Annotated in this window: 66 protein-coding genes and 1 riboswitch (1 of these 67 cut by a window edge); of the genes, 18 read left to right on the top strand and 48 right to left on the bottom strand. The window is 42.4% G+C overall.

Annotated features, from left to right (window positions below):
- Positions 1-544: the 3' portion of an ABC transporter permease gene (locus ACFSUO_RS07080; RefSeq protein WP_382392514.1), read on the top strand. It extends 266 nt beyond the left edge of the window; 544 of the gene's 810 nt are visible here — the last part of the coding sequence; its start codon lies beyond the left edge, outside the window; its stop codon occupies positions 542-544.
- Between the two features lie 26 nt (positions 545-570).
- Here ACFSUO_RS07080 and ytkD read toward each other — a convergent pair whose 3' ends face one another.
- The 9 genes from ytkD to ACFSUO_RS07035 all read right to left on the bottom strand — a co-directional run bounded on the left by ytkD (position 571) and on the right by ACFSUO_RS07035 (position 9,841).
- Positions 571-1,053: an RNA deprotection pyrophosphohydrolase gene (gene ytkD / locus ACFSUO_RS07075; protein ID WP_382392512.1), complete on the bottom strand. Its 483-nt coding sequence runs from the start codon at positions 1,051-1,053 to the stop codon at positions 571-573.
- A 191-nt stretch (positions 1,054-1,244) separates the two neighbouring features.
- Entirely contained in the window at positions 1,245-1,811 is a 567-nt protein-coding gene (locus ACFSUO_RS07070; RefSeq protein ID WP_382392510.1) for a hypothetical protein, read from the bottom strand.
- 114 nt (positions 1,812-1,925) lie between these two features.
- Positions 1,926-2,246, bottom strand: coding sequence for a hydrolase (locus ACFSUO_RS07065; protein ID WP_382392508.1), 321 nt, complete (start codon positions 2,244-2,246; stop codon positions 1,926-1,928).
- 177 nt (positions 2,247-2,423) lie between these two features.
- The gene (locus ACFSUO_RS07060; RefSeq protein WP_382392507.1) at positions 2,424-3,263 is read right to left on the bottom strand and encodes an ABC transporter ATP-binding protein; all 840 of its coding nucleotides are present in this window, start codon (positions 3,261-3,263) and stop codon (positions 2,424-2,426) included.
- A gap of 190 nt (positions 3,264-3,453) precedes the next feature.
- Positions 3,454-4,890, bottom strand: coding sequence for an o-succinylbenzoate--CoA ligase (locus ACFSUO_RS07055; RefSeq protein ID WP_382392506.1), 1,437 nt, complete (start codon positions 4,888-4,890; stop codon positions 3,454-3,456).
- 167 nt (positions 4,891-5,057) lie between these two features.
- Positions 5,058-5,876 carry a 1,4-dihydroxy-2-naphthoyl-CoA synthase gene (menB, locus tag ACFSUO_RS07050; RefSeq protein WP_382392504.1) on the bottom strand — a complete coding sequence of 273 codons (819 nt, stop codon included), beginning with the start codon at positions 5,874-5,876 and terminating at the stop codon, positions 5,058-5,060.
- Positions 5,877-5,899: 23 nt separating this feature from the next.
- A complete protein-coding gene (gene menH, locus ACFSUO_RS07045; RefSeq protein WP_382392502.1) occupies positions 5,900-6,706 on the bottom strand; it encodes a 2-succinyl-6-hydroxy-2,4-cyclohexadiene-1-carboxylate synthase in 807 nt (268 codons plus the stop codon).
- A 4-nt stretch (positions 6,707-6,710) separates the two neighbouring features.
- A complete protein-coding gene (gene menD / locus ACFSUO_RS07040) occupies positions 6,711-8,453 on the bottom strand; it encodes a 2-succinyl-5-enolpyruvyl-6-hydroxy-3-cyclohexene-1-carboxylic-acid synthase (protein ID WP_382392500.1) in 1,743 nt (580 codons plus the stop codon).
- A 2-nt stretch (positions 8,454-8,455) separates the two neighbouring features.
- On the bottom strand, positions 8,456-9,841 hold the full coding sequence (locus ACFSUO_RS07035) for an isochorismate synthase (RefSeq protein WP_382392498.1): 1,386 nt from the start codon (positions 9,839-9,841) through the stop codon (positions 8,456-8,458).
- Positions 9,842-10,040: 199 nt separating this feature from the next.
- Here ACFSUO_RS07035 and ACFSUO_RS07030 point away from each other — a divergent pair, with 199 nt between their 5' ends.
- Together ACFSUO_RS07030 and ACFSUO_RS07025 are read left to right on the top strand one after the other, a co-directional pair.
- Entirely contained in the window at positions 10,041-10,976 is a 936-nt protein-coding gene (locus ACFSUO_RS07030; protein WP_382392496.1) for a 1,4-dihydroxy-2-naphthoate polyprenyltransferase, read from the top strand.
- 15 nt (positions 10,977-10,991) lie between these two features.
- Positions 10,992-11,375 (top strand): hotdog fold thioesterase, encoded by a 384-nt coding sequence (locus ACFSUO_RS07025; protein ID WP_382392494.1) that lies wholly within the window; start codon positions 10,992-10,994, stop codon positions 11,373-11,375.
- Between the two features lie 117 nt (positions 11,376-11,492).
- On the opposite strand, the gene ACFSUO_RS07020 is transcribed toward ACFSUO_RS07025, so the two are convergent.
- Both ACFSUO_RS07020 and ACFSUO_RS07015 read right to left on the bottom strand, forming a co-directional pair.
- The gene (locus tag ACFSUO_RS07020) at positions 11,493-12,083 is read right to left on the bottom strand and encodes an ECF transporter S component (RefSeq protein ID WP_382392492.1); all 591 of its coding nucleotides are present in this window, start codon (positions 12,081-12,083) and stop codon (positions 11,493-11,495) included.
- Between the two features lie 166 nt (positions 12,084-12,249).
- Positions 12,250-12,395: riboswitch (FMN riboswitch) on the bottom strand.
- A 139-nt stretch (positions 12,396-12,534) separates the two neighbouring features.
- Complete coding sequence (locus tag ACFSUO_RS07015) at positions 12,535-13,593, bottom strand: M20/M25/M40 family metallo-hydrolase (RefSeq protein WP_382392490.1); 1,059 nt, start codon at positions 13,591-13,593, stop codon at positions 12,535-12,537.
- Between the two features lie 155 nt (positions 13,594-13,748).
- On the opposite strand from ACFSUO_RS07015, the gene ACFSUO_RS07010 reads away from it, so the two are divergent.
- Both ACFSUO_RS07010 and ACFSUO_RS07005 read left to right on the top strand, forming a co-directional pair.
- Positions 13,749-14,312 carry a thioredoxin family protein gene (locus ACFSUO_RS07010; RefSeq protein ID WP_382392488.1) on the top strand — a complete coding sequence of 188 codons (564 nt, stop codon included), beginning with the start codon at positions 13,749-13,751 and terminating at the stop codon, positions 14,310-14,312.
- Between the two features lie 197 nt (positions 14,313-14,509).
- Entirely contained in the window at positions 14,510-15,508 is a 999-nt protein-coding gene (locus ACFSUO_RS07005) for a potassium channel family protein (RefSeq protein WP_382392486.1), read from the top strand.
- Here ACFSUO_RS07005 and ACFSUO_RS07000 read toward each other — a convergent pair.
- On the bottom strand, positions 15,497-15,865 hold the full coding sequence (locus ACFSUO_RS07000; RefSeq protein WP_382392484.1) for a YugN family protein: 369 nt from the start codon (positions 15,863-15,865) through the stop codon (positions 15,497-15,499). The genes ACFSUO_RS07005 and ACFSUO_RS07000 overlap by 12 nt on opposite strands.
- Before the next feature lie 118 nt (positions 15,866-15,983).
- On the opposite strand from ACFSUO_RS07000, the gene yugI reads away from it, so the two are divergent.
- Positions 15,984-16,349: a S1 domain-containing post-transcriptional regulator GSP13 gene (gene yugI, locus ACFSUO_RS06995; RefSeq protein WP_382392482.1), complete on the top strand. Its 366-nt coding sequence runs from the start codon at positions 15,984-15,986 to the stop codon at positions 16,347-16,349.
- An 87-nt stretch (positions 16,350-16,436) separates the two neighbouring features.
- On the opposite strand, the gene ACFSUO_RS06990 is transcribed toward yugI, so the two are convergent.
- The gene (locus ACFSUO_RS06990) at positions 16,437-16,679 is read right to left on the bottom strand and encodes a DUF378 domain-containing protein (RefSeq protein WP_382392480.1); all 243 of its coding nucleotides are present in this window, start codon (positions 16,677-16,679) and stop codon (positions 16,437-16,439) included.
- A gap of 129 nt (positions 16,680-16,808) precedes the next feature.
- Between ACFSUO_RS06990 and ACFSUO_RS06985 the strand changes: the two genes are divergently transcribed.
- Positions 16,809-18,161: a glucose-6-phosphate isomerase gene (locus ACFSUO_RS06985; RefSeq protein WP_382392478.1), complete on the top strand. Its 1,353-nt coding sequence runs from the start codon at positions 16,809-16,811 to the stop codon at positions 18,159-18,161.
- Positions 18,162-18,460: 299 nt separating this feature from the next.
- A complete protein-coding gene (locus ACFSUO_RS06980; protein ID WP_382392476.1) occupies positions 18,461-19,633 on the top strand; it encodes a MalY/PatB family protein in 1,173 nt (390 codons plus the stop codon).
- A gap of 86 nt (positions 19,634-19,719) precedes the next feature.
- Here ACFSUO_RS06980 and ACFSUO_RS06975 read toward each other — a convergent pair whose 3' ends face one another.
- Together ACFSUO_RS06975 and ACFSUO_RS06970 are read right to left on the bottom strand one after the other, a co-directional pair.
- Positions 19,720-20,292 (bottom strand): superoxide dismutase family protein, encoded by a 573-nt coding sequence (locus tag ACFSUO_RS06975; RefSeq protein ID WP_382392474.1) that lies wholly within the window; start codon positions 20,290-20,292, stop codon positions 19,720-19,722.
- A gap of 87 nt (positions 20,293-20,379) precedes the next feature.
- Complete coding sequence (locus tag ACFSUO_RS06970; protein ID WP_382392472.1) at positions 20,380-20,565, bottom strand: hypothetical protein; 186 nt, start codon at positions 20,563-20,565, stop codon at positions 20,380-20,382.
- Positions 20,566-20,681: 116 nt separating this feature from the next.
- Here ACFSUO_RS06970 and kapB point away from each other — a divergent pair, with 116 nt between their 5' ends.
- A complete protein-coding gene (gene kapB / locus ACFSUO_RS06965; protein WP_382392470.1) occupies positions 20,682-21,074 on the top strand; it encodes a sporulation phosphorelay system protein KapB in 393 nt (130 codons plus the stop codon).
- Positions 21,075-21,115: 41 nt separating this feature from the next.
- Here kapB and ACFSUO_RS06960 read toward each other — a convergent pair whose 3' ends face one another.
- Complete coding sequence (locus ACFSUO_RS06960) at positions 21,116-21,379, bottom strand: phosphocarrier protein HPr (protein WP_382392468.1); 264 nt, start codon at positions 21,377-21,379, stop codon at positions 21,116-21,118.
- 184 nt (positions 21,380-21,563) lie between these two features.
- On the opposite strand from ACFSUO_RS06960, the gene deoD reads away from it, so the two are divergent.
- From deoD to ACFSUO_RS06945, 3 genes are all read left to right on the top strand, one after another.
- On the top strand, positions 21,564-22,274 hold the full coding sequence (gene deoD, locus ACFSUO_RS06955) for a purine-nucleoside phosphorylase (protein ID WP_382392466.1): 711 nt from the start codon (positions 21,564-21,566) through the stop codon (positions 22,272-22,274).
- A 141-nt stretch (positions 22,275-22,415) separates the two neighbouring features.
- Positions 22,416-23,027 carry a biotin transporter BioY gene (locus ACFSUO_RS06950; RefSeq protein WP_382392464.1) on the top strand — a complete coding sequence of 204 codons (612 nt, stop codon included), beginning with the start codon at positions 22,416-22,418 and terminating at the stop codon, positions 23,025-23,027.
- Positions 23,028-23,131: 104 nt separating this feature from the next.
- Positions 23,132-23,605, top strand: coding sequence for a divergent PAP2 family protein (locus tag ACFSUO_RS06945; protein ID WP_382392462.1), 474 nt, complete (start codon positions 23,132-23,134; stop codon positions 23,603-23,605).
- 88 nt (positions 23,606-23,693) lie between these two features.
- On the opposite strand, the gene ACFSUO_RS06940 is transcribed toward ACFSUO_RS06945, so the two are convergent.
- Both ACFSUO_RS06940 and ACFSUO_RS06935 read right to left on the bottom strand, forming a co-directional pair.
- The gene (locus ACFSUO_RS06940) at positions 23,694-24,383 is read right to left on the bottom strand and encodes a 3D domain-containing protein (protein ID WP_382392460.1); all 690 of its coding nucleotides are present in this window, start codon (positions 24,381-24,383) and stop codon (positions 23,694-23,696) included.
- 63 nt (positions 24,384-24,446) lie between these two features.
- Positions 24,447-24,758, bottom strand: coding sequence for a YuiB family protein (locus tag ACFSUO_RS06935; RefSeq protein ID WP_382392458.1), 312 nt, complete (start codon positions 24,756-24,758; stop codon positions 24,447-24,449).
- 371 nt (positions 24,759-25,129) lie between these two features.
- Between ACFSUO_RS06935 and ACFSUO_RS06930 the strand changes: the two genes are divergently transcribed.
- Positions 25,130-26,116: an NAD(P)/FAD-dependent oxidoreductase gene (locus ACFSUO_RS06930; RefSeq protein ID WP_382392456.1), complete on the top strand. Its 987-nt coding sequence runs from the start codon at positions 25,130-25,132 to the stop codon at positions 26,114-26,116.
- 141 nt (positions 26,117-26,257) lie between these two features.
- Here the strand turns inward: ACFSUO_RS06930 and ACFSUO_RS06925 are convergent, their stop codons facing one another.
- Positions 26,258-26,614, bottom strand: a complete 357-nt coding sequence (locus ACFSUO_RS06925; protein WP_382392454.1) for a HesB/IscA family protein — start codon at positions 26,612-26,614, stop codon at positions 26,258-26,260.
- Between the two features lie 202 nt (positions 26,615-26,816).
- A complete protein-coding gene (locus ACFSUO_RS06920) occupies positions 26,817-27,146 on the bottom strand; it encodes a YuzD family protein (protein ID WP_382392536.1) in 330 nt (109 codons plus the stop codon).
- Positions 27,147-27,297: 151 nt separating this feature from the next.
- Between ACFSUO_RS06920 and ACFSUO_RS06915 the strand changes: the two genes are divergently transcribed.
- Positions 27,298-27,522 (top strand): NifU family protein, encoded by a 225-nt coding sequence (locus tag ACFSUO_RS06915; protein WP_129673330.1) that lies wholly within the window; start codon positions 27,298-27,300, stop codon positions 27,520-27,522.
- Between the two features lie 153 nt (positions 27,523-27,675).
- On the opposite strand, the gene ACFSUO_RS06910 is transcribed toward ACFSUO_RS06915, so the two are convergent.
- Both ACFSUO_RS06910 and ACFSUO_RS06905 read right to left on the bottom strand, forming a co-directional pair.
- Positions 27,676-28,638: a 2-hydroxyacid dehydrogenase gene (locus ACFSUO_RS06910; RefSeq protein ID WP_382392452.1), complete on the bottom strand. Its 963-nt coding sequence runs from the start codon at positions 28,636-28,638 to the stop codon at positions 27,676-27,678.
- A gap of 236 nt (positions 28,639-28,874) precedes the next feature.
- A complete protein-coding gene (locus tag ACFSUO_RS06905; protein WP_382392450.1) occupies positions 28,875-29,852 on the bottom strand; it encodes a hypothetical protein in 978 nt (325 codons plus the stop codon).
- Between the two features lie 85 nt (positions 29,853-29,937).
- On the opposite strand from ACFSUO_RS06905, the gene ACFSUO_RS06900 reads away from it, so the two are divergent.
- On the top strand, positions 29,938-30,450 hold the full coding sequence (locus ACFSUO_RS06900; RefSeq protein ID WP_382392448.1) for a phosphatidylglycerophosphatase A family protein: 513 nt from the start codon (positions 29,938-29,940) through the stop codon (positions 30,448-30,450).
- Between the two features lie 39 nt (positions 30,451-30,489).
- Here the strand turns inward: ACFSUO_RS06900 and ACFSUO_RS06895 are convergent, their stop codons facing one another.
- Positions 30,490-31,260, bottom strand: coding sequence for a TIGR01457 family HAD-type hydrolase (locus tag ACFSUO_RS06895; RefSeq protein ID WP_382392446.1), 771 nt, complete (start codon positions 31,258-31,260; stop codon positions 30,490-30,492).
- A 51-nt stretch (positions 31,261-31,311) separates the two neighbouring features.
- The gene (locus ACFSUO_RS06890; RefSeq protein WP_382392444.1) at positions 31,312-31,749 is read right to left on the bottom strand and encodes a DUF86 domain-containing protein; all 438 of its coding nucleotides are present in this window, start codon (positions 31,747-31,749) and stop codon (positions 31,312-31,314) included.
- Between the two features lie 142 nt (positions 31,750-31,891).
- On the opposite strand from ACFSUO_RS06890, the gene ACFSUO_RS06885 reads away from it, so the two are divergent.
- Entirely contained in the window at positions 31,892-32,182 is a 291-nt protein-coding gene (locus ACFSUO_RS06885) for a hypothetical protein (RefSeq protein WP_382392442.1), read from the top strand.
- Between the two features lie 114 nt (positions 32,183-32,296).
- Here ACFSUO_RS06885 and ACFSUO_RS06880 read toward each other — a convergent pair whose 3' ends face one another.
- Positions 32,297-32,569, bottom strand: a complete 273-nt coding sequence (locus ACFSUO_RS06880) for a YutD family protein (protein WP_382392440.1) — start codon at positions 32,567-32,569, stop codon at positions 32,297-32,299.
- Between the two features lie 141 nt (positions 32,570-32,710).
- Between ACFSUO_RS06880 and ACFSUO_RS06875 the strand changes: the two genes are divergently transcribed.
- Together ACFSUO_RS06875 and ACFSUO_RS06870 are read left to right on the top strand one after the other, a co-directional pair.
- Positions 32,711-33,262, top strand: coding sequence for a YhcN/YlaJ family sporulation lipoprotein (locus ACFSUO_RS06875; RefSeq protein WP_382392438.1), 552 nt, complete (start codon positions 32,711-32,713; stop codon positions 33,260-33,262).
- Positions 33,263-33,334: 72 nt separating this feature from the next.
- Positions 33,335-34,288: a M23 family metallopeptidase gene (locus ACFSUO_RS06870; protein WP_382392436.1), complete on the top strand. Its 954-nt coding sequence runs from the start codon at positions 33,335-33,337 to the stop codon at positions 34,286-34,288.
- A 38-nt stretch (positions 34,289-34,326) separates the two neighbouring features.
- Here ACFSUO_RS06870 and ACFSUO_RS06865 read toward each other — a convergent pair whose 3' ends face one another.
- From ACFSUO_RS06865 to cpaB, 23 genes are all read right to left on the bottom strand, one after another.
- Positions 34,327-34,434 carry a MetS family NSS transporter small subunit gene (locus tag ACFSUO_RS06865; protein ID WP_382392434.1) on the bottom strand — a complete coding sequence of 36 codons (108 nt, stop codon included), beginning with the start codon at positions 34,432-34,434 and terminating at the stop codon, positions 34,327-34,329.
- A 1-nt stretch (position 34,435) separates the two neighbouring features.
- Positions 34,436-35,959 (bottom strand): sodium-dependent transporter, encoded by a 1,524-nt coding sequence (locus ACFSUO_RS06860; protein ID WP_382392432.1) that lies wholly within the window; start codon positions 35,957-35,959, stop codon positions 34,436-34,438.
- A 412-nt stretch (positions 35,960-36,371) separates the two neighbouring features.
- Positions 36,372-37,178: a sporulation protein YunB gene (yunB, locus tag ACFSUO_RS06855; RefSeq protein ID WP_382392430.1), complete on the bottom strand. Its 807-nt coding sequence runs from the start codon at positions 37,176-37,178 to the stop codon at positions 36,372-36,374.
- 284 nt (positions 37,179-37,462) lie between these two features.
- On the bottom strand, positions 37,463-37,768 hold the full coding sequence (locus ACFSUO_RS06850) for a YunC family protein (protein WP_382392428.1): 306 nt from the start codon (positions 37,766-37,768) through the stop codon (positions 37,463-37,465).
- Between the two features lie 72 nt (positions 37,769-37,840).
- Entirely contained in the window at positions 37,841-39,238 is a 1,398-nt protein-coding gene (locus ACFSUO_RS06845) for a bifunctional metallophosphatase/5'-nucleotidase (RefSeq protein ID WP_382392426.1), read from the bottom strand.
- Positions 39,239-39,249: 11 nt separating this feature from the next.
- On the bottom strand, positions 39,250-40,041 hold the full coding sequence (locus ACFSUO_RS06840; protein ID WP_382392424.1) for a sulfite exporter TauE/SafE family protein: 792 nt from the start codon (positions 40,039-40,041) through the stop codon (positions 39,250-39,252).
- Between the two features lie 560 nt (positions 40,042-40,601).
- A complete protein-coding gene (locus tag ACFSUO_RS06835; protein ID WP_382392422.1) occupies positions 40,602-41,330 on the bottom strand; it encodes a hypothetical protein in 729 nt (242 codons plus the stop codon).
- A gap of 357 nt (positions 41,331-41,687) precedes the next feature.
- On the bottom strand, positions 41,688-41,897 hold the full coding sequence (locus tag ACFSUO_RS06830) for a hypothetical protein (protein WP_382392420.1): 210 nt from the start codon (positions 41,895-41,897) through the stop codon (positions 41,688-41,690).
- 27 nt (positions 41,898-41,924) lie between these two features.
- Positions 41,925-42,434 (bottom strand): hypothetical protein, encoded by a 510-nt coding sequence (locus tag ACFSUO_RS06825; RefSeq protein ID WP_382392418.1) that lies wholly within the window; start codon positions 42,432-42,434, stop codon positions 41,925-41,927.
- Positions 42,435-42,456: 22 nt separating this feature from the next.
- Complete coding sequence (locus ACFSUO_RS06820) at positions 42,457-43,128, bottom strand: Tad domain-containing protein (protein ID WP_382392417.1); 672 nt, start codon at positions 43,126-43,128, stop codon at positions 42,457-42,459.
- The gene (locus tag ACFSUO_RS06815) at positions 43,125-43,526 is read right to left on the bottom strand and encodes a TadE/TadG family type IV pilus assembly protein (RefSeq protein ID WP_382392415.1); all 402 of its coding nucleotides are present in this window, start codon (positions 43,524-43,526) and stop codon (positions 43,125-43,127) included. Before ACFSUO_RS06815 ends, ACFSUO_RS06820 begins: the two co-directional genes overlap by 4 nt.
- A 677-nt stretch (positions 43,527-44,203) precedes the next feature.
- Positions 44,204-44,974, bottom strand: a complete 771-nt coding sequence (locus ACFSUO_RS06810) for a hypothetical protein (protein ID WP_382392413.1) — start codon at positions 44,972-44,974, stop codon at positions 44,204-44,206.
- Positions 44,975-45,015: 41 nt separating this feature from the next.
- Positions 45,016-45,717, bottom strand: coding sequence for a hypothetical protein (locus ACFSUO_RS06805; RefSeq protein WP_382392411.1), 702 nt, complete (start codon positions 45,715-45,717; stop codon positions 45,016-45,018).
- Positions 45,718-45,768: 51 nt separating this feature from the next.
- Entirely contained in the window at positions 45,769-46,596 is an 828-nt protein-coding gene (locus tag ACFSUO_RS06800; protein WP_382392409.1) for a hypothetical protein, read from the bottom strand.
- A gap of 64 nt (positions 46,597-46,660) precedes the next feature.
- Positions 46,661-47,428 carry a hypothetical protein gene (locus ACFSUO_RS06795; protein ID WP_382392407.1) on the bottom strand — a complete coding sequence of 256 codons (768 nt, stop codon included), beginning with the start codon at positions 47,426-47,428 and terminating at the stop codon, positions 46,661-46,663.
- Positions 47,428-47,697, bottom strand: coding sequence for a hypothetical protein (locus ACFSUO_RS06790; RefSeq protein WP_382392405.1), 270 nt, complete (start codon positions 47,695-47,697; stop codon positions 47,428-47,430). Before ACFSUO_RS06790 ends, ACFSUO_RS06795 begins: the two co-directional genes overlap by 1 nt.
- 358 nt (positions 47,698-48,055) lie before the next feature.
- Positions 48,056-49,483: a VWA domain-containing protein gene (locus tag ACFSUO_RS06785; protein WP_382392403.1), complete on the bottom strand. Its 1,428-nt coding sequence runs from the start codon at positions 49,481-49,483 to the stop codon at positions 48,056-48,058.
- A 51-nt stretch (positions 49,484-49,534) separates the two neighbouring features.
- The gene (locus ACFSUO_RS06780) at positions 49,535-49,753 is read right to left on the bottom strand and encodes a Flp family type IVb pilin (protein WP_382392401.1); all 219 of its coding nucleotides are present in this window, start codon (positions 49,751-49,753) and stop codon (positions 49,535-49,537) included.
- Positions 49,754-49,770: 17 nt separating this feature from the next.
- Positions 49,771-50,706, bottom strand: a complete 936-nt coding sequence (locus tag ACFSUO_RS06775) for a type II secretion system F family protein (protein ID WP_382392399.1) — start codon at positions 50,704-50,706, stop codon at positions 49,771-49,773.
- 3 nt (positions 50,707-50,709) lie between these two features.
- Complete coding sequence (locus tag ACFSUO_RS06770) at positions 50,710-51,639, bottom strand: type II secretion system F family protein (protein WP_382392397.1); 930 nt, start codon at positions 51,637-51,639, stop codon at positions 50,710-50,712.
- Positions 51,611-52,984, bottom strand: a complete 1,374-nt coding sequence (locus ACFSUO_RS06765) for a CpaF family protein (protein ID WP_382392395.1) — start codon at positions 52,982-52,984, stop codon at positions 51,611-51,613. Before ACFSUO_RS06765 ends, ACFSUO_RS06770 begins: the two co-directional genes overlap by 29 nt.
- Before the next feature lie 21 nt (positions 52,985-53,005).
- The gene (locus tag ACFSUO_RS06760) at positions 53,006-54,136 is read right to left on the bottom strand and encodes an AAA family ATPase (protein ID WP_382392393.1); all 1,131 of its coding nucleotides are present in this window, start codon (positions 54,134-54,136) and stop codon (positions 53,006-53,008) included.
- Between the two features lie 30 nt (positions 54,137-54,166).
- On the bottom strand, positions 54,167-54,859 hold the full coding sequence (gene cpaB, locus ACFSUO_RS06755) for a Flp pilus assembly protein CpaB (RefSeq protein ID WP_382392391.1): 693 nt from the start codon (positions 54,857-54,859) through the stop codon (positions 54,167-54,169).
- Between the last annotated feature and the right edge of the window lie 621 nt (positions 54,860-55,480).

The following is a 55,480-nucleotide window of genomic DNA, read 5'->3' as shown; positions in this document are numbered from 1 at the left end:
GATTGGCACCATTCTCGGAATTATTATGGCCACCATACTGTGGTCCTCAGAACGGTTTTCACGCATTATGCATCCATACCTGGTTGTCATGAAAGCCATGCCGAAAGTTGCCCTAGCCCCAATCATCATCGTTGCTATAGGGTCTGGTTACGTATCTATCATCACCATGGGGGCTATCATTTCTGTCGTTATTACAACACTTGTCGTTTATTCAGCATTCCGGAAAGTAGACCCAAATTATATCAAAGTATTGAAAAGTTTTAAGGCTTCGAGAGGACAAATTTTCAAAGAGGCTGTCTTCCCTGCTGCCATTCCAGCTATGATTTCAACCTTAAAGGTCAATGTCAGCCTGTCCTGGGTTGGTGTCGTTGTCGGTGAGTTTCTCGTTTCCAGGGAAGGGCTTGGGTACTTGATTGTTTACGGGTTTCAGGCATTCAACTTCTCACTCGTCATGTCCAGTTTAATTCTCATTGCGATATTCGCAGCACTGATGTACAAAGTCGTTGAGCGAATTGAAAAAACACTGCTAAAACATACACAATAACGTTTTTCTGGAGGAACCGTACGGCATCAGCCATTCCGGTTCCGGGCATGGGTGCTTATGTAATCCAGACAGTGTGTCAATACATCATCTTTCATAATAAAGCTGTATGATTTCCGCTGTTTAACATCCGCCGGTAAGGCATCGAGAAGAATGGGTCCATGCGTCTCATAATAGGTTTTTTGCGGAAGAAGTTCTTTTATAGATGCGGTATAGACGTTTTTGACAATCGTTCCCCCTTTGCCAGCAACGATATACTGACCAATGTAGTGGATGGATTCCGTTACACCGCCTGTCTCCTCCCACACTTCACGGATGGCTGCGTCACTCGGGTGCTCATTATCCTCTACTTTCCCCCCGGGAAATTCCAGTCCCCGATCTTTATGTCTGGTCAGCAGCCATTTATTTTTGTACTTGCAGATAACCCATACATGTTTTGGGTATTTGGAAAATGGATGATCGTCAAACGATAATTTTACTTCATTGCGGTAAAAGTCTTTGAATATATGCATGATTTCAACTGCTTTCCTATTCCATTCAAGAGGTTGTTCAAAAAGTCCGGTAAAAAGGACACTTCGAATTTCTTCGTTGGCTTGCTTTTCCGCTCCTCATGTATTAAATTACATACATTCCGCTCCTCAAAGCTGCACCGCCTCGAACTTCTCGGTCCTTTCTATCCTCCTTTTTGAACATGCACTTCAAGTTATTGATAGCTGATATTGGTTATTTTCCATTGGTTAGAATAAGTAAATGTAATCCTAATTGTATAAGTTCCGTATAAATCTGTGCGGTTGGTCTGGACGACTTCAATGCTGTTATCATTCTTCCGTATCATATCATAGTCCTCTTCTTCATGAAACCATGGCGGTGTCTCAGTCGGCTTGACATATAGCCCGTCCGGCTGTTCATCATAATAAAAATCAATGTATTCCGATGCTGCCCCATTAGCCGAGACAGTATTAAATGCCTTGCGCAGCGCATCCTTTGTATGATAATGCATGACTTTATTATTCCGATCCGTCTCCTGCACGAGAAGATCCTTGAACTGACTGCTTAAAGAAAAAATGCGTTCGTGTGATAAACTCTTACCTGTTTTGTCATTACCACGGGGTTGTTCTTTTTCAGATATTGTACTCTCTGACTGTGAGTGCTCTGGGTCTTCCACGGCTGATGCCGAATGATGACCGGCTCCTCCTAATGTCATAAATGCGAGCATAATAGCACAGCCTGTACACTTACGTATATAATTCAAGTATTTGCGTCTTCGCATACATTTCACCTCTTGCTGCTATATATAAGCACCGTGCTACTCATCTATTCCTTTTTTTCAAATTTCCTAAACAAAAAACAGGAATAAGACTTATTCTTATTCCTGAGAACTATCCTACAGATGGTTATCCGATAATATGCCTATTTCTTCAATATGCTGTTTCGTCTCCTTATCGCCTAAATCATACATCATCCGAAAAGCTTCCGTGAGTTCACTGTCATAATCATCATTAGGCTTATCGTTATGATAAGGCATAATCGGCACATGTGCACGGAAAAATGCACGTGTATCTGAATCGCTCATATTATCAAGTTTATTGCGAAGTGTCTGCACTTCATCCTGTGTTGCATAAATCGTGAATTCATCGTTATTGTCATATCGGATTTGTGAGATCTCATGACTGCCTACATTGACATAAAACTTTTTCTTATCCACTACAGCACCTCCTGTTTATAATCTGCCGCGAAACAGGAGAACCATGCATGTAAATTAGCAACTCGTTTTTTCACAACATCAGAACGCATAACTTGTGGATGACCTTATAGTAAAACGAAGGCATTCTAACAAAAACCCCCGTCAATCAATGACTGACGGGGGTTGGGTTCAGTTTGTTCAATTCGCAGCTGTCCCGGACTGATTCAGCTTATCGGCTTCATTAGCAAATACGCAGCGTCCTCTTCCATGCGGAATGCACATAGGGGTTCCGAACATTGGGTCAAACGTAACATCACATTTCATTTGGAAAACTTCATGCACCAAATTGCATGTAACGATTTCTTCCGGTTTCCCTTGTGCAAAAACGTTTTTGTCTTTTATGGCAACGATATGATGGGCATACCGGCAGGCAAGATTCAAATCATGCAAGACCATAACTACGGTGCGACCATCTTTTTCATTCAGCTCAAACAAGAGATCAAGGACATCGATCTGATGGGTCATGTCAAGATAGGTAGTAGGTTCATCCAGAAGAATGGTATCTGTATCCTGTGCGAGCGTCATCGCAATCCACGCACGCTGCCGCTGACCGCCAGAAAGCGAATCAACCGGACGGTCCTGAAAGTCGAGCATATTAGTTGATTCCAGAGCCCGGTAGACAGCCTGCTCATCCTCATTTGACCATTGCTTCAAAAAGCCACGGTAAGGGTTCCTGCCCTGTTTGACAAGCTCTTTCACGCTCAGCCCGTCAGGTGTTGCCGGACCTTGTGGCAATATGGCCAGCTTTTTGGCTACTTCTTTTGTGCCGATATTGGCAATATCCTCCCCATCAAGGACGACATCCCCGCCTTTTGGTTTTAACAGCCGTGCCAATGAACGAAGCAGTGTGGACTTTCCGCATCCATTGCTGCCAATGAAAACAGTGATTTCCCCTTGCGGAATTGCCATATTCAGGTCATCAATAATGACATCGTCACCATATCCAAGCGTCAAATCCTTCGCTGATAACGTCTGCATCGGAATCTCTCCCTACGTGTTGCATAATCTGGACGGAAACCGCACATACGTATGTACATGCTCCAGCCTTCTTAATACGATATAGTATACTTACAGTTTATTTGGTTTTTACGCAGAAGTCAATGACTTTGAGAATCATTATCACTAAGCGTTCATATTTTCTTAGCACAAAATTGGCCTGTGCCGTTTATCATTTACCATACTCGTTTAATAATTTGCTGCGCATTAATTTATTGGATGCATTACGTGGCAGTTTATCAATAAAGTAAATTTCTTTTGGTAATTTATACCCAGCGAGATGTTGTGCGGCAAACTCCAATATTGTTTCTCTTGTAATAGAAGGGTCATTCACAGCCACGAATGCGATAGGGATTTGCCCCCATTTTTCATCATCCTTGCCCACGACACCAGCCTCATCAACTGCCTCCATCGCGGATAGCACGCCTTCAATCTCCGTGGGATAAATATTCTCGCCGCCAGAAATAATTAAATCCTTTCGCCGGTCAGCTACATACAAAAAACCTTCCGCATCCGCATACCCGAGATCCCCTGTTGCCAGCCATCCCTCGCTGAATGATTTTTCGGTGGCTTCAGCATTATTGTAATACGCGTTTGTCACCATCGGACCTTTTACAAAAATTTCACCAATGCCGTCCTCTTTTTTATCAATTTTCAATTGAGCCGGAAACAAAGGTTTTCCGGATGATCCCAGTTTTTCCAGTGCATTGGAAGGGCTTAGTGTCACAATCTGTGAGGCGGTTTCCGTCAGTCCATATGATTGAAAAACCGGGATTTGACGTGATTTCGCCTGCTCAAGCAGTGTCTTGGGTGCAGGACCGCCACCCAGCAGCATACACCGGAATGTTGCGGGATAATGCATTTCTCCGAGACACCCAACTAAATCCCTTAGCATAACCGTCACAACTGATGCTATCGTCACATCCCTCTCCATAATAGCATCGTGAACAGCCTGTTTTTGGTATGCCTCAAGCAAATAAACCGGAATGCCATAGATGACACTGCGCAGGAGAATCGACAAGCCGCTGACATGGAATAGTGGCAATGCAGCAAGCCATTTATCCGTTTTTTTCAGCCCAAGGTTTAACATCGATCCAGCCGCGCTCCACCAATGATTGCCATAGGTATGAATAACACCTTTCGGAAATCCGGTTGTTCCTGACGTATAAATGATGGTGAATGGATCAGCCAAGTCGATTTCGTTTTTTAAATCTGCCGACGACTCAGGCGAATTCCAGACATCATGAAAGGTGCGGAAGTAGGTATCAACCGGATCAAATTCAGTTTGTCCAATAACAAGTGAAACCCCTGCGTCATTTAATTGAAAATTCAGTTCCGACCTCGTCAGACGTGTATTCAGAAGAACTGCAACAGCACCAATGTAACTGACGGCATGAATCGCAACAACCATATCCACATGATTTGCGGACGATATGCCGATATTCGATTCTTTCTGCACACCAAGCTGCTTCAGTTTTCGTGCAAAAGATTGACTCGCTTCCTTAAGCTCCCGGAATGTATAAACAGTACCGTCTTCCAGTTCGATTGCTGTTTCCTCCGGGGCCAAATCTGCCTGTTTCGTCAGCCAGTGCGGCATGATTTCAGCCATTGGGATCCCCCCTTCAGTCAATGTTAGAAAAACATGGGTTTCACCAAGTCTATATTGTGAAGTATTTCTTACAAGGCTAACCATAATTTATAGTTTCTGACGTTAGAAAACCTTTGCTCAGCATAAGCAAAGGTTTTCCAATCTACTTATTTTCACTTACATACCTATTAAGGAAAACGCGGGAATTGTTTGAAGTCCGGTTTCCGCTTTTCTTTAAACGCATCGCGGCCTTCTTTTGCCTCTTCCGTTGTATAATAAAGCAATGTTGCATCGCCACCCATTTGCTGCAAACCTGCCAGACCGTCTGTATCTGCGTTGAAGGACGCTTTCAGGAAACGAAGTGCGGTTGGTGATTTCTCCAGCATTTCCTCACACCACTGCAATGTTTCCTCTTCTAGTTTTTCCAACGGGACAACCGTGTTTACCAGTCCCATGTCATATGCTTCGTCTGCACTATATTGACGGCACAAATACCAAATCTCTCTTGCACGCTTGTGGCCGACCATACGGGCCAGCAATCCTGCGCCATATCCGGCATCGAAACTGCCTACTTTCGGACCAGTCTGACCAAAAATGGCATTATCAGCGGCAATCGTCAGGTCACAAACCACATGCAGTACATGACCACCACCGACTGCATAGCCGGACACCATTGCAATAACCGGCTTCGGAATCGTGCGGATTAGCCGCTGCAAATCCAGCACGTTCAGACGTGGCACCTGGTCATCACCCACATACCCGCCATGACCACGAACTGATTGGTCACCGCCTGAACAGAAAGCTTTATCTCCTGCTCCTGCCAGAATAATAACACCGATAGATGAGTCATCACGAGCATCCGCAAATGCATCAATCATTTCATTTACGGTAAGCGGTGTGAAAGCATTCCGCTTTTCCGGCCGGTTCATGGTCACTTTAGCAATCCCATTGTACTTCTCATAAATAATTTCATTGTATTGTTTTGCCTCTTCCCATTGGACAGTCACTTGAACTCCTCCTTTTTTACTTATCAGTATCGTTGATTGGATTGAAGAAACGCATTTACTATTTTACCAAAAATGTTCGGCTGTTCCACGTGAATTGCATGTCCAGCGTTTTCCACAATATGTAAATGGCTTACTGGCAGGTGTTCATCCATTGCACGGTTAATAGCAATAAACTTCGCGTCCTGTTCACCTGCCAGTAGCAGAACAGGCAAATGGAGGGAGGACAAATTCCCCCACCATGACGGCTGCACGCCTGTCCCCATCGTCAGAAGTGACTGAGCCACTCCTTCTGCCGTCTGAGAGAGCCGTTCACTTCGTATCCGCTGCTGGACATCCTCTGGCAGCGTTGCCTGTGTGCTGAACAGCGGCAGTTCCTCCCAATAATTCACAAAAGCGTGTATTCCATTTGCTTTAATCCAGGATGCCAGCTTTTCGTCACGATGTCGGCGGCCCAAGCGCTGATCCTCATCATCCAGTCCCGGGGAAGCACTTTCCAAGGTGAGTGACACGACCCGCTCCGGATGCAGCATCGCAAATGACAGGGCTGTACGTCCTCCCAAGGAATAGCCAACTAGATGCACTTTTTTCAACTTCCATAGATCCAGAATGTTTAACAGATCATTGCAGAACGCTTCCATATTGTTGGGATGACTAGCTGTTTTTCCATGTCCTGGCAAATCTATTGCGATAGTTCGGAAGGACGGCAGCCAATCCGGAACAACGGAGTTCCATGTCCCGGATGTTCCGGTAAACCCATGCAGCAGCACGACTGGTTCGCCGTCCCCACTCAAGCTGCACCAGTATACGGCATCATCAACGGTAATATGCATTGACTCATCCCCTGTCCTGCAGCAGCTCATTTTCTATAGCCTGCCATTTGTTCCGGTGCCATTCCAAATTTTCCGTCCTGTCTGTCTTCACCTCGACGACCGATAGTCCCCTATGCTGATAACTTTTTTCAAGGGTTTCTTCCAACTCAGGAAGGCTTGCCGGCTGATGATAGGTACCGCCGTACATATTCACCGCATGCTGGAAGTCGATATCCAGCGGCGTGCCGAATAGTGTCTCAAAATGATCCTGATGGTTCACTTGCGGCAGAAAAGAAAAGATACCGCCGCCGTTGTTATTCACAACTAATATCGTTATGTTCAGCCCGTAATGCTTTGCGGCCAGGAGCCCATTCATATCATGGAAAAAGGATAAATCCCCAAGCACAAGCGTGACAGGTTTGCCGGACGCCGCAGCCCCTATACCGCTGGACACCATTCCGTCAATCCCGTTTGCCCCTCGGTTAGCAAGAACTTCCAGGGAGGCAGACGTGGACATAAAAAAGGTATCCAAATCCCGTACAGCCATACTATTGCCAATATATATACTGCTGTTGTCCGGAATAACTTGCATCAGACTTCGGATTGCTCCACCCTCGGTAAGTCCATTTCTTCCATCTTGTTCCTGTAGCCATTCTTTCGATATACGGTTCATCCGTTTCCAGGTTGCAAGCCACGCATCATTGGAAGCAATGGCTGGCTTATGATTTGCCAAATCTCTGCACAGAGTGGCAGCATCAGCGTCAATGAATTCAGTATGATTCCCGGCAGGTTCGCGGTAACCTCCATGATTTTCAACAACAAATTGCGGAATGTCTTTATGCTCTTTTATAAAGAATAGATATGCTTTGGATACCGGCATCGCCCCAAAACGGATGATATAGTCCGGCTTCAGCTGTTTCCGGATTGTCTCACTCCGCAAAAATGCATCATAGCCTTCGATCATATAATCCTTGGGATGACTCCCAGCACGCAACTGTGACAACGGATCAGCCAATACCGGAACTTCCCATTCACGGGCAAGGACAGCGAGTGCTTCAGTCAGGTCTGGATCCGTTTGCGGTCCGCATATGATCAGCCCTTTCCCGGATGACGCCAGCTTCTTGCTAATCTGTTCCAATTGCTGGCTGTCGAGCCTGCGCTTTCCTTCTGTTCTGGCGCGATACGGGCCGCCCTCTCTATCTCCCCACAAATCTTCAAGTGAAAAATCCGGTATTAACGGCTCCCGAAATGGGAAATTCAAATGCACCGGCCCGGCATTTCCCTGCGCAGCAGTCTGGACTGCCCGGGAGGCTTTGTTTCGCACATAGCCCAGCATATCCTCACCGGCTTCCGGTAATGCCATCTCATGAAACCATTTCGGATAGTCACCATACAATTCCAGCTGTCCAATCGATTGCGGTGCTCCAACGTCACGCAGTTCATGCGGTCTGTCAGCGGTGAGAACAATCAGCGGCACACGGCTGTAGTGCGCCTCAACGATTGCCGGGAAGTAATTGGCCGCAGCCGTTCCTGAGGTGCATACGATGGCAACTGGCCGCTTCGTCTGTTTGGCCATCCCCAGTGCAAAGAATGCAGCTGATCGCTCATCAATAATAACCCACTGCTTAAGATCCGGGTGTTCGGTCATCGTCATTGCCATGGGTGTTGACCGGGAACCGGGAGAAATAACCGCATCCGTCACCCCGGCAGCAACAAGTTCATCAACAAAGTTTGCTGTATACCGTGTCAATTTTTCTGTATGATTCATGATCAGTCCTCCAGTACGGACAGCATCGGTCTGAATTTTATCTTTGTCTCTTCATATTCGGCCTCCGGGTCAGAATCCCTGACAACGCCGCAGCCCGCAAATAAGGACACAATATTCCCCTGAACAAGCCCTGACCGGATAGCCACAGCAAATTCCCCGTTCCGGTTGCTGTCCATCCAGCCAACAGGGGCACCATACCATCCGCGGTCCAGCTGTTCATGCTCCCGAATGTACGTCATGGATTTCTCTCTCGGGACGCCGCCAAGCGCAGGGGTCGGGTGCAACTTTTCGATGATGTCAAAAATACTGTACCCTTTTTGCAGCCGTGCTGTCACGGGGGTATACAAATGCTGTAAATTTTTAAATGGATGAATCACTGGTTTGTCCGGAACGTAAACGGCATCACAGCAAGTCTCCATTGATTTCCTGATCATTTTCACGACAAAATCATGCTCACTGCGATTTTTTTCATCGTGCAGCAATTGCCGAGCGATTTCACGGTCCTCTTCATCCGTTTTCCCCCTTGGGGCTGTTCCAGCAAGGCAGACGGAAAACAATTGTTCGTCTTCTTGCTTCACGAGTCGTTCCGGTGAGGCACCGACAAAACAGTCACCATCGCGTTCCACAGCAAAAACATAACTGTTTGGCTGTGCTGCCATCAGGTTTTTCAGGATAGAAGCCACAGATGCGTCTTTCTTCAGTCTCACCCGGAGCTCACGTGCCAGTACAATTTTTTCTGCGTCTCGTGATTTTATCATATCTGCTGCATGTTTTACGGTATCCTTCCATTGTCCAGGGGCTATCTCCTGCTGCGTATTAATGCCGGGGCTGTCAGGAAGCCATTCCGTTCTATCCATGACCATTTCTTTTGCCTGCACCACCCACTTGTTCAGCTCGTTTGGATCATCATCTCCCCTGACTTCAAGACTGGTCGTCAAATAATAACGGGAAGCCCTCCTGGTCAGCATCAAAATGGGAATCTGAAATGAACCATGACTGAAATTGTTCCAGAGTTCTGATTTTCGTACACTTGGGTCAAATGACATACCGCCAAGTGCTACCAGACCAGTTCCAGGCACTTTATATGGGTTGTGGACGATTGCCTCATCCAGCAATTTTTGCCAGCGGCTTTCTATTACTTCGGTACGATTCTCTTCTGCCTCCACTTTCCATGCATTGCCAACACCGGCAATGGAAAACTGTTCAGATGTGCTTGTCCAGAAAACACGGTCCATTGACAGCTTCCTGGCCGACGCAAAGAAACGAACCGGGTCCACTTTCCGTATTTCTTCTGTCATGCTTATAAGTTGTGTATCATTATTTGTTTTCGCTTTCGTGATTGCTTCAGAAAGCAGCGATTCAAATGATTTTGGTTTTACTTCAATCATCTTTATTATCCTCCATACCTTCCACCATTTCAGCTTACCATATCTATTTTATTCTTTTTTCACATGTTCCTCAAGGATTGGTGTCCTATTTATACAAATCAAGTGATTTTGAGTGATTGACACGCTGACACGAATTGCCTAAACTTATATTGATATAATGAATGCAGAATCCTTAACTGATATAAAGGAGAGAAAATCCGTGAATTCCATAAACCAATCATCCGTTAAAGAGGCGATGAATGAAAAAAGCGGTCTGCAGATATGGTGGCGCCTGTTGCGCCCGCACACGCTTACAGCATCCATTGTTCCCGTATTCGTTGGAACCATGTTTGCTCTGACGAGGAGCGAGATAAATCTATTTCTTTTTTTAGCCATGCTTTTAGCGTCCATTCTTATTCAGGCCGCTACCAATATGTTTAATGAGTATTATGACTATGTCCTCGGACTGGATAATGAGAAATCTGTCGGTATTGGCGGGACGATTGTCCGGGATGGTATCTCACCAAAAACGGTACTCCGGCTGGCACTTACTTTTTTTGGCATAGCTATTCTTCTCGGCATTTATATTTGCATGGAATCCAGCTGGTGGATCGCTGTTATTGGCATATTATGTATGCTATTTGGTTACCTCTATACCGGAGGCCCATACCCGATTGCCTATACCCCTTTTGGCGAATTGTTTTCCGGTTTCTTTATGGGAACGGTCATTATTGGCATCAGCTATTACATTCAGACATCCGTACTGACAGGTTCGGTCATTTGGCTGTCGATACCGGTTGCTATTTTCATCGGGGCAATCATGCTGTCCAATAATATTCGCGACCTTGATGGGGACAAAGAAAACGGGCGGAAAACAGTAGCGATCCTGCTTGGCCGAAAAAATGCCATCCGATTTCTGGCTTTTATGTTCATCAGTGCATACAGTCTTACCGCAGCCTATGTGATAGCCGGAATCTTGCCGGCATGGTCAGTTCTGGCATTTCTAAGCATTTTCAAGGCGGCCGATGTCATCCGCAAATTCCGCGGCAAGACAAATTCCCTGGAAATGATGCCAGCTATGGCCGCCACAGGCAAAACAAACACCATGTATGGGCTTTTGATAGGCTTTTCACTACTGGTGAGCAACTTTTTCTAATATGGGGGTTTTGACATGGATTTATCCAATACTCTAATGGAATCACTCGGCATCCGCATCACATCACTTGATGAAGATATGGTTGTCATGACAATGCCTGTGGATGAACGCACACATCAGCCGGCAGGATTCCTGCATGGAGGTGCGAATGTTGCTCTTGCAGAATCTGCTGCCAGCATCGGAGCATATCAACATGTTGACCCAGAAACACACAACGTATTTGGTATCGAAATCAATGCCAATCATATAAAATCTAAACGCGAAGGCACCGTGACTGCCCGGGCGGAACCACTGCACAAAGGAAAGCGGACAATGGTCTGGGAAATCAGGATTACCGATGAACAGAATCAGCTGCTGTGCATATCCCGCTGCACCATCAGCGTTGTTCCAAAAAGGTAGGATGGATAGAAAAATAGATGTAACCGAATAATGAACAGTGTTGACCACCCTATGTACAGGGTGGTCGATTTTTATGATTGTAAAAAGCGGAAGCGCCTGATGGCACTTCCGCTTTGCTTATGATGCTAAATTCGTTTGTTTTTGTTCGATCCATGCTTTCATCTTCACAAATACAGGGACAAATAAAATACCCACAACAATGCCCTTGATCATATTGAACGGCAGCACGCCTGCAGAAACGGCCACCCATTTTGCCGTGCTTGCAGCCATTTCAGGGGCACCCATAAACCAGGCATATGCCGGCAGGATAATATAATAGTTCAACACACTCATTCCGATTGCCATAATAATAGTGCCGGTCACCAGCCCGGAAACAACACTCTTAACACCCTTGGACCTGTGGTAAAGAACAGCAACTGGCACGATAAACATTATCCCCGCCAGGAAGTTCGCCACAACACCAATTGGATCGCCGGCTCCAGACACAGCCAGATACAGCAAGTTTTTGATTCCCTCCACAATGACACCAGCCATTGGTGAGAATATAAGTGCAGCCATCAGCGCCGGTACTTCACTGAAGTCAATCTTTAAATACGGCGGCAAAAATGGCAGCGGGAAGTTCAGAAAAAACAGTACCAGTGAAATCGTCCCTAATAAAGCCAGAATGACAAGCTTTGTTAATTTTGTTGATTGTGCAGTAGACTGCATCGTTCGTCTCCTCCCTCATCTTCACCGATTCACATCTTACACTGATGAAGGGTAAGCCTTCCCCTGCCGTTCGGAAACAAAATAAAAACCCTAAAAACCTTTACGGGGCTTTAGGGTAACACGTAACAGGAAAAACAAGGCACATTGGATGTACCTGTTTTCGGCTCGTCATCTTCTCCCATCCAGACTGTAACTGTCGGTCCCGGACTCACACCGGGTCCACCGCTGCATCATGCAGACGGGTCACGGACTTGAAACAGCTTGCTGCTTCTTACCGTCGGTCGGGAATTGCACCCTGCCCCGAAGATGGAATCGATATTATTTTATAAGTTAAGTTTAACTAAAATAAAGTAAATGCGCAAGTATTTTTTGTTTTTCCCTTCTATCTATTCCAATCTTACGTTAACTCTATCCCACCCTTTCCCTAATTCACGTTGAACTAATTACCGTTTTAGTCTTCCAGCGGGTTCAAACTTTCCTCCCCCGTCATTTCAGCTATCATCGTGACAAGCAGCTCTATTTCTTCATCCATATCTTTTAGGCTGGATGTTTCCACCGGTGAATGCATGTACCTCAGCGGCAAGGATACCAAGGAGATTGGAACGCCTGGTCCAGTCAGACGCATACGATCTGCATCCGTTCCTGTCATACGCGGTGTCAGTTCATATTGCACGTTCATGTTCCGTTTTCTGGCTGTTTGCTCTAATAATTTGTTGATTTTACTGTTAATTGGAGCCCCTTTTGCCAAAACTGGCCCACCATCCAGTTTCACATCGCCATGCTTATGTTTGTTCACTCCTGGATAATCGGTCGCAAAGGTAACATCACAGGCAATCGCCATCGTTGGTTCGATGCCTGCAGCAGCAAAATAGGCACCTCCCATGTTTGTTTCTTCATTCACTGTGCTCGCTGCATAGACTCCGACTTTGCATCCTTTTTCCGAAAGCCGCCGCAGGGCTTCAGCCACGATAAATGCGCCCGTCCGGTTGTCCAGGCCGCGGCCGGATATGTAACGGTCCATCAACACCTCAGGTTCGGTTTTATAAACAGCTAAATCACCAATCTGCACAAAGCGTTCAGCCTCTTCTTTTGTTTTGTAACCACAGTCAATAAACAAATCCTCCAGGCCAAAGTCATCTTTCAGGCCGCCGTGGTGCTGGGCATTGACACCAATAACACCAGTCACTTCCCCGTGCTGGCCAAGCACCGTTACTTTCATTCCAACGGCAGCTTTCGGATTGATACCACCCATCTTATCAAAATGCAGGAACCCATCGTCGTCCACCCTGTTAATGACAAGGGCTATTTCATCACAATGGCCTGCCAAAAGGACCTTAAATTCAGCATCCGGATTAAGGATTCCAATTGCATTGCCGGCATTGTCTGTCCTGATTTCATCCGCAAATTCCTTCACATAGCTAATCCATTTTTTCTGAATGGCCACCTCATCACTCGATGGGGATGGGGTGTGCAATAAATCCATTAGAAACGTTCTATTTGCTTGCTCCATGTAAAAACCTCCCTGATTATTCTATCCTTTCATCATAGCAGATTTTCTCCAAAAACGCGTGGTGAAAAGCGCCGTTCAAAAAGCTGCTTTAGTTTACTGGGGCTTTATAATCGGCTACACTTTAGTGGAACGATGACAATAAGGAGTGATGGCGGATGAACCTTGAGCAATGGTTTGCGAAAGGGATGGACACGGACACATATATTGAATCAATGCAGGAAAATAAAGAAAATCTGCTGCATATTTATGATCATTTCACACCACCGGAGAATGAACAACTCTTTCAATCACTGGCAGAGCACAATCTTCGCGTCATCATCCTGACCGAGGACTGGTGTGGTGATGCCATGCTGAATATACCGATTTTGATCCGTATCGCGGAAAAAGCCGGCATGCCGGTTAAATTCCTGCCCCGTGATGAGAATCTTGAGCTGATGGATCAATACTTAACGAATGGAACTTCCCGCTCGATTCCTAAATTCATTTTCATCAACAGCAATGGAAACGAAGTGGCGGTATGGGGGCCAAGAGCTGAAAAGATTCAGGAGTTTGTCGACCAGTCCAGACAAAAGCTGCCGCCAGCCGATCATGAGGATCATAAGGAAAAGGCAAAAGAAATGTATCGATTTATGACCAAATCCTTCCGTGACAATACCGATTTCTGGCAGGATGTATACGAAAGCATTACATCGGAATTAAACAGAAACCTAAACGTGTAGTATAACGCACCCATTGCTGGTGCGTTTTTTTGCTTGTTCGACACTCCACTCCCCAGACCCTTCGCTAAAAATCCAGTTTTTCATCATACCGCAGACATTCCCGTATTTTCGTTTATAGCGTATGAGGGGTTCGGCCCTTTGCCAATACTATATGTGTGATTCCGGAAGAAGATTGAAAACTAGGGCAGGTGAACTAGATGAATCTCGAAGTGTTCAAACATATTTATTTCCGGATGCCGACAGCGGTCAGACTTCTCCTATCCATTTTTGTGCTTATGTTCTTGTTTGGACTTGTCATCCACCTTGTGGAGCCAAATCAATTCCCATCCATTTTTGATGGCGTCTGGTGGGCCTTTATCACTGGTGCAACAGTTGGTTATGGCGATTATGTTCCACTTACTATTCCCGGCAGAATTATCGGCATTCTTCTGCTCCTCTCAGGCGGCGGAATGCTGACGTTTTATATCACAACACTTGCCGCAACTACCATTAATCATGAAAATAAGCTTTCGGAGGGAAAAGTATCTTTTAATGGCAGTCATCACATTGTCGTCATCGGGTGGAATGAACGAACAAAACAGCTGGCAGACATGATAGCCGATAAAGATTCCAACCAGGAAGTGGTGCTGATCGATCGGACTTTGGACAAATTGCCATACCGTCACTATCCGGTTCATTTCATCCATGGGGATCCAAGTGAAGACGTCGTGCTGGTGCAGGCTAAGATTGAATCTGCAGATGCCGTTCTAATTTCCGCCGATATAACAATAGACGAGCGAAAGGCGGATATTAACACTATCCTTGCAACGATTGCTGTCCGAGGAAATAACCAGGATGTTCCAATTAATGCGGAAATCCTGACCATCAGCCAGGTGGACAATGCCATCCGGGCTGGAGCAGATACCGTCATTAGTTCCAATGATTTCATGAGTACGTTGTTTTACCATGAATTGTTTCATAAAAAACATACAAGGCCTTTTGAAACAGTGCTGAATTTACTGGAAAGTCAGCAATTCAACCATGTTCCGCTTCCTGATAAGATGGATGGAAGCACGTTTAAAGAATCTGTGCTGTTTTTCCTAGAGAATGGCGAATTGCTTATCGGGGTTATCCGTGATGGCGAGTGGCATATGAACCCACAGCATGATATGGAACTTGACAAGGACGATACCTTGCTCCTCCTGTCAGCCTGGTAACAGCAGTTCCGCCACTTTTTGAAGTATAACCTCGCCTGCCCTCTTGTCTGCCCCACTCCAATCGTGAGAAGCCACAGAAAAAGTGGGGGTAACACTATCTAATTCTGATGTGTCACGTCCAAGAAAATACGGTTTCTCCAGCCGCACCGTTATCCCGGGAAAGTCCAATGATCCTTGTACAGCATAAAATGGAATGTGAACGAAATAATGGCTTCCCTTTTCTTCAATGGTTAAATCGATGGCTGACCGTTCATAATCCCAATTCGCCCGGATAACGGAACCACCAGGCCTGAACCGTTCTTCCAACACATGCAGGGGATATATATTATTTTCTACCGAAGAATGCGGTGAATTCATGCTGTATCACCTCTATACGAAATAATCCTTACCAGCTATTTTTTGCCCGGAGCAGGAATATATGCTAAAATGTTTTATTGTGTAAAAAGAATCGAATTTAACATAGGAGTTGTTCAGCATGTCAGACAAGTTTGAAGCAGGTCAGATCTTAGATGGTAAAGTTACCGGCATTCAGCCATATGGAGCATTTGTGGCGTTAGACGAAGAAACGCAGGGTCTTGTTCATATTTCTGAGATAACACATGGCTTTGTAAAAGATGTTCATGAACATTTAGCCATTGGCGATGAGGTAAAAGTGAAAGTTTTAAGTGTGGATGCAGAAAAAAATAAAGTCAGTCTTTCCATCCGTGCGACTCAGGAACCGCCAAAAAACAATGCTAAAAGCCAGAAAAAAGCTGAAAGCAGCCAGCCGGATAACGAAAATGCCGGTTTTAACACGCTAAAAGATAAACTTGAAGAATGGATTAAACAATCGGAAAAGTAAAATGAAACATAAAAAAAGAGGCTCTTTCAAATATGTGCTATGACTAACGCATTCGGCATATTTGAATTTGCCTCTTTTTTTGTATCTTTAGCTTTCATCTGTCTGTAGTTTACGATCCGCGGAAAATGCTTCATCGGTTTTAAACAGCAATGATAATACAACAAGACCGCTTATCCCTACCACTGCATAAATGACGCGCGCAATCGCACCACTTTGTTCGCCGCCGCCAAATATGGCAGCGACCAGATCAAACTGAAATAATCCAATTAATCCCCAATTGATGGCACCGATAATCGTCAATGCCAGACAAAAGCGCTGCAAACCACTCATGACTCCCCCTCCTTTCTTTCCAAGTACTGTTAGTAGTTTTCGATTTATGTTACATATTATACAAAAATAGCTCTATCTTGAATCAGGTGCTAGAAATCAGGTAAAGTAAAATGGACAAGGAGGAATTATATGACACATATCAGTTTTTCGTTCAGTAATGCACTTCATTTCTTCAGACAAGAAGAATTGAATTATCTGAGCGACTATATAAAAACGGCACACGAAAAACTTCATGAAAGAACGGGGCAAGGCAGCGATTATCTGGGCTGGCTGGACTTACCGGAAAACATGGACGCAGAAGAATTCAACCGTATTAAAACCGCTTCAGAAAAAATCAAAAGCGACTCTGATGTGCTGCTTGTGATTGGGATTGGCGGTTCATACCTGGGAGCGCGTGCAGCAATTGACATGCTGAACCATTCATTTCAGAACTTGCTTCCTGGTGACAAACGCGATGCACCCCAGATTATTTTCGCGGGAAATCATATCAGTTCCACTTACATAAATGATTTGCTCGATGTTCTTAAAAATAAAGATGTATCCATTAATGTCATCTCCAAAAGCGGCACGACAACTGAGCCGGCGATTGCCTTCCGAATTTTCCGGAATTTCCTGGAAGAAAAATATGGAAAAGAGGAAGCCGCAAGCCGAATTTATGCGACAACCGATAAAGAGAAAGGTGCTATGAAAACCGTTGCCGACACGGAAGGATACGAAACATTCGTGATTCCAGATGATGTAGGCGGCAGATATTCCGTGCTGACAGCAGTCGGCCTTCTGCCCATTGCTGTGAGTGGCATAGCAGTTGATGAGATTATTGATGGCGCACAAGCAGCTATGAGCGACCTGAACGAGCCGCAGCTTGCTAAGAATCCGGCGTACCAATATGCAGCGGCCCGTAATGTTTTATACGATAAAGGCAAAACAACGGAAATGCTTATTAATTACGAACCTAATTTGCATTATTTCAGTGAATGGTGGAAACAGCTCTTTGGCGAAAGTGAAGGCAAGGATCAAAAAGGTATTTTCCCGGCATCAGCCAACTTTACTACCGATTTGCACTCGATGGGCCAATACATTCAAGATGGACGGCGTGACCTATTTGAAACCGTACTGCATATAAACAAGCCTAAGAAAGATTGGACACTACAAGCCGATGAAGCAGATGCGGATGGCCTGAATTATCTGGCAGGAAGAACACTGCATGAAATCAATGACAAGGCTTACGAGGGAACACTGCTGGCACATACGGACGGTGGTGTGCCGAACCTTGTTATTGAAATACCGGCACTTAATGCGTATACATTTGGTTATCTCGTCTACTTTTTCGAAAAGGCATGTGCGATGAGTGGCTATCTGCTGGGAGTCAACCCGTTTGACCAGCCAGGCGTCGAAGCATATAAGAAAAATATGTTTGCGCTTCTTGGCAAACCTGGGTTTGAGGATGAGAAAGAAAATCTTGAAAAGCGACTAAAAAAATAAACTTTTTTGCTACCCTATGTTTAAATTTTTGATAAAGGGGTAATTCTATAACTGTAAGACTTTCTCGTATTCCCCCTGTTAAGCAAAGCGTCAGCAGCGCTTTGCTATTTTTTTGTATACGTTACGGATGACCTTATAAATAAACCTAAGGCTTTAGGCTTTCACCATAAAAACTTGGTGAAAGCCAAGTTTTTCTGATACAAAATAGACAGTATGCACTAAAGTTTAACCTTTTTGCTATTTCCAGTATAATTGCAGTGGAATGAATATCGACTTTTCATAAAGCAGGAGGTTGGGCAATGAGCATTTTCAAGAAGGTGCATGATCGAACAAATACTCGTTCCGTCAAGTGGGACTTGCGGGAGACTATATTCCAGGCCAATGATGTTCTGCCAATGTGGGTTGCTGATATGGACTTTCAGGCGCCACAGGCGGTTAATGACGCATTAATCGAGCGTGCAAAACATGGGATTTACGGATATACAGTAATTGATGATGACGTAAGAAATGCTATTATCAGCTGGATATCCAAGCGGCATAACTGGGATATCCAGGGCGACTGGTTGTCATTCAGTTCTGGTGTGGTCGCGAGCTTGCATATGGCCGTACAGGCATTTACAGAACCGGGCGACGGTATTCTCATTCAAACACCCGTTTACACACCTTTTTACAGTGTCATTGAATCACATGACAGAAAGGTTGTGAAAAATCCGCTTCAGCAAAACGATCGCTCCTATCAGATCGACTTTGCCGACTTTGAGGAAAAATTAAAAACGGGTGTGAAGGCGTTTATTCTCTGTTCCCCGCATAACCCGGTCGGCCGTGTGTGGACAGAAGATGAGCTCAAGGAAATGGCCCGGCTCTGCCTGAAACATGATGTAATAATTCTATCCGACGAAATACATGCAGACCTGATTTACCCTGGGGAAACACATACCCCCATTGCTTCCCTTTCAGATGAAATTGCAGCACAGACCATAACATTCATGTCTCCATCAAAAACATTCAATTTGGCAGGATTGCAGGCGTCGTACATTATTACTACTGATAAGCAAAAACGAGACCTCCTGGACAACCAATTGAACAACCAGGGACACCATATGATTAATGCGATGGGAAATACAGCTCTTGAAGCGGCTTATCAGTATGGAGAAGAATGGCTAGACGAACTCCGGACTGTGCTGAAGGAGAATAAAGCCTATGTCATCGAAAGGCTTGAAGGGGAAACAAATAAGCTGAAGGTAACCCGCTCAGAAGGAACGTATTTGCTATGGATTGACTGCAGTGAGCTGGGGATGAACAGCAAGAAGTTAAAAACATTCATGAGCCGGACAGCCGGAGTTGGCCTCAATACCGGTGCCGATTACGGGGAAGAAGGGGAATTTTTCATGCGCATGAACATTGCCTGCCCGCGGGAAACACTGCAAGTAGGGGTCGAACGTATAATTAAAGCCATAAATAACCACCAATAGAAATAAATGGAGGTGATCCAACTGGAATTGGACCACCTCCATTTTTTACTTCTATAGCCATTCGGTAACAGGCATTTCAGATCACACTATTGTTCCTGTTCCTCATTGAAATTGGTTGGGTCTGTCGGTGTTTCAGATGTCTTTTGTTCCTCTTCCGCAATAAGTCCGCACGCAATTCTTGCACCAGAATTGCCTCCGGGCTGGCTGATGCCATCATCCTGCCCTTCATGTATGACAAGTGACGTGCCTTCCCCTTTCAACAACGATTTTTTACCATCAAGGAGTGTAGCTTCTGGAAGCATCAGCTCCGCATCGACGAGTCCTCCTGAATCAGCCTCCAGGTTGGGAAGATCACCCAAATGAGCACCTTCAGGATGCATCCGCCCATGTTGATTTCCGGTCGGATTCAAGTGATTTCCTGCCGTTTTAAAGTCAGGCCCATCACATCTGGCATATTCATGAACGTGGATGCCATGGTATCCCGGTTCCAATCCTTCCAGTTTCAGTTTGACATTTACCCCACCCTCGGCTTCGGTCAGTTTGGCAGTACCAATCATGTCCCCTGAAGTATTATACATCTCAACTGTCCGCGATGTTTCCTCATCGGGCGCCTGACAAGCCGTCAAAAGAATCATTGCAATCATTACGAATACTCTCATCTGTGGTGCTCCTTTACAATTGCTTTATTCTCAGTATCCGCAGTCAGGCAAAAAATTAAACGGATTCCTGATGAAAAGAAATCCGTTTCAGTCGCCGTCTTCTTTCGGCTTCAAATGCTCTTGGTACTGCTCTTCCGTTTTTTTCGCTTCTTTTTTGGAAGCCCTTAGGAAAAAATACAAGGTTATGGCAGCACCGATCGCAAATATGATTAATGTAATAACAGCTGGGATATATTCCGACTTATCTTCCGGAAAGTATAGAAATTCCATCATCATCCATCACGTCCTTTCCATTCATTATAGCATCAAACGAGTCGTATTTAAATCAGGGGCCTGAAGTTGCCGAATCCCCTGCCATCTGGCACAATGGAAAAAAAGGGGGAAACAAAATGGCGTTTACAGCTGGAGATATTGTACGTGTCAAATACAATTCAGGCAAATACATAGGTGAAGTTCTGGAGGATCGCGGCGAACGCTATCTAGTCAAAGTACATGCCGTCGTCAAACACCCGATGCAAGGCGACCTGCATAATCCCGGTGAAACAGAAGGGGTCTTCTTCCATGAACGAAAAGCACTTGCGCACTATGAAAAGATCAATGTGGTCAAGTCTGCTGCCGAAGCTTTTCATGAAGAACTTCCTGATTACAGGACTTCCTTGCAGAATGCCATTGACACACTAAAGGAACAGCTTTCCAAAAAAGATACGGAATTCAATAAAGCATCCCTCAAACAAGTGGAGTACTTAGAACAGAACGACTACACCAAAAGTTACTACCATTAAAAGAAATGAGCCAGTGGATTATCTCCCTGGCTCTGTTTGTTTTATTCACCCAAATGTTCGTTCATTACCGTTGTGATGCCTTCAATAGCTTCGGCTTCATCACTGCCTGATGCTGAAATACTAATTTCGGCACCTTTTGGGATTCCAAGCGACATAACTCCCATAATGGACTTCAGGTTAACATCTTTTCCTTTATATGAAATTTGGACATCTGACTCAAACTGACCTGCTTTATTTACCAACAGTGTCGCCGGGCGTGCATGAACACCAGTATCTGCTGTAATCGTAAACGTTTTTTCCTGCATCATACTCATCCTTCCAAAATTAATTCTCCATCAAGGCAAAATGGCATACAAGCTTATTATATACAAAAACAGTGTCATTTGAAACAGAAACGCAACGAAACCTGTGTCATTTTCATGAAATTTGTTTTTCCCCGGTCGTTATGATAACGTAACCTTGATAATGTTTTATGGGAGGAATAATTATATGAGTGTACATATTGGTGCAAACAAAGGCGATATCGCCGATAAGATTTTACTGCCTGGCGACCCATTGCGGGCAAAGTTCATCGCTGATACATTTCTGGAGGATGTAACACAGTACAACAGTGTACGTGGCATGTATGGCTATACAGGAACCTATAAAGGAGAGCGCATATCAGTCCAGGGTACAGGTATGGGCGTCCCATCCATCTCCATCTATGTAAATGAACTCATACAGGAATACGATGTAAAGACATTGATCCGTGTCGGTACCTGTGGGGCCATCCAGCGCGATGTCAATGTTCGTGATGTCATCCTTGCACAAGGGGCAACGACTGATTCACAAGTGAACCGTATGACATTTAAAGGCATTGATTACGCGCCATTGGCTGATTTTGAACTGCTTAAAAATGCCTATGACGTCGGCAGTGAAAAAGGCTTAAATTTGCGTGTCGGCAATGTGTTCACAAGTGATACATTCTACCGTGATGATGCGAAAGAAGTGAATGAACTGCTGGCCGCATACAATGTACTGGCCGTGGAAATGGAAACGACTGCGCTATACACGCTTGCAGCTAAGTATGATCGCAACGCCCTGACTGTACTGACCGTATCCGATCATATTCTCACCGGAGAAGAAACCACTTCGGAAGAGCGGCAAACAACGTTCCATGACATGATGGAAGTAGCACTTGATACAGCCATAAAACAATAAGATACCTTCCATATTCTGCAAGCAGCCTTCCCCCAGTGGAAGGCTGTTTTTCTTTGTTTAAATGTAAACTTATTAAATATCAGGTTGACATTTAAGAGGGACATGCTCTATGATAATGAAAAAAGGAAGGGAGAAATTTTCATGAAACGGAATCGTCCGATTGATTTAACGTTTGGCGCAGTATTTGTTTGTCTTATGGCAATCGGAGCAAATATTGCTGTTTGGTTCCCAATGCTGGCTATACCCATTGGTGGAGCATCCGTTCCATTATCGTTACAGACGTTTTTTGCCACACTTGCCGGTTTAATGCTCGGAAAACGGCTTGGAAGTATGGCCATGCTTACTTATATTGCAGTTGGCGCGGCTGGTGTTCCCGTATTTGCAAACATGCAGGCTGGTCCAATGGCACTCATTACTCCTACAGGCGGCTTTATCCTATCTTTTGTATTCGTTGCTTTCGTGACAGGAGTTATTGCTGAACGCAGCCGAAAACCATCTGCTCCAATTTATACAGCTGCTTCTTTGTTCGGACTTGCCGCGAACTACGGAATCGGGGTTACATATATGTATATTGCAATGAACACATGGTTGTCACTCGGGATTACTTATTCTGCCGCCTGGGCCGGTATGATTCCATTTCTCTTAAAAGACACAGGGCTGGCCTGTTTAGCAGCCATTTTCATGGTGACCCTTTCCAGACGCATGCCGTCCAGATGGCTATCCATGCAGCATCAATTACCTATAGAAAGATGAAAGGCATGAAGGTTTGTGATAAAATGACTTCCTAAGAATAATTCCAATGTCCAACATATAGGGATTGGAATGAAGAAACTGCAACAGAGAGGATGTCATCTGTCATGGATCTTTTTGCAAACTTTCCATTATGGGCTGCATTATCGGCAATTGTCTTTGCCCAAGTTATTAAAATTCCCATTCATCTTATTGCCGCAAAGGAATTCAAACCAGGACTGGCATTCTCGACAGGTGGAATGCCGAGCAGCCACTCTGCTGCAGTTGCTGCACTGACAACAGCAACAGGGATTCTGCAAGGAGTTGACTCCACCATGTTTGGGATAGCAGCTGTTTTCAGTGTTATTATCATGTTTGATGCTTCCGGTGTACGCAGACAAGCTGGTGAACAAGCTATTGTTATTAACCAGCTCGCCAAAGATTTTCAGTCCTTTGTCGAAGGAGCGAAAGACTGGAATCAAAAAGAAGCATTTCAAAAACGAAAGGAATTAAAAGAACTGCTCGGGCACCAGCCAATTGAGGTCTTTTTCGGCGGTCTGTCAGGAGTGGCGATTGCATTTTTACTATATCAATGGTATTAGGTCTTTGTTATTTTCCTCTATTCCTAAGGACGCCCTACCGAAAAAAAGCAAAGAAGACGTCCCACCTGTGGAACGTCTTCTTTTCTAATCAGCTTTCTGTAATTTGCTCCCGAAAGACTTGCAATGCTTCATTTTCGTTCAAATTGGTCAATGTTTTTTCCGTCAGTTTACCGTTGCCTTTTTCGATAATGTAAACTTCCAATTCTTTTTTGCCCCATTCGGAGTACACATCTTCAACCGTATCATAGTACAAATCAATTTTGTTGCCGTTAATGGCACCGCCTTTGTCGGCCACAACCCCATACCCATAGCCTGGTATGAACATAATGGTTCCAATCGGGTAAATATCCAAATCAGCTGCAATAGTAGAGTATAAATCTCGCTTAACCTTAACCCCTGAATACGTTATTCCGTATTGAGGGTGGTCAGGCGTTTTACCGGTTGATTCAGCACCAGCCGTATAACCCGTAGCCACAACTGTTGTACTAGGGTATTGTTCAAGGTTGATATATTCTTCCAGCGTTTTCGGCCCTTCAATCTGCTCACTGGATATATAACGCTTTTGCTTTTTCATGACGTTCAGTTCTTTCTTTTCCAATCCGACCTGGCTGTAACCCACTTCACTGTCCACGGTTACAGGGGGCGCCTCATACTCCTGAGCCATCCATGCTTTCACGTCTGGGACTGTAATATTAGAGATGGATGACAGTGTGGCGACAAAAGCACCTACAAATAATAGAAACATCGCTGGCTTTTGTAACAGTTTCTGTTTTTTCAATGATAACACCTCTCTCTGGATGTCATCATCTCCACTCTGCCAGCTTTTTATTCATTTTCCATTTTAAAACATGCGATAGCCGCTTTTACGCAAAAAGCGGATAACAAAACCGGAAACAATAGTCCCAAGAAAGCCGGCGCCCAAAATACTAATATCAGCAATTGTAATTTCCGCCAGCCTCCTGAAAGCTGCAGAAAAAGCACTGCCCGGATTAGTGAAATATTCTACCGTTGAAATATTATCGACGATCATAATAACAATAAACGGGTAAATAAAGGCCATCAGCCAAGTTTGCCGCAGCAGCATATTCAAAATGAATGCCAGTCCAAAAAATATAACAAAAAACAGTAAAATCGAAACAACAAACTGTATCAACACCGTATCTCCCTTCACCTATACATACAGCATTCATTTTATAACAAATTATACGAAATGCAAAGTAGCCAATACTGCCTATGTATGGGCTGCGAGTTTTTCCAATTTTGCCATTGCATTGGTCTGCATGTGCATAATTACACATAGGTATCCGATTTATGATACGATAGAAATGGTGTTTAAGAGGTTGTTCAAAAAGTCCGGTAAAAAGGACACATCGAATTTCTTCGTTGACTTGTTTCTCTGCTGCTCATGTATCTAAATGCATACATTCCGCTGCTCGAAACTACGTCGCCTCGAAATTCTCGGTCCTTTTTATCCTCCTTTTTGAACACGCACTTTAAATGAAGATGATGAATGGGGGGACATCCATGGCAGAAGAAGTGTATGATGTGACCATACTTGGCGCTGGTCCTGCCGGGCTATTCACTGCTTTCTACGGGGGAATGCGACAGGCAAGCGTTAAAATTATTGAGAGCTTACCACATACCGGGGGGCAGCTGACAGCCCTTTATCCAGAGAAATATATATATGATGTTGCTGGTTTTCCAAAAGTCCGTGCCCAGGATCTAATCGACAATCTTGAGGAGCAAGCTGGCATGTTCGATCCGGAAATTGTACTTGGCCAAGCCATTGAAAAGGTGGAGCGGCTTGAAGATGATACATTTAAACTAATTTCCAATACGAATGAAGTCCATTATACGAAAACAATTATTATTACAGCAGGTAACGGAGCCTTCCAGCCAAGACGCCTAAATCTAGAAGGCTGTGACCAATTTGAAGGTGTTAATCTTCATTACCATGTGCAGGATATGAATGCCTATAAAGACAAGAACGTCATGCTGCTTGGCGGCGGTGACTCCGCGGTGGACTGGGCATTAATGCTTGAACCCATCGCCAAAAAAGTGACGCTCGTCCACCGGCGTGATAAATTCCGGGCCCATGAACACAGTGTCGAACAGCTAATGAATTCCAATGTCGAGATTCTGACCCCTTACGTTCCTGAGTCAATCAGCGGGACGGACAGAATCAAAACAGTAACACTCAGTGAGGCGAAAGGTGATGCAACACTGGATATCAACGTTGATGCAGTGCTTTGTAATTACGGCTTCGTTTCCTCACTCGGTCCGATTAAAGACTGGGGTTTGGAAATTGAGAAAAACAGTATCGTCGTCAACACGAAGATGGAAACGAATATTCCAGGAATCTATGCTGCTGGAGATATTACAACCTATTCGGGCAAAGTGAACCTAATCGCTACCGGATTTGGAGAAGGCCCTACCGCCATAAACAATGCCAAGCAGTATATTGATCCAAAAGCACGCATCCAGCCGAAACATTCCACAGCAATGTTTTAAACATCCGCTTCATAGAATGCCGGCTAATACTGCACTTAGCGGACAGGAATTATTTATCCTTTCCCGTCTGCATAAGAAAAAAGCCAGGGCAATCCCTGGCTTTTTTCTATAATAAAGATGTATCAACAACTAGCCACTGCCCTAACATTTTTCCGGTGCGCCCTCGCGCTCCTTTGCTTTAAATGACGAACCGCAGCCGCACGATACAATGGCATTCGGATTATCAATGGAGAACCCGCCGCCCATCATATTTTGTTTAAAATCAATTGTTGTACCTTCTATGATTGGTGCATCCTGTTTATGAATGACGACCGGAATGCCATTAATGTCTTCAACCATGTCCAATTCTTCATTAACATCATATTCAAAGCCTAGTGAATAAGATAAACCGCTGCAGCCGCCGCCTTTTATGCCAAAACGCAGACGGACACCTTCTGATTCATCTTTCATCATCTCTTTGACTTGGTCACGTGCTCCATCTGTAATGGAAATAACCATTTTGAATCCCCCTCTTTAGTAAGATGAGTATTTTTCGTTACTCTCCAGTATACAAACTATGGCAGATTGCATCAACTAAGATGCATTAAACCAATACGTACCGGCAGCAATCTTCACTGATGTCAAATTCAAACAGATCAATATAATTATTTCCCAGTCCTTGCATTTTGGTAAATGGAATTTTCACGTCTGACCAGTTCCATCACGACTGCAAAACAGCCCCATTTTTCTCCAATTCCTTGTAAATTGTCTTCAGCTTAGGAATTCCCTCAGCAACCACATGATCATTGACTAAAACAACTGGATAAAACCAATCCTCTTCCACGATCTGCTTGGCGAATTCTTTATGCTTGTCTATCTCCGGGGGATTATCGATATCAACATATTCATAATTAATGCTGTCATCTATATACTTCCGGCCAATTGCAGCCTGAAGCCACTCATACGTATCCCGCGATCCAGGTGCACCGACACAGCTGGCACAAATCTGCTCGGCCCCGTAAACCGTAATGAGGATATCTCCGTCCATCATAAAAACCCCCTTATCCAATTAGTTACTTTCATTTTACAAAAACCTTCATGAAAGATAAAATAAAATAAACGCTGGATAGCAACTAAAAAATAAAGGATAGATTTTTTCAGCAATTCATTTTATAATAAAGGCAGAAAGGAGAAGATGGATAATGCAAGAACAAGTACAGGAAGTGCTAAACAAATTACGTCCATTTTTGCTTCGTGACGGTGGCGATGTGGAGCTAATTGATGTTGATGATGATGGCATTGTGCTTCTTCGTCTGATGGGGGCCTGCGGTAATTGCCCAAGTTCCACCATTACATTAAAAGCAGGTATCGAACGTGCGCTGATGGCTGAAGTTCCTGGAGTAACTGAAATCGAACAAGTATTTTAAACTTTTAGACATAGTACATTCCTATATAGAAGTGAGGCAGACATAAGCTGTGTCTGCCTTTTTTATTTCTAGCGTCAGAAAGTATAAATTATGGTTGACCTTATAAGTAAAACTTCGGCATTTGCTAAAAGACGAGGCAAATGCCGAGTTTTTCTAATGTACTGGGGTAATTGGTGCATCTCCACCCAATACTGCTGTCAAATTATCAAGACAAAGGTTAATCATCCTGGAACGTGTCTCCTCACTTGCCGAACCGATGTGTGGAAGGCAAACCGTATTATCGAGCTGCACAAGCGGATGGTCAGGAGAAATTGGTTCCCGCTCAAATACATCCAGCCCGGCTGCACGAATCTGTCTATTCAGCAATGCATCGTAAAGTGCTCCCTCATCTACAGTCGTACCCCGTGATGCATTGATAAACACAGCGCTCTCCTTCATTTGCTGGAATGCTTCCTTATTAAATAGCTGTTTCGTTTCATTGGTCAGTGGAACGAGCGATACAACAAAATCGGCCTCTTTCAGCAGCTGATTAAATTCCAGATACTTGGCCCCCAGCTCCTGTTCAGCAGTGTCTTTCCGTGAACGATTATGATACAGAATCGGCATATTAAACCCGCTCGCACGTCTGGCAACAGCTTCACCAATTCTGCCCATACCGACAATTCCAATTTTCTTGCCGTAAACATCAGCCCCAGCAAGTAAATATGGTGCCCAGTTTTCCCACTTACCGTCCCGAATGTAATCAGCCGCTTCCACGATTCGTCTGGCAGTTGCCATCAACAGTGCAAATGTCAGATCTGCAGTTGTTTCTGTCAGGACATCCGGTGTATTCGTCACAACTACCCCGTGTTCTTTTGCCGCTTGGACATCAATATTATCAAAGCCAACCGCCATATTTGCGACGACTTTTAACTTTCCGGCAGCACGAAAAAAATCGCTATCTATTTGTTCCGTCAGTAAACACAGCACACCGTCAACATCTTTTGCTTCCTTAAGCAGCACGTCTCGCGGCACAGGTTCCGTCTCGCTTTCCCACATACGGAATTCAGCATATTCCTTATATGGCTGAAGCAGCTCTTCCGGAATTTTTCGAGTAACATAAATCACTGGTTTCATTTTTTGATCACTCCATTATTCATGCTTATAAGGGTTGTTCAAAATCCTTTTACCGGACTTTTTTGAACAACCTCTTATAGTGCGTGTTCAAAAAGGAGGATAAAAAGGACCAAGAATTTCGAGGCGGCGCAGCTTTGAGTAGCAGAGTGTATGCTATTTAATACATGAGCAACGGAAAAGCAAGCCAACGAAGAAATTCGAAGTGTCATTTTTACCGGACTTTTTTGAACAACCTCTTATAACCAGTGTAACACAGGAATCTGCAACTCTTTACTCGAAATACCTGCATAATCAAAGAAACGTCTTAACCTTCGTTCATATACTGGCTGCCGTTTCTGCAAATCATGTAAAGCTGAGTGGCAATAACTATAAGATCCTCCCGTGAATCCACGTTCCATGACATCAAAAAAGTGGATAGGAAACAGGAGTCGTGCATATAATAGCCGCCAAGAGAACACGGACAGCGGTCTAACCTGCTGGTAATCTTCCAGGAACGCCTGTATCCCATCCATGGGATCTTCCGTTTGCAGCAATTGATTCCGGATAAACTCGGCCAAGTCCCTTGCAGGGTGATCATAAGCGAAATCCGTCAGCCAAAGATGGTGTCTGCTAAACTGCCCATGGTACCTCCGAAATGTGATGGTTCCCTGATCTGTTTCATGGAATCGTGATTCATATTCGCTTTCCTGCATGTATTGAATCGCATTTTCACTTATGCCGGACAAATAAGGCATGAAATCCATTAAATCACGGTAGTAGCTGCACGGATTTTTTCTTGCCTCTTCATTTGCTTTCTGCTCAAATGCCGTCAGCTTATCAATCCACAAGTCCTTCCACTGCCCATAACTGGAAATCAGTTCTGGCTCGTAAGCGTACATTGTACCAGTCATATGCAGCTGTGCCAGTCTTTTCCCATGCTTCTGAGCAATTTTGTCTGTACCCGATGGCTTCTCCCCCTTTAGCACCATATAGCCATTATTGTCCTGTTCTGACATCCACCCGCCCTGGTTGTTAGGCACGGGAACCGTCACATGGGTCCATTTGTTTTCATGCAAATAATAAGCTAATGCTGCCTGTTCCATATGTATCATTTCCTTCTGTTCTCCGGAAATGATAAAATAAACATAATTATCATCCATGAATCCTTCCATTCCGTCGAATACCGTTTTTTCATATGCCTGAATACCATAATTCATGGCAAGAAAGTCCTTCAACGTGGTCGCTCCCTTCTTACGCTTCTAATTCACTATATGTAAGAGCATTCCGTTTTAATAATTTTTTATAGAAAAGGTGATGAATATGGATAGTAATACAAATAAAACCAAACTGGAAGTAAAGGCAAGAGAATGGCTGTCAGAACGTAGTGTAACGATTGAAGACATCGCGGAGCTTGTCCATTATCTGCAGGCAAAATACCATGATGACCTCAGCATGGAGGACTGTAAGTATAATGTGGAACAGGTGCTTGCTAAAAGGGAAGTGCAGAATGCCATACTGACCGGCATTCAGCTGGATGTTCTAGCCGAGAGGAAGGAGCTTGATGAGCCGCTGCAGCGAACCATTGAAGTGGACGAAAGCCTGTACGGCATTGATGAGATAATTGCATTTTCTATCGTCAACGTTTATGGTTCCATCGGCTTCACCAATTACGGTTATATCGACAAACAGAAACCGGGAATTCTTGAATATTTAAACGATAAATCAACAGGTAAATGCCATACGTTCCTTGATGACATAGTCGGTGCCATTGCGGCGGCCGCTTCAAGCCGACTTGCCCACGCCACCGCCGATGACGAACTGCTGGATGACTAAGAAAACGTTAAAAAACTGCCCCTTTGACAGGGCAGTTTTTTATATATGGGCCAGCCATTCATTTAAATAGTGCACATGGTATGTCGGTTTCTCTGGAAAGGTGGCATAATGATCATATGGGGTAACTCCTGTGAACACCATTAACGTGTCGATTCCTGCATGAATACCGGCTAGGATATCCGTATCATAATTATCTCCAACCATTAATGTCGATTCTTTGATAGCGCCCAGCTCCTCCAATGCCTGATCCATGATGACTGACTCCGGCTTTCCGATAAACACCGGCTTTTTCCCAGTACTGACGGAAATGACCGATGTCAGTGCGCCATTGCCGGGCTCAAGTCCCCGTTCGGTCGGAATAGCCACATCTCCATTTGTCGAGAGAAACTCTGCCCCATTCCGCACTTCCAGACAGGCTTTTGACAGCTTCTCATAAGTAATTTTCCGGTCCATTCCGACCACCACAAAATCGCAGTCATTTTCGGCAATCTGATGACCCTCTTTTTCCAATGCATCGAATAGGCCGTCCTCTCCAATTACATAACAGCGGGCTTCGGCATTCTGCTGTTTAATGTATTTTGCTGCTGCCATACTTGTTGTAAAAACCTGCTCCGGCTGTGAACGGATACCCATGTCCTCCAATTTGGAAGAAACCTGTTGTGGTGTTTTGGACGAATTGTTCGTCAAAAACAAGTATGGTATTCTTTTTTTAGCAAGCTTTTCGACAAATGCACTGGCAAACGGAACCGGTTCGTCCCCCCGATACATCGTTCCATCTAGGTCAATTAAGTATGCGTCATAGTTTTTCATGCAATCCCTCTACTTTTCATACGAGTCTGTTTACTCATTACCTGCTTCCATCTAGTCATTGGAGAAAGCATTAGCCACACCAGATTCATCATGCAAATAGCGTCTGACATGTGAACTGAATTGGACCAACAGTTCCCTATTCTGCTGCAGCGTATTGTCGAGCAAGGCATGATCAACCGCTAAATAATCCTTAACCACCATTTTTCTTAGTCCGATAATTTCTTTATAGCCTGCATCATCACTTTCCGGAAGCACTTTTTCATCAATTAGTATGTCAATAATATCTTCAAAGCTTCCCGGATCCCGCATGATAAAGCCATCAATCATCATATTTCCGACATCAAGCATCGATTCAATCATCACCTCTGCTGCACGTTCCAGAAATAACTTATCTTTGAATGAATCAATCCTCTGATGATGGACTTCGTTAAGTATTTGTTCCACATATACCAGTGTTTCTTCTATTTTTTTCTGATCTACGAAATACATCGTGATACCTCCAGTAACATACTGTCTATATCATACCACATGAGAAACTGAAGAAAGAAATGATACAGGCGGTTTTACCATATTTTGGCGATATAATAATGGGTCAATGTGAGAAAATAACTATAAGAAAGAGGTGAAAAAAATGTCTAAAAAAGACAAAGTAAAATACAGTGATTTCACAAACGTGCAAAACCAGCGAAATACGCTCATTCCCGAAGAGTTTCCGGAGGGGCCTTTTGGATCTGAAATTAACGATGAAGAACTCGAGGGAAGCAAATCAACACCTTGGGAGGAAGGTCAGAGCCGGGAAAGTGCTTTTGTTTATCCGGACAAAGAACAGCATGATGATCTGCCGAGACAAACCCCTGGTGCTCATCCGCTGCACGATGAACCCGGCGATGCGCATCCCGAGGAAAAAAATAAAGGGCAGTAGTCTGACAAAGACTGCTGCTCTTCATTTAGCAGTTAAGAAAGTATATATACTTTCTTACTGCATAAGTGCAACTAGGACTTTCGCCATTTTAGGCCTGGCGATAAGCCAAGTTTTCTAATCAATTTTTTTAAGGATGAAATAAGCACAGCCAAAGTTGCAGTATTCGTACAAATAATCATCCAGTGTGCCTATTTTGGTATCAAAGCCCGCTTTTGGATTCTGATCATCATAAAACCCTTTCAAACGCAGCTGTTCATATCCCCAATCACCGACAATGAAATCATATTTGGATAAAATATCAGAAAATCGCTCATTGACCTTTTCTTCCTGAAAACCATTTTTTTCATTTTCTATAACTTCATAAAATTTTCCTTGTATTTCAATCATCGCCATCACCCCAATTGCATTATATAGATTTTATCATACTGCTGCATGATACAACCACTATTTTTACAATAATTTGCAGTATGATTTTCCCGTGAAACCACAAACTAAAGAAAGACAACCATTTTTAACAGGAGGACAGCTATGAGAAAATTATTTGTCGCTCTTCCCCTTATTGCCGCTTTTGCACTGACAGGCTGCAACGGCACCGATAATGCGGCGGATGAGCGGGAGCAGATTATTGACGAATTGAACCCGGAAAATGAAAACGCTCCAAACAATTCAGAAACGGATGACAAGATTGGATATGTGCGGTACAGCAAAGAGCAAATCGAAAATAACACTGAAAAAGATCACAATGTTACGATCGACCGTACAAAGCTTGCCAACATGATTGCCCGAATTATTTTACGTAATGATGGGTTTGATGAAGTGGCAGCACTTGTCACAGATGAAGAAGCGCTAATTGCCTATGCGAAGGGAGATGCATTGGAAGCAGATAAAGCTGCAGACATTGCAAATAAAACAGCCACTTCCATTTTGCCAGGTTATTTTGATGTATACGTATCTGACAATGAAATGATCATGCAGGATATTCAAAGTCTGCACAATTCCAGTACCCGAGACGATGAATACGATAATACAATTGATCAAATCATCGAACGGATGCAGGAGTCACCACAAGGCCGTGAATAGATTGAATCCGCCGTAAGTGCGCTATCACTTGATGAAAGGGGGTGCTTCGCCATCCTGAAAAAAAGTATCTTTATGCTGACAGTCATTTGTTTGTTGAGCATCCCTCTTTTGGGAACAGTGGAAGCAAACGAAAAGGACACATCCGTCTATGAACAGCGCATGGCCCTATACCGCAAAACCGAAGCAATGACTCAGATTCCATGGTATTATCTAGCGGCCATCGATCAATATGAACGAAACAGCAATGAATCAAGTTCCGATGACCAGCTTGTTTCCATAATGATACCTGACGAGCAGTGGTTTGGACTAGGAAATAGCTCAATGATCAAAAATAGCCACATCGTTTCGTTTTTTAACGGTAAAGGGAAAGATGGAAATGGCGACGGTAAAGCCGACCCGGAACAGCCAGAAGACGTCTTGTATACAATGGCGAATATTTTACTTGAATATGGCCCCTCCAAAGACGAAGTGAAAATTGCACTTTGGAATCATTATAAACGTGACTTGACTGTGCAAACCATTATGAATACGGCAAAAGTGTTCAAAAAGTTCAATCGAATCAAACTAACGGACCGAGAATTTCCAGTCGATACCAACTACAATTACACCTACAACAACAATTGGGGAGACCGTCGAGGCTTTGGAGGCGTACGTATTCATGAAGGCTCCGATATATTTGCTGACTACGGGACCCCGGTAAAGGCGACCACATACGGGGTCGTTGAACTGAAAGGCTGGAATTTATATGGAGGATGGCGAATCGGCATACGGGATATTAACAATATTTATCATTACTATGCACACATGAGCTCGTATAATGACAATATAAAAGTCGGTCAGGTCGTCCAACCTGGTGATACCCTGGGCAAGGTAGGATCAACCGGCTACGGACCACCGGGGACTTCCGGCAAATTCCCGCCACACTTGCATTATGGGATGTATCAGGATAACGGAGAGAAAGAATGGTCATTTGATCCATATCCTTATCTTAGTAAATGGGAACGAATGACGAAAGAAACGAATTAAAGAGCCTCTACCTGAAAGGTAAAGGCTCTTTTTCATTTCTATTTGCGGTTTCCAGCTTTTTTCACAGCGTTCGTAATACTTGCGGCCAATCCGCCCCAAATAATCAGCATAGAAATGATCATAAAGGCAATAGCTCCTCCGGTCATACTACTTCGCCTCCTTAATTGCTTCATTCTCTTTAGGTTTTTTCCATTTCATCAGTGCCATAATAATACCGACTACCAGGGCGCCTGCTGCAACAAACCACCCACCGTATAGGATAAATGCATCCGGATATCCTTCGTAGTTACCGTTATCTGTTTCAAATAGTTTCAACAAATTTTGTCTAAACAGGCCATACATGGTATAACCAAGCACAATTGGTGTGATGACACCTAAACTTATGGTCCACCAGCCACCAAGCCTTATGTCAGAAATTTCATTCGCATGTTCTTTGAATTCCCCAAGCTTGCGAAGAATCCAAGCAACCAGCACAACCTCAATCAGACCGACGAATGCGACACCGAATTGGTTAATGAAATAATCTGCCGCGTCCAGGAAGTTCAATCCGCCCCGTGTCGAAAATATCAGGGAAACTAGTGCTGCAAATCCGCCACCAAAAACAACCGCTTTTCCACGGGAAATTTTAAACTTATCCACTAAGCCGGCAATATAAGTCTCGATAATCGATATAAGGGAAGATAAACCTGCCAACACAAGTGACGCAAAAAATAGGAAACCAAACAGTTCATTTAATGCCGGGAATTGGTTGATGATTTGCGGGAACACGACAAATGCTAATCCGACTCCCCCTGTAACAACTTCATCAACAGGAATTCCCTGCTGCACCGCCATAAAACCTAATACCGAAAACACACCAATTCCGCATAACAATTCAAAACTGGAGTTACCAAATCCGACAATAAATGCGTTATTTGTTAAGTCGGACTTTTTCGGCAAATAACTGGAATACGTAATCATAATCGCAAATGCAATTGACATACTAAAGAATATTTGCCCATATGCGGCAACCCATACATCCGGGTTCGCTATTGTACTGAAATCCGGTGTAAAAAACGCATTCAAACCTTCAACAGCACCAGGCAGTGTAATTGCCCGGATAACAATAATTAAAAAGACAACAATCAATGTCGGGATAAAAATCCGGTTGGCCATTTCAATACCCTTTTTAACACCTCTGTAGAGGACACCTAAAACGACCAGCCAAACAATAATTAAAGGTATAAGTACGCCAGGTACAAATCCGCCAAATTGTCCAGGGTCAACCAATTCCAGGTGATTATTGAATAAAAACCCTTCTGTATCCGAACCCCAATTCAGATTAAATGAAAAGATGGAGTACGATATTGCCCAGGCAATAATAACGGAGTAATAGGTCGAAATGACGAATGCGACCAGAACACCCCACCAGCCAATCCATTCGACATTTTTGTTCATTTTCTTGTACGTCAATGGTGCCGAACCGCGATATTTATGCCCCATGGTGAATTCCATAATAAGAATCGGAATTCCCGCAGTAAGCAATGCAACAAGGTACGGTACCATAAAGGCACCACCGCCATTTTCAAATGCTGTTGCCGGGAAGCGCCAAATATTTCCCAACCCGACTGCCGAGCCTACTGCAGCCAATATAAACCCAGCTCTTGTCCCCCATTGAGAACGATTTTCCATTGTCAGACCTCCCCCTTAAGTTTCCCCTACCCCTTACTAACAGAGTATGATAAGGAATCTTTATAATGTTTATTTTTTTCTGATATTTATGTTTGTATTATAACGGTACTTTTAGACTATGTCAAAGGTTTCCTGCAATGTTTAACAGACTTTTTGCATAACTAGTCAAACTTGCCCAATGTTCAGTTCGTTAAATTGCTTTGTACCAAATAACGCAGCGGAAATACACTCCCTTTCAACGCACAGGACGTGCTAATAACAGACGTTGTCACAGGACTTGAAGGTTTTTACCTGCGCGGGAGACTAGCATATTTCCACTGCTGATAAGATTCACTTTTCTTTACCGCAAGCCTTTGCTTTCCGAATAACAGCAATTAAAAAGCCCTTCCTCGAACGTTGCATCCTGAATAGCTTATTGTGATTTCTCTTTATCTTTCTGGATGTCTTCTTTCGGCACAGAAATGGATGGGTTTTCTCCATTGCCGCCACCATAGAATTCCGGAATGTCTCCCATCAGTGCCCCACTGTCAATATAAATCTTGGTTTTTACAGTAGTTACGTCCGTTGTAAATGGAATGACAATTTGTACATCGGCTTTTACTTCCACATACAGCGAAAACCAGGATCCGTTTATTCCAAACTCTTCACTTTCACGTTTGACATCTGTCTGGACATTTCCGACAAATTCAAAGTTGACCGGTATCGTCGGTCCCAGATTAGCAAGGATGGAATTTCCAGTAGCTTGCCCGATCGGAATTTCCACAACCGTCGGATCTTTCTGCGGCAAATTTTGGGTCGTATCTTCAAATTCCTCTGGTTCAAACAGGGAATTTTCATAATCTGGCGGTTCACCTGTATTCATATACCGAAAATATTCCTCCACGCGATCAGTGGCAGCCCGATTAATCTCACTGACAATAGAAGAATTCCAATTAATTGTTGACACATTGCCATCATCACTGTAACTAATATTCAGCACATCATCATAATTATAATTTTCGGCAAACCGTACAGCTGTGTTTATGCCTCGGGTGGCAAACTCTGTCGTTTTTTCTTCTGCCACCTCAATCAGCGTCGGTTGAATTCCTTTATTAATGATAACAATACTCAGGAAAACCATTACCACGAACAATACAAGTGTCACTGCAAAAATGTTCTTGGTAGAAGGTGGTTTTCGGGCTATCTTTTTTTTGCTGAATACCTTTCCCTTTCGCAACACGAACCCCCCTTGAAACAGCATATGCTTGTTCCAAGGGGGATAGAATAAATTATTCGCAGCTATTTCGTGTCGCACGAAACAATCATTACATTAACGTAAAAAAGGCAAGGTCCACTACATAAGGATGTTCGACGAATAAGTCTTTTTTTCTTCCATGATTTTAATATTGGGACGGTCACAGCGCTGTTTGTCGTGTCTGGCAACAATGCCTTTCCAATCGTCACTTAAGTGAACCTTCAGGCATTCGGGTGATTGCCACAGCATCCGTTTCCCTGGTCATTTAGCTATGCCAGCTTCATCAAAGCTTCTTTGCCTGTCATCCCTGGCTCCCAGCCATAGGCTTCCTTCGATGCATCAGTTACCTTTTCAAGCGGGGCATGCAGCAGTTGATCAATCGTTTTGACACCCCTTGCTCTGCCGGCAATCACTCCCCTGTCCGCAAGCGCATCATTGAAAAGGTCCACATCCAAAGCTGCACACATGATATAGCCAATATCGTTGGAGATGACTAATAAATTGGTTTTCGGCAATTCCACCGTGACGGCAGTGAAATATATCCCTTCAATTTCTAACGGATTCGCCGTAATCATCTTACTAAACGCCTCCCTTGCAAACTGTACAATAGCCTATGTAAGGGAATGCGATTATGTCACCGCATTGTGTCAGGTTCCAAAATATCTCCTTAGAGTATGGGCGAGCAAGTCTCTGAGAAATTCAGGCAGAAAATACCGCTTCACTTCGGATTTAGCAACTTCCGGCAATAGCCGGCCAAATGTAAACGTGTCAGCTGTTGCTACAGTATATATTTTATCAGGATCCAGCTTTTCACCTTGAAATCGGACTGACTCGACATACTCATTGCCGTCCTCCCTGGTGACCGTTTCGACATCAAGTCCGGAAAAAATCATCTTTCCGATAACTTCGCCGCGAAATCCGAATCCTTTCAGTTTCAGCTCTGTTAAATCTTTGGTAAGGGAAACACGAACAACTTCCATTAATTCGTCACCATACAATTCAACCATACATGGGTTGATCGGATGCGGACAAATACGATGGATATCCTTGCTGGTAACATCACCTGCAGGGAGCTGATCTAATAAAACCCCTGCATTCAGTAAAGCTGTATCTGCATTTGTCCACTCCTTCAATACAGTTGTAAGCCGCTCCATCAATTCCGTATGCTGAAACCATTTCACTTCCAATGATTTTTCTAAGTGGGCAATCGGCTGCTCAAGCAATGTATCTGCCTTATCGGATAATGCACCTAAAGTTTGGACGGTCTCCATATCTTTAGGCAGATGACTGACATCGCTCGTGTATGCCTCTTTTTTTACAATTTCCTGTTTAGTATGATCCCATGTCAGAATAACCTCACCAGCAAAAGTACAATGCTTTCCTGCTGCTGTGATGACGGTATTATTAATCGTTTCACCAGTCCGCAGCAAATGGTGAGTATGTCCGCCAATGATAACATCAACATCGTCAATACGGCGGGCAATCTCCTGATCCTCAGTAAGGCCTAGATGGGATAGCAGCACAATGATATCCACTTCTTCCTTTAACTGACGCACACGTTTTTCTAATGTCTTTAGCGGATCTGAAACATGCCAGTCTAAAAGCTCATAAAATGCATTGAACGGAGCCGTCAGTCCTACTACACCAATTCGCACACCACCAGCTGACTGGGTATGGACAAAAGGCTGGAGCCACCCAGGGTCATCCCCTGTCAGACTGTGTAAATTGGCACAAACGACCTGGAATGCTGCTTCATCATATAACTGATGGAGATCCTCATGAGCCATTGTAATTCCTTCATTATTCCCCAGTGTTGCCAAATCATAGCCAACATCGTTCATCAAACGCACATTTGCCTTTCCCATGAACGCTTCCGCTATTGGATCGACTCTGTCCACGTGATCACCGATATCAACCAGCCAGCACGACTCATTCCTCTCCAGAATCCGTTCCTTTTGCTCTTTTAAATAGCCGGCAACCTGTGGCCAATTGGCAAAGTTGCTATGTAAATCATTTGTGTAATAAAAGTAAAGCTTCTCCTGCATGATAATGCTCCTTACATCATTCCTTCAATAATCAGTCTGATTCCAATGACAATCAGCAGCAGCCGAAGTATCCACTCCAGTACATTGCCTTTCACAAGCTGATTGATTTTTGCACCCAGTGTCCCACCAATCCAGGCGCCAAGAATGAATAAAAGTACATATTCCCAGGCAACATGACCCAAGACAATGTGTGTGCCTGCACTGATGATACTAATAAATAAAATCACGAACATAGATGTTGCTGCAGCCGTATGGATGGATAGGCCAAAAAGAAAAATCAAGGCCGGTACAATAATCGAACCGCCGCCAATACCAAACATTCCCGATATTCCACCAACAATCAATGAAATGATAAATACGGATAATGCTGGCGTTTTTTTTCGTGTGTTATCATCATTCTCATGTTTATTCCGTTTAAATAAAAAAAGAAATGATAAGGTGATCATCAAGAAACCAAAATACAATGAGAAATAATCGGCGTTGATAAACTGATTCAGATATGCCCCCAATATACTACCGGGAACACTCCCCGTCAGAAAGAGCAATCCAATTTTTACATGTATCCGGTCATTTTTGTAATAGGAAACAGTAGACGAAAATGCCGTAAAGACCATCGCGATCAGTGAAATTCCTACAATCACTTGCGGAGTTGCCCACGCAAATGTATCCGTATAATGGTGCAGAAATAACATGCTAGGAATTAATACAACACCACCGCCCATGCCAACAAGGCTTCCAGTAAACGCAGCGGTAAATGCAACAATCGTACAAATAATGTAAATCAATAAAATCCCTTCCATCATGAACAACTATAACCATATGGTAGCACTGTTTGAAACGGAAATCATGGGAAAGGTTTTTTTTGGCTTTTTTCGTAACTTTGATGTTTATCCAGAGTAGTTGATATAAACTGCGGCGTAGTGCACAATTTATGTGTGGACACCACTACGGAAATACACTTGGCGCTCGTCGCGTGCAAGTATTTCAGTGGCCTCGGCTTTTGGCCTTGAGAAGCTCTCTCTCGGACTTTTTGGCCCGCTTGTGGGTGGCTTTTGGTCTTGAGAAGCCTTCTCTCGGACTTTTCAGACCACTTTTGGGGGGCTTTTGGCCTTGAGAAGTCTTCTCTCGGACTTTTTGGCCCGCTTTTGGATGGCTTTTGGCCTTGAGAAGCCTTCTCTCGAACTTTTAGGCCCGCTTTTGGATGGCTTTTGGTCTTGAGAAGCCTTCTCTCGGACTTTTTAGACCACTTTTGGGGGGCTTTTGGACTTGAGAAGCCTTCTCTCGGACTTTTCGGCGGTGCTTTCCCGCGAGCCATAGCAAGCCCCTGTTCTATAAATTATTTGAATTTCAGATTTAAGGTCTGTCATGAAGGATCCCTGTAACGATAATTATATTGATAATAAAAAACTCGTTTTTCAGTCGTAAAAGAGTATTTCCCCCAAACGTCCTTACTGTCACTTGTCTCTTCTGTCTCGACCATTTTCATTTCACCAGAATCCAATTTCATTATTTCAGAATCGATTACTTTTAGTTCTTCTTGGTTTTTATTTGCTGCACGAATCTTGACCTGCACCTCCTTGGTACCATCCAGATTACTGCGAACATAAAACACATTATTATATTTCTTATCACAGTTTCTTATATTTAAGCAACTATCCTCAGAGCGAACCAGTACTAACGAAATATCTTCATTTTTTGGTGTGTCTTCCATTGCATTCACTGCATCATTTAGGGTTACTGCATAAGCTATTTTTTGTCCGATTGGTACAAACCACAGAAAGAAAAACAACATCACTCCAGCCAGTACACCGGAAAAGAGCCATATTGCTTTTGGATTATGAAGTGTTTTCGGGAGATTTTTACGGCGGGCAATTATTGTAGAAATAATATTAATGACTGCAATAACTGCCCACAGTGCTCCAACCGCGATAAGCCCAATAATACTCGAAAAACTGTTTAGAAAGAATGCCAGATTGTAGGTAGAAAAAAGATAGACATTTAGCGCTAAACTGACTGCAGTTATCACCATGAGCAATATTAATGGGCCTTTCCAATTGACGTGATCTCTTTTGCCATTTTTGACATCAATCATGGACCATATAATCCAGATAAAAGGGATGCAATAAATGATGGCCACTATTCCAACATATAACAAAAGACTATAACATCCTTTCAATTATCTAATTCTTGTTCAGTAACCGGTTTGAAACCGGCATTTAAACAATGCAACCCAGTCGCAAATACTGATAGAGTTATCCCTATTACCATCAAGTACTATTTAAGTAATACCTTTCCGTTTAAAATAAAAGTTGCGTATTTGAAGGTATTGTTACAAATAAATAGAAATGAAGTACGAGACCTCATACTCCATTTCAAATTCCCATTGATTGAGGGATTGTTAAGGCCATTTGATAATAAGATAGGATGCTGATTTTCAAATCTTACCTTTTTAAAAAGCATTATTACCCTCTTTCACCCTTATCGAATTCATATGATTTTTTCGCATTAAAGGAAGACCCAAGCCGACAACTATGGCTGTTATTGGAAAGCCTCCGGAACCTGCCAGCCATTCAATAACCGTGACTGGTACGAAAATGGCATAGATAAAAATCATTAAAACCAGATAAAACCTTCTCCAGCGTTTTTCGGATTTAGACATCTTCTCTTCTCCCTTCAAAAATGTTGGTTAACCTTCATCCTCCAGTTCAAAATTATACTCCTCTGCCAAATCTTCCATCTTTTGATCGGCCTTTTGTGCTTTCTCACCAGCTTCGATATATTTTTCATCGGCCTCCATAATTATTTCATTCGCTTCTTCTTCACTAATCGATTGATTGACCATTTTTTCCAGTACGTCATATTTCATTTGAAATGCATCATACCAGGCATCAACTTGGTCAGCCCGTAGTGAATGGTACTCCTTCACTACTTTTGATTCAGGCTCCTGTGAGTCCATATAATCCTTTATTTCGTTTACGATTGGGAATAATTCATTCTTTTGGACAGTATACGCTTCTTCAAAGGATGCCGAACTGAGTGATTTTTCGTTTAGCGTATCGATTTTCGTCAATTTACTGTTCACATTCTCAACGTAACCATTATGGTAGTCCGCTAGTTCTTCTGATTCCGCTGAAGCACAGGCAGCCAGCAACAGCAACACAGCAAAACATATAAACAGCTTTATGTTCCGATCCATTAAATCAGTCCTTATCATTAAATCAATTAAGTGAAGTCACTTCATTACCATCCCATACAATACCCAGAAAATCAATTTTAGGACCAGCAGACTCTTGATAGACATTTTCCTTAATACCTTCCATGTACCCATCAAAAGATACTGATTCCATTTCATTGGCTGCACGTACATAAAAGCGGTCGTCCTTTATTGCTAACTCCGCTCCATCCAATACACCATCATTTGCAAGAATTGCGCTTCTTGTTTTATCAATAACCTTTGATTCAATATCCTCGTCTGCAAGCAACTCATTCAGCTTACTTCTGACCACGTCTTTATTAAGTTCTTCCGATAAAACCTGATCAAACGCTTCCAGTTCAATCTCATTAGCTGTCCAGTCAGCATAATTTTCTGAGCCTGATAATTCGGATGCTCTGTCATCAACCATTTCTTCAATATCTTCAAAGAATGCCTGAAGTGCTCCCTCCAACGTTTCATCTTCATATTCATACACTACACGGCGTACTTCTTCATACAAAACACTTGATGCAGCCATGCTAGCCTGTTGCACGGTAGTACTAGACTGTTCCTTTGTAGCCAAAACCCCACCTAGGTTCACAACAAAAATCAGCAAGATCATAATAATACTTAACATGCCAAGCACAAATAGGGCAATATTACCATCTTCATTTTGAAATCGTTTCATTAACTTCATTCAATCACCCTGCTGCTGGCCGTTGCTGAATATGGAATAGAAGGTATTGTATAACCAAATAATTCGCTTGGCAAAAAAACCAAACGTATTTCTACATTTGCTTCAGCAGTGAACTCTTTACTCCCCAGGCTTGACCCTGATACTCCCTGACTCTGCAGATAATTACCGGTAGTCGAAAGAATGTTATTTGCCGCCGCACTTGCTTCACCTGCATTCTGGGTTATAGAATAAACTTTAGCATATTCATTGGCCGCAGACTGAGTGACCAGGACACCATTAATTCCCACAATAAATTGCCAAATAATCATCAGTAAAAGCAAAGCCAAGGGTAGAATTCCTATAAATTCAATTGTGGCTGATCCATCTTCATTTTTAAACCTTCTTTTCAATAGTTTCATAGAATGACACTCCTGGATTTTTATATAAAAACGAACCCTTTTATTATGGCAATTTAATTTAAATTAGGATATCTCAGCCCTTTGATTAACGCCTTGTTGGACTCTGTTTGTCTTTTGATATTATCCTTCTGAACTACTTCCTTAAATTGGATTTTGACAAACTCTCCAAGTTATCCACATAAGCAGCTTGTTCAGAGCCGCTTTTAGATTTTCCTTGCCCCTCGGAATTTTATAAAGGATCCAGATCTAGTTATAGTTGAGGATACCGTAAACCTTTTCTAATTTCCACAAACCCTTTACGCCACTAATTCTACAAGTCTTTCCTGGTAATCCAAATTATTGTTTATTGCATAAAGTGCCCAAGAATGATGTTGGCTGGATAGCTATAACAACAATCGCCAATGAAACTAATATCTTTTTTAGCCACCTACTCATGTACGCTCCCACTTTCCTACACAATATGCCCTCGAACCTTGGCTTCAAGCGTTTCCAGTGCTTCACGCCACTTGAGAATAAAAGATGTCATAAGCATGATAATAAATGGATAAATAATAATATTGAGAGTCATCTGGGTGATTACCTGTGCAGCAAAATCTGCAGGTCCTGGTTTGTGATTTTCATTTTAAATCATCCTTTAAAAGATAAGACAACCTGAAAACAGAGCAATTCTTCATCTTTTACGCGTTCCTTAAATCCTTTTTAAGTTTTTCATAATCGTTATCCAGAATTTGCTGATAATAAGATTTAACTTTCCTATAATATTCTCTTTCACTTATATCCGCCATATCTTCAACATAGCTGATTCTGACAATCTCTGACCTAAGCTTTTTTTTACTGCCGGCAAACTCTTCTGCATACCTCTGAATCTCCACATTAGATAATTCATTTACAGCAGGGTTTTCTTTTACATTCTTTTCTATAAAAGCAAAGTTGTCTGCCATATCAAATGAGATATTCAACTGTCTGAACTGAATGTAATCCAGCTCAAGTAAAATTTCCTGAAGATATTCGATATCTGCTATCGTATATTTCTTACCTTCTTCAATCTTTTGTTCAATGAATTTTTGATAACCGTCCATCAGTCCAATATGCCTATTTTGATATTCAAAAATGGAATGAATCGCTTCCAGACACTTTTGGTAATTCATTCTTTCTTTTTCTGTTAACCCGGATGTCTGCATAACAGTTTTCAAAAAAGATTGCATTTTATGGTAAGCTTGCATATTGATGTTTTGTCTTTCACTTCCATTCTTTCGAATAGTGGAAAGATAATTATATAGACTCAGTATCCATTTGTAAGCTGTATGATATTGATCTGTTTGGGTGTCAGGAGCGGTGGAAATGACAGCCGTACCCCCTTTTCCGGTTATCTTCTTTTTATAGTTGACTAGATAAAAATCATTTCCATCCAAATGCAAGTGGTGCTGAGCAATTTTATATGTTTCCAAAAACTGCTTATATTTTTTGCTTCATCAAAATGATTGATTAGTTATTGACAACTTAGACATCCTCCCTCTACTTCACGCCACTTGAGAATAAAAGATGTCATAAGCATGATAATAAATGGATAAATAATAATATTGAGAGTCATCTGGGTGATTACCTGTGCAGCGAAGGAAGACGTAATGTTAAATAACTGATATGTAACAAATATACCTAATAAAAGTTCAGCTAATCCTGCCAGCATAATGATTAACATAATCTTAAAAAATTTCTTTTTGCCAATCCGAAAACCTTCTTTAAACGAATTCCAGACTGATTTTTCATCGAAAATACTTATATACGGAATTGGAAATACTAACGCAAGGAAAATTAATCCTGGTAATACAAGAAACATAAAACCAATGGTGGTGACCACAGAAACGATACATGCAAATACGAAAACTGTAAAACCATTGGCCAAAAAATGGTAAACTGAGTTTCGTAAATTGTTTTCGACCCCTGTATATTCGTTATAAACGAAACGGATATAGGGAATTTGCGCATAAAGATATAGTAATAGTGTAATAAGTCCGTAATAAATGTCTGCGACTGAATAAACAGTTAAATCGCTTGGTGTAATTGCATATATGTAATTGGTAACGAATGAATGCACCATCAATAATGGTAATGTTGTTGTCAGCATTAGAACTAATATTTTTTCGAATTTGCCTGTGTATACATCCCATGTGTATTTAAGCGGTTTTTCCATGCTATTCTCCTTGTCACCTTTTAATAACAATTATAATTTTTCCACTTTATCCTAGCTTGGATGTCTCAGTTCTTTCCTTAAAGAAGCATTAACTTTCGATAGACTTTCATAAAAAACTCTTTTTTCCACCTCGATATGTTCTTCTTTTGTCAATTCAGCCATATTTGGTTGATAAGTAAGATCTTCTATTACTTTACGCTGTTTATTAGCGTTTATAGAAAATTCATCCAAGTATCTTTTAACAGTACTATTTATATGTTTTTTCACTTCCGGATTACTCAATTCCTTGATATACTTGAACTTTGGTATAGACTCATAATTTGCTACTAATTGCTGATATTGAATATAGCCTATTTCACCAAGGCAATTTGCCGCTTCATCAATATCCTTCCTTGTAAAGGATTCTAATTCACCCTCAAAATACTTCATTTCTTTGTTATAGTAGTCGTTATATATATCAATCAAGCGTTTCTGCAATTCCAAAATATTGTTTGTACTTTCCAAACAATATTCAAAGACCTCTTTGGTTTCTTGATCTAAATATTCATTACTATTTTTTAAAACTTCAGACAAAAAATCTTTTATCGCAGTAAATGAATTCATGTTGATATTTGCTCTTTCTCCTCCGTGTGTAAAAATCAACGTTCCTAATTCTGCTCTTTCTAATAGTGCATCAAATGCTTTCAAATAGTCATTTTTACTAGCCTCGCCATTCGGCGAAATGATTGCAATACCTTTAGTCTGTTTTCCTTTTTCATAATTCACCATAAAATATTCATTTCCATTAATAAGATAAGAACCTGGATTAACATCGCAAGTTTCGAAAAACTTTTTGTACTTTTTTCCTTTTTTCTCAATAAGTGGGTCATTATATTTCACATTAATCACTCCCCTTTAACCATTAAATATGTGGTTAACAGAAATGAGCTATAGCTCATTTCTGTTAACTAAATAGGCCTGTAACAGCGTCCCAGCCTTTTTTAGCTATATTTTTCGTTCCTTCCCAGGCTTTCTTGCCTGTGTCTTTGATAGAATCCCAATTTTTGGCTACGGCTTTAGTAACTTTTGATGCTCCCCAAAGGACTGCTCCACCAGCAACCATTACGCCTCCAGCCACTCTTGCACCTGGTATGGGAGTCGCAGAGGTCACAACACCAGCACTCATCAATGTGTTACCTGCGCTTTCTCCTACATCAGCCACTGCAGCAGTTTTTTCTGCCCCACTTGCATTACTATCCATCACGTCAGAAGCATTTTGCCATTTATTAAAAGTTTTAACTCCTGAATATGCTGTACCCACGGCAGCAGTGGCTACATTAAACTTGGACAAAGCCTTCTCAATTCCAGTTGGTTTTCCAACAGAAGGTTTGGCAATTACAGCTCTATTAGCTTTTGATGTATTTGCAAGGTCCTTAGCTTTATTTAAATTAGTAGCACCTTTTTTAGCAGTACTTACCTTTCTGCCATCCTGAAAGCTTCTATATCCCTTAACTCCCTCGTTAAGATTTATAGCTGCCTCAGCTGGATCTGTTATCCTTTGATCCACTCCTGCTAATTTCAGTCCATTTACTAGCATACCCCCGTACGCTTTTGAGGCAGTTGAACCGAAACCGGAACCAGTTCTCCCAACGTCTTGGTAACGTTGATGTTTTAAACCAGCCTCGACGAATAAAGCAGTACCGCCCATTATATCAGTAGTGACATATTTCATTATATCCGCAGCACTAACGTCAGTTCCATCTCCATTGGTGCCTGTTCCGACTGTTCTTTGGCCTGATGTTCCATTTCCAATCGTACCGTTTCCGTTAAACCCGTTCTTTGACCATAGATCACCAGTTGTTCCATTTCCGTTGAATCCGGATTGTAACCACGGATAACCATTGGTGCCATCACCTTGAAATCCATTCTTCCCCCATTCGTTACCCGAAGTTCCATTTCCATTAAAACCGGATTGTGACCATGGATCGCCAGAAGAGCCATCCTGTGACCACCCATCTGCATACCATCCCTCTAAATACCAAGGAATGTGCGACCAGTCATAGCCTCCACCAGCTTCATTTCCCGAGGGAGGAGCTTCAGTACCTTCACCTTGCCAAGTGTCACCATTCCACGTTTCACCTTGCCATTTTAAATTGGAACCATCCCATGGGTTCCCGTTCCAGGTGTCGCCCCTCCATGTATTGCCTTCCCATGTGTCTCCACTCCAGGAACTAACAGCATAAACTGTAGGAGTTATTACTGGAAAGAACGTTATTAAAAATATAACAGCCAATAGCAAGCTTTTCTTTAACCATTTACCAATCTTTATCACCCTCTTTTACCTTGCTACAACTGGGTGTTAATTCTCAGTTTGTTCGTTGAATTTTTCCTTAATTGTTTTTTTCTTCTTGTCAATATTTTCTGCACTGATATCTTTTAGGTTATTTTCAATTTCTTTATCCATTTGCTCTAATTTATTTTTAACATTATTTACCGACTCTAATAATTTTTGTTTCTGTTCAAAAGTTACTACACCGACTTCTTCAGCCAAGTTAATTGCAGCCGTTAAATTATTTCCCTGTGCAAGAGTTTTGAAGTACCAGTCATTGGTTACTTCCATAATATCAACTTTATTATTAACACTCATTGCGTCTAAATCTTGCAATGCATCTTCCTTCCATTGCTGCCATGCTTCCAAGACTTTTTCTGCACGATTAAATTCTTCCTCAAGCCCTTCTGGATCGCTGACAGTTGAGTAAATACCATCAGACACTTCAGCCATTTTTTGTAATTGTTTCTGTGCTTCAGCGTCAGCCTGGTAACCAATTATGTTGATGATTGGTTTTGATTGTGAGTCAGAAAAAGATTCAGCAACCTTAACCGGGTCTCCATCACAGGTACCTATACCATCACTTACCATATAAATCAGATTTGTATTGTTTTCTGCATCAAATTCTTTCAGCGCATTTTGAGATTGTTTTAAAGCCCCTGCTATCGGTGTCCAACCACTTGGCTGAAATTTATCCAATGCATTTTGAAAGTTTTCCTTTTTATATGAAGAAAAACCATAAACCTGCTCTATTGCATTGCATGACATTTCCCTATCTGCATCAGAGCCGGTTCCTTTGTGCCCATAAACACGCAGAGAAACATTGGCTTCTTCAGGAACATTGGACAAAAATTTATTAATCGAATCTTTAGCTAGCTGCATGCGAGTTTTACTGCTTGCATAATTTGCCATACTGCCGCTGGCATCTAAAATGACTTCAACATTATAATTTTCTTTAAATTGGTAGCGGGCATCGGGTAAGTCCGGATTGCCAAATGAACCAAACTCCCATTTTTTCACCATGTCTTGCGGATTTGGAAAATCTCTTGAAACAAGCCAATAAATGTATCGAAAGTAACTATCCATCTCTTCATCAGATGGGTTTTCACTCATTTGAGGAAGTTTTTTCAGTTCTTTTTTTACTTCGTTCTCGTTGTCATAAACACTTGTATTGCCAAACATACCTTGATTTTGGGATACAAATCCAGCCATTTCTGTAGGAATTGGCTCCACATCCTCCAGAATTGCACTTTGTTCCACATTTGTATTAGTTCCCGCGTTTACTTTTGAATCACTTCCCTCATCATTTGCAGCATCAATGGATTTCTTCGATGTTTCCTGTTTAGCTGTATTTTCGGACTCACTTGATGTATTGTTTTCATTTTCATCATCACTGCAACTGGTAATGAAAAGCAACACAGCAATGATTGACAGTATGCAGCACAACCTTTTTGCCATGAATTAAATTCTCCTTACATTACAAAGTGTATTCTTCAGTTCTAATTTGCATCAACCACCACTGCCGATTTGAGTGATTAGATCATTGAATTTTTGAACAAGTGTATCTCCAAAATCCCCACCACTAAATGCTTGTGAAACGACCCCAACAAGAATAACAATCACCGCTGCAATCCCAATCCACTCCAACGTCTGTGAACCACTTTCATCCTTCTTTAGTTCTTCAATCTTACTCATCGCCTTCGCGTAAATGCCATTCACAAATTTCATTTTCGATTCCTCCATTTTTAAAATAAATTAAAGATACTGTTTTCACCCATCAGCATATTCATGATCATCAATCCGGCAATCATCAATATGGATACAGGTGCAATTAAGAACGTTGTAACCAACGTAACCTTTGGCGAGGCTTTTGCCGCCAATTCCTTCACCTGCTCCTGACGAATTTCACGCAACTCTTCAGCTTGAATCTGGAACGTTTTCGCTATCGGTATTCCGAGATCCATCCCCTGGATCAAGGCCTTAATTAATGACTGGAATTCCTCATTATCATTTCGCTTCAGAAGTTCACGGTAGGCCTTTTCACGTGGAACCCCAAGATCAATTTCTTGATTGAAACGTGAAAACTCCTCGCGGATGGGACCATCGAAATATCGAATCACCTCCCTTAATGCGTTATCAAGACTCACACCAGCTTGCAGACTGGTACTGACTGTGTCCATAAAATCAGGCAGCTCACTTCTAATCTGCTCCTGTCTTTTTTTGACCTCCCTTCTGATCAGCACAATCGGTATGAAATAGGCAATTACTGGGTTTAATACAAGCATATACTGGGAAAATGGAAGCCCGATTATAACGGATAGGAATCCGGTGCAAAAACCGATAATCAGCAAAAATATCTTCAAACCCTGAAATCGGGCGACCGTCAGCTTTAAAGGATTTCCCGATTTTCTGAGCCACTCCTCTACCATGTGATTTTCACTGAAGAAGTTTATTCGCTGGCCCAAATCAGCAAAATCATCGGCATACTTTGTCATCCGGCTGAATATCTCAGCACGTCTGTTTTTCTTTTTTTCTTTTTTTTCAAATGGGTCGATATCGGTTACTTCCGATACGTGCCCCAACACATAACGCTTATCTTTAAGAAATGACCAAAAATGTTTCAAGCACAGTAAAACACAGAACCAAAAAGCAATAATTGATAAAATGATTAATGCATCCATAGGCTACACCTTTATATTTGTAATTTTTCGAATCAGAAAGAAAGACAGTACAGTTGCAGCCAGAAAAATGATTAACATAACCAATCCAAAACCTGACCATAATGGTTCAATAAATCCGTCGATCACATTGTTCATGACAAGCAGCAAAAACACCGGTAATGCTGGTACAATAAACGAAATATATTTCTGCTCGGATGTCATTGTTTTAATAATCTGATTTAACACCTTGCGATCCTCGAACGTATTTGCCATCGTATCCAGTGTCATCGCCAAATTGCCACCTGTTTTTTTCTGGATAAGCAATGTTGCTATAAACAAGTTGAAGTCACGTGATGTATTGCGTTTTTGCACTGTGCGGAAAGCTGTTTCCAGGTTGACTCCCAGTTTAAGCTCATTAGAGATTCGCTTAAACTCATCCCCGGCTGGTGCAGTAACTTCACGGGCAACGATATCGATTCCCTGGTTAATCGTCAATCCTGATCTTGCTGCATTACCAAGGATTCTACAGACTTCACTCAATTGATCATTAAAGCGTAATTCATAGCTGTTTTTTCGAAAATAGAATAATAGATAATTTGATACAAATAATAGTAACAATGGTAAAACCAAGCTCAATAACGGCGGCATTCCAAAAATGGAATAGAACATGACAAACAATACCAGATAACCGACCATTAATATTCCGAGATATTCTGAGGGTAATAATTTCAGATTCGCATTGTGCAGCTTATTTCTTAATTTCTCGGAAGACTCTTTTTCATCAAATCTGTCTCCCCACTTACTGATAAAACTTTTACGCTCTTCTTCAGGAAACCATTCCTTTACTTTCTGTTTCCACTCTTTCTTCTGTGATCTGTACCCAAGAAAAAAATAAACACATAGGAGAAAAGATAAAACACCTAAACTATAAAGAATAGACACTGCTAGTTCCATAGCTGCTCTCCTCCCTTGGGGTAAACAAATCTTTTTCGAGGTTTATACCAAATACCTCCAGATGTGGCAAACATTTTGGAATAATTCCTGTTGGTGTAAAGTATCCTCGCACATTGCCTTCACCATCAACACCCGTGCGCTGGAATCGGAATATGTCTCTTACCTCAATCTGATTTTCTTCTGTTTTCTCAACTTCTGATACGTTTGTGATTTTCCGTGTTCCATCGGTTAGTCGCTGCACTTGCACAATATAGTCAAGCGCACCGGCAATATAATCCCGGATGACGTGCGTCGGCAAATCCATTCCAGCCATTACAACCATTCCTTCAACACGATTAATAGCGTCAAAAGGTGTATTGGCGTGAACAGTTGTCAATGAACCTTCATGACCGGTGTTCATAGCCTGCAGCATATCGAACGCCTCTGAACCTCGAACTTCACCAACAATGATACGATCTGGGCGCATACGGAGCGAGTTTTTCACTAGATTCCTGATGGTTACTTCACCGCTGCCTTCCACATTAGGGGGACGTGCTTCCATGCCAACTACATTCGACCGGTCAAATTTCAACTCTGCTGAATCCTCAATTGTGATAACACGTTCACCGTTAGGGATGGATTTGGCCAGCGCATTCAGCAATGTCGTTTTACCACTGCCAGTACCACCTGAGATAAGCAAGCTTAATTTCGTTTGCACCAATGCTTGCATAAACCTGGACATCTCATTTGTAAATGTTCCAAGATCATTTAAATCATCCATCATAAATGGTGTTTTTCGGAACTTTCGGATTGACAGTAAAGTTCCCCCTAAACTGATCGGTTCAATTACTGCGTTGACACGACTTCCATCTGGGAGTCTGGCATCAACCATCGGCGAACTTTCGTCAATCCTTCGTCCAAGCGGCGCAACAACACGGTCAACAATATGCCTGACATGTGCCTCGTCTTTAAAAGAGACATTAACTCTTTCAAGACGTCCATTTTTTTCGACATAAACTTCATTCGGATTATTGACAAGTATTTCTGTTATCGAATCGTCTTTCAGCAGCGGTTCCAACGGACCAAAGCCGACACTTTCATCAATCAGCATTGTTAACATCCGTTCTTTATCCTGTCGCGGAATAACTACTTTTTCCTCTGACATGAACTGATTGATGAAACGTTCAATCTTCAGACGCTTATCCGAATCACCCAAACTAGTTATCTGATCCAGATTAACTTCGGTCAGGAGTCGGGATTTATAATGCTCCACCAGCTCATTCAGATAGCCGGAATTGGAAACAATACCGGTATCCATGTCATTGTTGTCTGCTTTAGATTTTGTGTTTCTTTGAAAAAGAGACACGATACCACCACCATTTAACTATTATTTCAGCATCGAATGAACCCATTTATGTATATCCTTGGAAAATGGAGGTAGCTTTTTTTCCTGAGGTTTTTTTCTTAATGGTTCACCCTGATTAATATATGCTTGAACATTTTTAATATCTTTTCTGATTTCCGACGCCACCGGATAAGTTGAAAAACGCTCCAGGTCTTTTTTGGTCAGTTCACTATCTTTTCCTTTGAAGTTAATAACAAATTCAAGTCGATCTTTTGTGATGACACCCAAACGCTGAAACAGGTTTTCTACACTTTTCAAAACACGGATGGCTACTGTATCGAGATTCATCAAATAATAAATGCGATTCGCCTCTTCCAGAATAGCTAATGTTCGTTCATCCATCCATACCGGTAAATCAACGACAATAAAATCATAATGCCGTTTACTGGCCCTTAAGAGCTTTAAAGCGAAGTCTTCCGTGATCTTTTCTGCTAATTCAGCATCTCTAGGGCTTACAAGCACATTTAAATCCGAATGCTCCTCTTTTTCCGATACATTTCGAATATGATGTTCACCAAGTTCCTCTATAACCGGAAGCAAATCAATTATGGAACGATTACTGTCAATTCCCAGAAATGTCTCAGCCCCTCCATAAAGCAAATTCAAATCTATAAACAGAACTTTTGCGGTTGATTCCAATTTCAATGTTTGTGCAAAAGTTGTACTGATCAAGGATTTTCCTGTACCGCCGCTCCCGCTATAAAAAGCGAAGATCTGTCCACCTCCACGTTTAAAACCAGATTCGGGCTCTTTTTCTTTTCTCATGTTGACTTCATTTGCCATAACTTCCAGCCGTTCCATGAAAATAAGCCCTTCACCCGGAAGCACATAAAAATCAGTGATGCCGAGCTGGTTAAGGCTTCTAAGCAGGCTAAAATTTTCTTCATCACCCACACAGACGAAAGATGAACCTGGGTGCTCAGATAACGCTGCCTGCGCATCATCTGCGGCGGATTCTCCATTATTTATGATTATAATCAAACGTGCATCTGCCTTTTTTAAGTCATTGGCAGTAACAAAATGAAGCTGAAAGGATTCATTTATTTGTTGTTCTAAAATCGATGCAATTTCTTCATTATCCCCAATAATATAAATTTCGTTTACTTTGCCCATACGGTTCCTCCAACAATATGTCTGTTAATTTTAATTTTCATTATCAGCAGCATCATCCGCCTCATCGTTCTTCTTTGACTCCTGTTCTGATGAGCCCCCTGGTTGATCCGTTTCCGCCACGTTCGCTTTCACAATCCGCAGACTATCTGCATAATTCTGCATATGTATTAACCCCGAAACCTTTTCATAAGGAACTTCCAGCTGAACACCGGAAAAATCTCCTTCATCATTGCTAGCTACTCTCGCAACCTTCACATCCTTCATAAACACTTCCGTTACCGGCTTATCTCCAAAACTATGGGAAACGATAATGTCAACCCGGTCCAATGCTGTCAGTTCCTCGTCAAAAGCTACCTGTTCTGATCGCAATACTGAGACCAACCGATTGTTAGCTTCTGTAACTGCAGACGCATCTTTCAAAATGTTCGCAGTTATAATATCTCCACCCGACAAAGGCACAACTGAAACTTTATTCATCAGCTCTTCAACATCAGTTATATGTTCATCGCGAAGAAACTGTTGTGGAATCTCGTCTGTTGTTACTTCGTCAGGTGTTATGATTTTTCTTGATGGAATTTCTCTGTCGGCCGTATAAACCGTTACCATTGTTCCTAAATCGGTGTTAAGTGCCTGAACTTTTTGCAAAACAAGAAACCCGGAAACTGCAGCCAATAAAACAGCTAGTAAAAAAAATATAATTGCTCTCCGCTTCGATTCCAGCATGTACGGTGAACCCTCTTTCTATATCTAATTAATACTTGTGACGAGAAACACTAAGAATTATCATCGCAAAAAAAATAAATATGTCAATCATATGACAAAATACAGCAGTTCTATATTAGGTCTTACAACCTATGGTAAGTTGCGTTAAGCTACTTATTTTATTAAAAAACTGCCTGACAAATGGATAGTAAGGCCTATAAACATGGTGGAAATCGATACTTTATTATAATTTATAGGTATAAATGCTCATCTTTTGAAATAATTACCATTTAGTCTGAATTCAGACTAATTTCTTACATAAATTGTCATGATTGTTACATCAAGACGTGAAAATCAATGTAGGTAGGACAAAAGCGTGAGAGCGTCTTTGTTTTTCCCGATAAGACGCTTCACGATGATCTCCCTAGGCAAACAGCTGGTGCACACTCGATACATGACGAACCAGGCAAGGAAGACCCAAACGACAAATAAGAGCAGCAGGCCGCTACAAGTCTGCTGCTCTTATTTGTCCACTTTTTTCGCCACTTCATACGATTATAGTTATGAAAAAGAATAATAGAGTAGGGTAACCTTTCTCAAGGCTACCCCCTCATCAAACCGCACGTGCCCTATTAAGGCATA

The sequence above is a fragment of the Lentibacillus juripiscarius genome (assembly GCF_042685205.1).
In the GTDB taxonomy this organism is placed as follows: domain Bacteria; phylum Bacillota; class Bacilli; order Bacillales; family Amphibacillaceae; genus Lentibacillus; species Lentibacillus juripiscarius.
Note: the sequence above shows the minus strand (reverse complement) of the source record. Positions and strands in the feature narration are given on the sequence as shown.

Excerpts from the sequence above, each read along its gene's own strand:
- ytkD (WP_382392512.1), bottom strand. The coding sequence starts at position 1,053 with ATGCATATATTCAAAGACTTTTACCGCAATGAAGTAAAATTATCGTTT.
- ACFSUO_RS07070 (WP_382392510.1), bottom strand. The coding sequence starts at position 1,811 with ATGCGAAGACGCAAATACTTGAATTATATACGTAAGTGTACAGGCTGT.
- ACFSUO_RS07060 (WP_382392507.1), bottom strand. The coding sequence starts at position 3,263 with ATGCAGACGTTATCAGCGAAGGATTTGACGCTTGGATATGGTGACGAT.
- ACFSUO_RS07055 (WP_382392506.1), bottom strand. The coding sequence starts at position 4,890 with ATGGCTGAAATCATGCCGCACTGGCTGACGAAACAGGCAGATTTGGCC.
- menH (WP_382392502.1), bottom strand. The coding sequence starts at position 6,706 with ATGCATATTACCGTTGATGATGCCGTATACTGGTGCAGCTTGAGTGGG.
- menD (WP_382392500.1), bottom strand. The coding sequence starts at position 8,453 with ATGAATCATACAGAAAAATTGACACGGTATACAGCAAACTTTGTTGAT.
- ACFSUO_RS07035 (WP_382392498.1), bottom strand. The coding sequence starts at position 9,841 with ATGATTGAAGTAAAACCAAAATCATTTGAATCGCTGCTTTCTGAAGCA.
- ACFSUO_RS07025 (WP_382392494.1), top strand. The coding sequence starts at position 10,992 with ATGGATTTATCCAATACTCTAATGGAATCACTCGGCATCCGCATCACA.
- ACFSUO_RS07020 (WP_382392492.1), bottom strand. The coding sequence starts at position 12,083 with ATGCAGTCTACTGCACAATCAACAAAATTAACAAAGCTTGTCATTCTG.
- ACFSUO_RS07015 (WP_382392490.1), bottom strand. The coding sequence starts at position 13,593 with ATGGAGCAAGCAAATAGAACGTTTCTAATGGATTTATTGCACACCCCA.
- ACFSUO_RS07010 (WP_382392488.1), top strand. The coding sequence starts at position 13,749 with ATGAACCTTGAGCAATGGTTTGCGAAAGGGATGGACACGGACACATAT.
- ACFSUO_RS07005 (WP_382392486.1), top strand. The coding sequence starts at position 14,510 with ATGAATCTCGAAGTGTTCAAACATATTTATTTCCGGATGCCGACAGCG.
- ACFSUO_RS07000 (WP_382392484.1), bottom strand. The coding sequence starts at position 15,865 with ATGAATTCACCGCATTCTTCGGTAGAAAATAATATATATCCCCTGCAT.
- yugI (WP_382392482.1), top strand. The coding sequence starts at position 15,984 with ATGTCAGACAAGTTTGAAGCAGGTCAGATCTTAGATGGTAAAGTTACC.
- ACFSUO_RS06990 (WP_382392480.1), bottom strand. The coding sequence starts at position 16,679 with ATGAGTGGTTTGCAGCGCTTTTGTCTGGCATTGACGATTATCGGTGCC.
- ACFSUO_RS06985 (WP_382392478.1), top strand. The coding sequence starts at position 16,809 with ATGACACATATCAGTTTTTCGTTCAGTAATGCACTTCATTTCTTCAGA.
- ACFSUO_RS06980 (WP_382392476.1), top strand. The coding sequence starts at position 18,461 with ATGAGCATTTTCAAGAAGGTGCATGATCGAACAAATACTCGTTCCGTC.
- ACFSUO_RS06975 (WP_382392474.1), bottom strand. The coding sequence starts at position 20,292 with ATGAGAGTATTCGTAATGATTGCAATGATTCTTTTGACGGCTTGTCAG.
- ACFSUO_RS06970 (WP_382392472.1), bottom strand. The coding sequence starts at position 20,565 with ATGATGGAATTTCTATACTTTCCGGAAGATAAGTCGGAATATATCCCA.
- kapB (WP_382392470.1), top strand. The coding sequence starts at position 20,682 with ATGGCGTTTACAGCTGGAGATATTGTACGTGTCAAATACAATTCAGGC.
- ACFSUO_RS06960 (WP_382392468.1), bottom strand. The coding sequence starts at position 21,379 with ATGCAGGAAAAAACGTTTACGATTACAGCAGATACTGGTGTTCATGCA.
- deoD (WP_382392466.1), top strand. The coding sequence starts at position 21,564 with ATGAGTGTACATATTGGTGCAAACAAAGGCGATATCGCCGATAAGATT.
- ACFSUO_RS06950 (WP_382392464.1), top strand. The coding sequence starts at position 22,416 with ATGAAACGGAATCGTCCGATTGATTTAACGTTTGGCGCAGTATTTGTT.
- ACFSUO_RS06945 (WP_382392462.1), top strand. The coding sequence starts at position 23,132 with ATGGATCTTTTTGCAAACTTTCCATTATGGGCTGCATTATCGGCAATT.
- ACFSUO_RS06930 (WP_382392456.1), top strand. The coding sequence starts at position 25,130 with ATGGCAGAAGAAGTGTATGATGTGACCATACTTGGCGCTGGTCCTGCC.
- ACFSUO_RS06925 (WP_382392454.1), bottom strand. The coding sequence starts at position 26,614 with ATGGTTATTTCCATTACAGATGGAGCACGTGACCAAGTCAAAGAGATG.
- ACFSUO_RS06920 (WP_382392536.1), bottom strand. The coding sequence starts at position 27,146 with ATGATGGACGGAGATATCCTCATTACGGTTTACGGGGCCGAGCAGATT.
- ACFSUO_RS06915 (WP_129673330.1), top strand. The coding sequence starts at position 27,298 with ATGCAAGAACAAGTACAGGAAGTGCTAAACAAATTACGTCCATTTTTG.
- ACFSUO_RS06910 (WP_382392452.1), bottom strand. The coding sequence starts at position 28,638 with ATGAAACCAGTGATTTATGTTACTCGAAAAATTCCGGAAGAGCTGCTT.
- ACFSUO_RS06900 (WP_382392448.1), top strand. The coding sequence starts at position 29,938 with ATGGATAGTAATACAAATAAAACCAAACTGGAAGTAAAGGCAAGAGAA.
- ACFSUO_RS06895 (WP_382392446.1), bottom strand. The coding sequence starts at position 31,260 with ATGAAAAACTATGACGCATACTTAATTGACCTAGATGGAACGATGTAT.
- ACFSUO_RS06890 (WP_382392444.1), bottom strand. The coding sequence starts at position 31,749 with ATGTATTTCGTAGATCAGAAAAAAATAGAAGAAACACTGGTATATGTG.
- ACFSUO_RS06885 (WP_382392442.1), top strand. The coding sequence starts at position 31,892 with ATGTCTAAAAAAGACAAAGTAAAATACAGTGATTTCACAAACGTGCAA.
- ACFSUO_RS06880 (WP_382392440.1), bottom strand. The coding sequence starts at position 32,569 with ATGATTGAAATACAAGGAAAATTTTATGAAGTTATAGAAAATGAAAAA.
- ACFSUO_RS06875 (WP_382392438.1), top strand. The coding sequence starts at position 32,711 with ATGAGAAAATTATTTGTCGCTCTTCCCCTTATTGCCGCTTTTGCACTG.
- ACFSUO_RS06870 (WP_382392436.1), top strand. The coding sequence starts at position 33,335 with ATGCTGACAGTCATTTGTTTGTTGAGCATCCCTCTTTTGGGAACAGTG.
- ACFSUO_RS06865 (WP_382392434.1), bottom strand. The coding sequence starts at position 34,434 with ATGACCGGAGGAGCTATTGCCTTTATGATCATTTCTATGCTGATTATT.
- ACFSUO_RS06860 (WP_382392432.1), bottom strand. The coding sequence starts at position 35,959 with ATGGAAAATCGTTCTCAATGGGGGACAAGAGCTGGGTTTATATTGGCT.
- ACFSUO_RS06850 (WP_382392428.1), bottom strand. The coding sequence starts at position 37,768 with ATGATTACGGCGAATCCGTTAGAAATTGAAGGGATATATTTCACTGCC.
- ACFSUO_RS06845 (WP_382392426.1), bottom strand. The coding sequence starts at position 39,238 with ATGCAGGAGAAGCTTTACTTTTATTACACAAATGATTTACATAGCAAC.
- ACFSUO_RS06840 (WP_382392424.1), bottom strand. The coding sequence starts at position 40,041 with ATGATGGAAGGGATTTTATTGATTTACATTATTTGTACGATTGTTGCA.
- ACFSUO_RS06835 (WP_382392422.1), bottom strand. The coding sequence starts at position 41,330 with ATGATTGATGTCAAAAATGGCAAAAGAGATCACGTCAATTGGAAAGGC.
- ACFSUO_RS06830 (WP_382392420.1), bottom strand. The coding sequence starts at position 41,897 with ATGTCTAAATCCGAAAAACGCTGGAGAAGGTTTTATCTGGTTTTAATG.
- ACFSUO_RS06825 (WP_382392418.1), bottom strand. The coding sequence starts at position 42,434 with ATGGATCGGAACATAAAGCTGTTTATATGTTTTGCTGTGTTGCTGTTG.
- ACFSUO_RS06820 (WP_382392417.1), bottom strand. The coding sequence starts at position 43,128 with ATGAAGTTAATGAAACGATTTCAAAATGAAGATGGTAATATTGCCCTA.
- ACFSUO_RS06815 (WP_382392415.1), bottom strand. The coding sequence starts at position 43,526 with ATGAAACTATTGAAAAGAAGGTTTAAAAATGAAGATGGATCAGCCACA.
- ACFSUO_RS06805 (WP_382392411.1), bottom strand. The coding sequence starts at position 45,717 with ATGGAAAAACCGCTTAAATACACATGGGATGTATACACAGGCAAATTC.
- ACFSUO_RS06795 (WP_382392407.1), bottom strand. The coding sequence starts at position 47,428 with ATGAAATATGTCACTACTGATATAATGGGCGGTACTGCTTTATTCGTC.
- ACFSUO_RS06790 (WP_382392405.1), bottom strand. The coding sequence starts at position 47,697 with ATGGCTCTTCTGGCGATCCATGGTCACAATCCGGTTTTAATGGAAATG.
- ACFSUO_RS06785 (WP_382392403.1), bottom strand. The coding sequence starts at position 49,483 with ATGGCAAAAAGGTTGTGCTGCATACTGTCAATCATTGCTGTGTTGCTT.
- ACFSUO_RS06780 (WP_382392401.1), bottom strand. The coding sequence starts at position 49,753 with ATGAAATTTGTGAATGGCATTTACGCGAAGGCGATGAGTAAGATTGAA.
- ACFSUO_RS06775 (WP_382392399.1), bottom strand. The coding sequence starts at position 50,706 with ATGGATGCATTAATCATTTTATCAATTATTGCTTTTTGGTTCTGTGTT.
- ACFSUO_RS06770 (WP_382392397.1), bottom strand. The coding sequence starts at position 51,639 with ATGGAACTAGCAGTGTCTATTCTTTATAGTTTAGGTGTTTTATCTTTT.
- ACFSUO_RS06760 (WP_382392393.1), bottom strand. The coding sequence starts at position 54,136 with ATGGGCAAAGTAAACGAAATTTATATTATTGGGGATAATGAAGAAATT.
- cpaB (WP_382392391.1), bottom strand. The coding sequence starts at position 54,859 with ATGCTGGAATCGAAGCGGAGAGCAATTATATTTTTTTTACTAGCTGTT.